The sequence below is a fragment of the Plastoroseomonas arctica genome, assembly GCF_018128965.1.
Lineage (GTDB): Bacteria > Pseudomonadota > Alphaproteobacteria > Acetobacterales > Acetobacteraceae > Plastoroseomonas > Plastoroseomonas arctica.
In genome coordinates this window covers 1-55817 of the sequence record NZ_JAAEDH010000019.1, presented here as the reverse complement: position 1 = coordinate 55817, position 55817 = coordinate 1, and the positions used below count along the sequence as shown (strand labels likewise).

Annotated in this window: 53 protein-coding genes (1 of these 53 running past the window's edge); 30 read left to right on the top strand and 23 right to left on the bottom strand. The window is 69.1% G+C overall.

Features of this window, described 5'->3' with window-relative positions:
- A protein-coding gene (locus GXW79_RS15805) for a hypothetical protein (RefSeq protein WP_211875403.1) crosses the window boundary here: on the bottom strand, nt 1–370 show its start. The gene continues 1139 nt to the left of window position 1, outside the view; only the first 370 of its 1509 coding nucleotides appear in the window; its start codon is at nt 368–370; its stop codon lies beyond the left edge, outside the window.
- 314 nt (nt 371–684) lie between these two features.
- Here GXW79_RS15805 and GXW79_RS15800 point away from each other — a divergent pair, with 314 nt between their 5' ends.
- Nucleotides 685–2922, top strand: a complete 2238-nt coding sequence (locus GXW79_RS15800; RefSeq protein ID WP_211875402.1) for a penicillin acylase family protein — start codon at nt 685–687, stop codon at nt 2920–2922.
- Between the two features lie 28 nt (nt 2923–2950).
- Here GXW79_RS15800 and GXW79_RS21825 read toward each other — a convergent pair whose 3' ends face one another.
- The 8 genes from GXW79_RS21825 to GXW79_RS15760 form a co-directional block, all read right to left on the bottom strand.
- Entirely contained in the window at nt 2951–4546 is a 1596-nt protein-coding gene (locus tag GXW79_RS21825; RefSeq protein WP_211875401.1) for a GMC family oxidoreductase, read from the bottom strand.
- Nucleotides 4543–5529 (bottom strand): Bug family tripartite tricarboxylate transporter substrate binding protein, encoded by a 987-nt coding sequence (locus GXW79_RS15790; RefSeq protein ID WP_211875400.1) that lies wholly within the window; start codon nt 5527–5529, stop codon nt 4543–4545. The genes GXW79_RS21825 and GXW79_RS15790 overlap by 4 nt, the downstream gene beginning before the upstream one ends.
- Before the next feature lie 97 nt (nt 5530–5626).
- On the bottom strand, nt 5627–6706 hold the full coding sequence (locus tag GXW79_RS15785) for a malate/lactate/ureidoglycolate dehydrogenase (protein ID WP_211875399.1): 1080 nt from the start codon (nt 6704–6706) through the stop codon (nt 5627–5629).
- A gap of 33 nt (nt 6707–6739) precedes the next feature.
- Nucleotides 6740–7501: an SDR family oxidoreductase gene (locus GXW79_RS15780; RefSeq protein WP_211875398.1), complete on the bottom strand. Its 762-nt coding sequence runs from the start codon at nt 7499–7501 to the stop codon at nt 6740–6742.
- Nucleotides 7502–7662: 161 nt separating this feature from the next.
- Nucleotides 7663–8763 (bottom strand): ABC transporter ATP-binding protein, encoded by a 1101-nt coding sequence (locus tag GXW79_RS15775; RefSeq protein WP_211875397.1) that lies wholly within the window; start codon nt 8761–8763, stop codon nt 7663–7665.
- A 4-nt stretch (nt 8764–8767) separates the two neighbouring features.
- A complete protein-coding gene (locus GXW79_RS15770; protein ID WP_211875396.1) occupies nt 8768–9661 on the bottom strand; it encodes a carbohydrate ABC transporter permease in 894 nt (297 codons plus the stop codon).
- Entirely contained in the window at nt 9661–10599 is a 939-nt protein-coding gene (locus tag GXW79_RS15765; RefSeq protein WP_211875395.1) for a carbohydrate ABC transporter permease, read from the bottom strand. The genes GXW79_RS15770 and GXW79_RS15765 overlap by 1 nt, the downstream gene beginning before the upstream one ends.
- 109 nt (nt 10600–10708) lie before the next feature.
- Nucleotides 10709–12079, bottom strand: coding sequence for an ABC transporter substrate-binding protein (locus tag GXW79_RS15760; protein ID WP_211875394.1), 1371 nt, complete (start codon nt 12077–12079; stop codon nt 10709–10711).
- 129 nt (nt 12080–12208) lie between these two features.
- Here GXW79_RS15760 and GXW79_RS15755 point away from each other — a divergent pair, with 129 nt between their 5' ends.
- Both GXW79_RS15755 and GXW79_RS15750 read left to right on the top strand, forming a co-directional pair.
- Nucleotides 12209–13315: an NAD(P)/FAD-dependent oxidoreductase gene (locus GXW79_RS15755; protein WP_211875393.1), complete on the top strand. Its 1107-nt coding sequence runs from the start codon at nt 12209–12211 to the stop codon at nt 13313–13315.
- Between the two features lie 43 nt (nt 13316–13358).
- Nucleotides 13359–14003, top strand: coding sequence for a DUF1345 domain-containing protein (locus GXW79_RS15750; RefSeq protein ID WP_211875392.1), 645 nt, complete (start codon nt 13359–13361; stop codon nt 14001–14003).
- A 9-nt stretch (nt 14004–14012) separates the two neighbouring features.
- Here the strand turns inward: GXW79_RS15750 and GXW79_RS15745 are convergent, their stop codons facing one another.
- Both GXW79_RS15745 and GXW79_RS15740 read right to left on the bottom strand, forming a co-directional pair.
- Nucleotides 14013–14882: a hypothetical protein gene (locus GXW79_RS15745; RefSeq protein ID WP_211875391.1), complete on the bottom strand. Its 870-nt coding sequence runs from the start codon at nt 14880–14882 to the stop codon at nt 14013–14015.
- Between the two features lie 293 nt (nt 14883–15175).
- A complete protein-coding gene (locus GXW79_RS15740; RefSeq protein WP_211875390.1) occupies nt 15176–16306 on the bottom strand; it encodes a M20 family metallopeptidase in 1131 nt (376 codons plus the stop codon).
- Between the two features lie 81 nt (nt 16307–16387).
- Here GXW79_RS15740 and GXW79_RS15735 point away from each other — a divergent pair, with 81 nt between their 5' ends.
- Together GXW79_RS15735 and GXW79_RS15730 are read left to right on the top strand one after the other, a co-directional pair.
- Complete coding sequence (locus GXW79_RS15735) at nt 16388–16975, top strand: LOG family protein (RefSeq protein WP_211875389.1); 588 nt, start codon at nt 16388–16390, stop codon at nt 16973–16975.
- The gene (locus GXW79_RS15730; protein WP_211875388.1) at nt 16972–17904 is read left to right on the top strand and encodes a bifunctional riboflavin kinase/FAD synthetase; all 933 of its coding nucleotides are present in this window, start codon (nt 16972–16974) and stop codon (nt 17902–17904) included. Before GXW79_RS15735 ends, GXW79_RS15730 begins: the two co-directional genes overlap by 4 nt.
- Nucleotides 17905–18041: 137 nt before the next feature.
- Here GXW79_RS15730 and GXW79_RS15725 read toward each other — a convergent pair whose 3' ends face one another.
- Nucleotides 18042–18791 carry a hypothetical protein gene (locus tag GXW79_RS15725; protein ID WP_211875387.1) on the bottom strand — a complete coding sequence of 250 codons (750 nt, stop codon included), beginning with the start codon at nt 18789–18791 and terminating at the stop codon, nt 18042–18044.
- A 268-nt stretch (nt 18792–19059) separates the two neighbouring features.
- On the opposite strand from GXW79_RS15725, the gene ileS reads away from it, so the two are divergent.
- The 5 genes from ileS to GXW79_RS15700 all read left to right on the top strand — a co-directional run bounded on the left by ileS (nt 19060) and on the right by GXW79_RS15700 (nt 25697).
- Nucleotides 19060–21894: an isoleucine--tRNA ligase gene (gene ileS, locus GXW79_RS15720; RefSeq protein WP_211875386.1), complete on the top strand. Its 2835-nt coding sequence runs from the start codon at nt 19060–19062 to the stop codon at nt 21892–21894.
- 73 nt (nt 21895–21967) lie between these two features.
- A complete protein-coding gene (gene lspA / locus GXW79_RS15715) occupies nt 21968–22465 on the top strand; it encodes a signal peptidase II (RefSeq protein ID WP_211875385.1) in 498 nt (165 codons plus the stop codon).
- Nucleotides 22462–23025 (top strand): DUF3035 domain-containing protein, encoded by a 564-nt coding sequence (locus GXW79_RS15710; RefSeq protein ID WP_211875384.1) that lies wholly within the window; start codon nt 22462–22464, stop codon nt 23023–23025. Before lspA ends, GXW79_RS15710 begins: the two co-directional genes overlap by 4 nt.
- Nucleotides 23026–23080: 55 nt before the next feature.
- Entirely contained in the window at nt 23081–24445 is a 1365-nt protein-coding gene (locus GXW79_RS15705) for a M16 family metallopeptidase (protein WP_246504044.1), read from the top strand.
- A 1-nt stretch (nt 24446) separates the two neighbouring features.
- Complete coding sequence (locus GXW79_RS15700; protein ID WP_211875382.1) at nt 24447–25697, top strand: M16 family metallopeptidase; 1251 nt, start codon at nt 24447–24449, stop codon at nt 25695–25697.
- A gap of 88 nt (nt 25698–25785) precedes the next feature.
- Here the strand turns inward: GXW79_RS15700 and rpsA are convergent, their stop codons facing one another.
- On the bottom strand, nt 25786–27498 hold the full coding sequence (rpsA, locus tag GXW79_RS15695) for a 30S ribosomal protein S1 (RefSeq protein WP_211875381.1): 1713 nt from the start codon (nt 27496–27498) through the stop codon (nt 25786–25788).
- Between the two features lie 279 nt (nt 27499–27777).
- On the opposite strand from rpsA, the gene GXW79_RS15690 reads away from it, so the two are divergent.
- Entirely contained in the window at nt 27778–28257 is a 480-nt protein-coding gene (locus tag GXW79_RS15690; protein WP_211875380.1) for a hypothetical protein, read from the top strand.
- 12 nt (nt 28258–28269) lie between these two features.
- Here GXW79_RS15690 and cmk read toward each other — a convergent pair whose 3' ends face one another.
- Both cmk and aroA read right to left on the bottom strand, forming a co-directional pair.
- Complete coding sequence (cmk, locus tag GXW79_RS15685; RefSeq protein ID WP_211875379.1) at nt 28270–28899, bottom strand: (d)CMP kinase; 630 nt, start codon at nt 28897–28899, stop codon at nt 28270–28272.
- A complete protein-coding gene (aroA, locus tag GXW79_RS15680) occupies nt 28896–30236 on the bottom strand; it encodes a 3-phosphoshikimate 1-carboxyvinyltransferase (protein WP_211875378.1) in 1341 nt (446 codons plus the stop codon). The genes cmk and aroA overlap by 4 nt, the downstream gene beginning before the upstream one ends.
- A 120-nt stretch (nt 30237–30356) precedes the next feature.
- Between aroA and GXW79_RS15675 the strand changes: the two genes are divergently transcribed.
- From GXW79_RS15675 to GXW79_RS15645, 7 genes are all read left to right on the top strand, one after another.
- Nucleotides 30357–30677: a TIGR02300 family protein gene (locus GXW79_RS15675; RefSeq protein WP_211875377.1), complete on the top strand. Its 321-nt coding sequence runs from the start codon at nt 30357–30359 to the stop codon at nt 30675–30677.
- A 2-nt stretch (nt 30678–30679) separates the two neighbouring features.
- Complete coding sequence (gene purH, locus GXW79_RS15670) at nt 30680–32224, top strand: bifunctional phosphoribosylaminoimidazolecarboxamide formyltransferase/IMP cyclohydrolase (protein WP_211875376.1); 1545 nt, start codon at nt 30680–30682, stop codon at nt 32222–32224.
- Nucleotides 32225–32255: 31 nt separating this feature from the next.
- Nucleotides 32256–33764: a DNA recombination protein RmuC gene (rmuC, locus tag GXW79_RS15665; RefSeq protein WP_211875375.1), complete on the top strand. Its 1509-nt coding sequence runs from the start codon at nt 32256–32258 to the stop codon at nt 33762–33764.
- Nucleotides 33761–35002, top strand: a complete 1242-nt coding sequence (locus tag GXW79_RS15660) for a NupC/NupG family nucleoside CNT transporter (RefSeq protein ID WP_211875442.1) — start codon at nt 33761–33763, stop codon at nt 35000–35002. Before rmuC ends, GXW79_RS15660 begins: the two co-directional genes overlap by 4 nt.
- Nucleotides 34999–35400 carry a hypothetical protein gene (locus GXW79_RS15655; protein WP_211875374.1) on the top strand — a complete coding sequence of 134 codons (402 nt, stop codon included), beginning with the start codon at nt 34999–35001 and terminating at the stop codon, nt 35398–35400. The genes GXW79_RS15660 and GXW79_RS15655 overlap by 4 nt, the downstream gene beginning before the upstream one ends.
- Complete coding sequence (locus GXW79_RS15650) at nt 35397–36728, top strand: aspartate aminotransferase family protein (RefSeq protein ID WP_211875373.1); 1332 nt, start codon at nt 35397–35399, stop codon at nt 36726–36728. Before GXW79_RS15655 ends, GXW79_RS15650 begins: the two co-directional genes overlap by 4 nt.
- A 64-nt stretch (nt 36729–36792) precedes the next feature.
- Complete coding sequence (locus GXW79_RS15645) at nt 36793–37368, top strand: HupE/UreJ family protein (protein ID WP_211875372.1); 576 nt, start codon at nt 36793–36795, stop codon at nt 37366–37368.
- A gap of 4 nt (nt 37369–37372) precedes the next feature.
- Here the strand turns inward: GXW79_RS15645 and GXW79_RS15640 are convergent, their stop codons facing one another.
- From GXW79_RS15640 to GXW79_RS15615, 6 genes are all read right to left on the bottom strand, one after another.
- Nucleotides 37373–38344 (bottom strand): Bug family tripartite tricarboxylate transporter substrate binding protein, encoded by a 972-nt coding sequence (locus GXW79_RS15640; RefSeq protein ID WP_211875371.1) that lies wholly within the window; start codon nt 38342–38344, stop codon nt 37373–37375.
- Nucleotides 38345–38374: 30 nt separating this feature from the next.
- On the bottom strand, nt 38375–38674 hold the full coding sequence (locus tag GXW79_RS15635) for a CcdB family protein (RefSeq protein WP_246504043.1): 300 nt from the start codon (nt 38672–38674) through the stop codon (nt 38375–38377).
- Nucleotides 38674–39096 (bottom strand): type II toxin-antitoxin system CcdA family antitoxin, encoded by a 423-nt coding sequence (locus tag GXW79_RS15630; RefSeq protein ID WP_211875369.1) that lies wholly within the window; start codon nt 39094–39096, stop codon nt 38674–38676. The genes GXW79_RS15635 and GXW79_RS15630 overlap by 1 nt, the downstream gene beginning before the upstream one ends.
- 37 nt (nt 39097–39133) lie before the next feature.
- Nucleotides 39134–40633: a tripartite tricarboxylate transporter permease gene (locus GXW79_RS15625; RefSeq protein ID WP_211875368.1), complete on the bottom strand. Its 1500-nt coding sequence runs from the start codon at nt 40631–40633 to the stop codon at nt 39134–39136.
- Between the two features lie 109 nt (nt 40634–40742).
- Nucleotides 40743–41228, bottom strand: a complete 486-nt coding sequence (locus GXW79_RS15620) for a tripartite tricarboxylate transporter TctB family protein (RefSeq protein WP_211875367.1) — start codon at nt 41226–41228, stop codon at nt 40743–40745.
- Nucleotides 41225–42193: a Bug family tripartite tricarboxylate transporter substrate binding protein gene (locus tag GXW79_RS15615; RefSeq protein ID WP_211875366.1), complete on the bottom strand. Its 969-nt coding sequence runs from the start codon at nt 42191–42193 to the stop codon at nt 41225–41227. The genes GXW79_RS15620 and GXW79_RS15615 overlap by 4 nt, the downstream gene beginning before the upstream one ends.
- 144 nt (nt 42194–42337) lie before the next feature.
- On the opposite strand from GXW79_RS15615, the gene GXW79_RS15610 reads away from it, so the two are divergent.
- The 3 genes from GXW79_RS15610 to GXW79_RS15600 all read left to right on the top strand — a co-directional run bounded on the left by GXW79_RS15610 (nt 42338) and on the right by GXW79_RS15600 (nt 44534).
- A complete protein-coding gene (locus GXW79_RS15610) occupies nt 42338–42685 on the top strand; it encodes a hypothetical protein (RefSeq protein WP_211875365.1) in 348 nt (115 codons plus the stop codon).
- Between the two features lie 116 nt (nt 42686–42801).
- Entirely contained in the window at nt 42802–43338 is a 537-nt protein-coding gene (locus GXW79_RS15605) for a hypothetical protein (protein WP_211875364.1), read from the top strand.
- A gap of 29 nt (nt 43339–43367) precedes the next feature.
- Complete coding sequence (locus GXW79_RS15600) at nt 43368–44534, top strand: cupin domain-containing protein (protein WP_211875363.1); 1167 nt, start codon at nt 43368–43370, stop codon at nt 44532–44534.
- A 189-nt stretch (nt 44535–44723) separates the two neighbouring features.
- On the opposite strand, the gene GXW79_RS15595 is transcribed toward GXW79_RS15600, so the two are convergent.
- Nucleotides 44724–45503: an AraC family transcriptional regulator gene (locus tag GXW79_RS15595; protein ID WP_211875362.1), complete on the bottom strand. Its 780-nt coding sequence runs from the start codon at nt 45501–45503 to the stop codon at nt 44724–44726.
- Nucleotides 45504–45560: 57 nt separating this feature from the next.
- On the opposite strand from GXW79_RS15595, the gene GXW79_RS15590 reads away from it, so the two are divergent.
- The 4 genes from GXW79_RS15590 to dnaQ are packed head-to-tail and all read left to right on the top strand — an operon-like array spanning nt 45561 to nt 48933.
- The gene (locus GXW79_RS15590; RefSeq protein WP_211875361.1) at nt 45561–46796 is read left to right on the top strand and encodes an MFS transporter; all 1236 of its coding nucleotides are present in this window, start codon (nt 45561–45563) and stop codon (nt 46794–46796) included.
- Nucleotides 46797–46841: 45 nt separating this feature from the next.
- Nucleotides 46842–47675 carry a shikimate dehydrogenase gene (locus tag GXW79_RS15585; RefSeq protein WP_211875360.1) on the top strand — a complete coding sequence of 278 codons (834 nt, stop codon included), beginning with the start codon at nt 46842–46844 and terminating at the stop codon, nt 47673–47675.
- On the top strand, nt 47672–48259 hold the full coding sequence (coaE, locus tag GXW79_RS15580; protein ID WP_211875359.1) for a dephospho-CoA kinase: 588 nt from the start codon (nt 47672–47674) through the stop codon (nt 48257–48259). The genes GXW79_RS15585 and coaE overlap by 4 nt, the downstream gene beginning before the upstream one ends.
- Entirely contained in the window at nt 48256–48933 is a 678-nt protein-coding gene (gene dnaQ, locus GXW79_RS15575) for a DNA polymerase III subunit epsilon (protein WP_211875358.1), read from the top strand. Before coaE ends, dnaQ begins: the two co-directional genes overlap by 4 nt.
- Before the next feature lie 81 nt (nt 48934–49014).
- Here dnaQ and hemE read toward each other — a convergent pair whose 3' ends face one another.
- The gene (gene hemE, locus GXW79_RS15570; RefSeq protein ID WP_211875357.1) at nt 49015–50058 is read right to left on the bottom strand and encodes a uroporphyrinogen decarboxylase; all 1044 of its coding nucleotides are present in this window, start codon (nt 50056–50058) and stop codon (nt 49015–49017) included.
- A gap of 298 nt (nt 50059–50356) precedes the next feature.
- On the opposite strand from hemE, the gene GXW79_RS15565 reads away from it, so the two are divergent.
- The 5 genes from GXW79_RS15565 to GXW79_RS15545 all read left to right on the top strand — a co-directional run bounded on the left by GXW79_RS15565 (nt 50357) and on the right by GXW79_RS15545 (nt 55153).
- A complete protein-coding gene (locus GXW79_RS15565; protein WP_211875356.1) occupies nt 50357–51262 on the top strand; it encodes a pyruvate, water dikinase regulatory protein in 906 nt (301 codons plus the stop codon).
- On the top strand, nt 51259–51873 hold the full coding sequence (locus GXW79_RS15560; RefSeq protein WP_211875355.1) for a Maf family protein: 615 nt from the start codon (nt 51259–51261) through the stop codon (nt 51871–51873). Before GXW79_RS15565 ends, GXW79_RS15560 begins: the two co-directional genes overlap by 4 nt.
- A 29-nt stretch (nt 51874–51902) precedes the next feature.
- Nucleotides 51903–53744 carry an extracellular solute-binding protein gene (locus GXW79_RS15555; protein ID WP_211875354.1) on the top strand — a complete coding sequence of 614 codons (1842 nt, stop codon included), beginning with the start codon at nt 51903–51905 and terminating at the stop codon, nt 53742–53744.
- A 309-nt stretch (nt 53745–54053) separates the two neighbouring features.
- Nucleotides 54054–54488, top strand: coding sequence for a hypothetical protein (locus GXW79_RS15550; RefSeq protein WP_211875353.1), 435 nt, complete (start codon nt 54054–54056; stop codon nt 54486–54488).
- Between the two features lie 2 nt (nt 54489–54490).
- Nucleotides 54491–55153 (top strand): hypothetical protein, encoded by a 663-nt coding sequence (locus tag GXW79_RS15545; RefSeq protein WP_211875352.1) that lies wholly within the window; start codon nt 54491–54493, stop codon nt 55151–55153.
- Nucleotides 55154–55817 lie beyond the last annotated feature (664 nt).

Here is a 55817-nt window from a genome sequence, read left to right as displayed (position 1 = left end):
CAAGCCAATGCTGCCCCGCGAAGTCGATGCCGAGCCCCGTGGTGCCGCTGGGGGCGGCAATGCGGAACCGCGAACGGCCGTTCAGCGGCCGGCCGGGGCGACGGTCATGACGCACGGCGCAAGGCACGCCCGAAGGAAGAGCCACGAATCGCGGCAGCGTATTGTTGGCTTCCGGAAAATGGAATGGTGGCCCGATGCCGATGATTTCGGTGCCGTCGGCCGACCAGAACAGATCATAGATCAGGGTCAGGTAGTCGAATCGTTCCTCGAAGTCGGAGGCTCGCGCCAGCTCGTCGCGGAAGGGTGCGCGCACCACGCCCTCCGCCTCGGAGAGCGTGATCGACGACAAGCATGCGCGCGTGACCGCCATCTTTTTCAACCACGACGTGTGGTCACAGACTATGAAGGACGCTGGCGTGCATCAGCATCACATCCACGTCAGGATCACTGACTTGACGGCCCCTTTTCGCTCACGGATGGCAGCGCACTGTCTCGACGACCTTGCGGGGAGCTGCGGTGGCCGATGCGACGCTGCGAACAGTGTGAAGCCTGGCGAAGCGCGATAGAACCCGATCGTGCGTTAAAGACCCTGCATGCTGATTTTTGGACCGCCTCGATGGCGCGTCTGTCCCTGGCAGAAGGTGGCATGTCGGGACGACACAGTTTGTCAGTAGAGGCGGTGCGATGAACGGTATTCTTGGCCTCACCGCTCCGGTGACGATCCTGCGCGACGGGCTGGGCATCCCGCATATCCGCTCCGAGGGCGGCACTGCCGATGCCTTCCGCGCCCAGGGCCTGGTGCATGCGCAGGACCGGCTGTTCCAGATGGAGCTCAACCGCCGCCGCGCGCTGGGTCGCGCGGCCGAATGGCTCGGGCCGAGTGCCGCGGCCGGCGACCTGCTGGCCCGCAAGCTTGGCGTGGAAGCAGCGAGCCGGCGCGACGCCGCAGCACTCTCACCCGAGGCGCGCGCGATGATCGAGGCTTATGCCGCGGGGGTGAACGACCACATCGCGGCCGGGTCGGCGCTGCCGGTGGAATACGGCCTGCTCGGCGCCACACCGGAGCCCTGGGAGCCGTGGCACTGCATCGCGGTGATGCGCCGGCTCGGGCTGCTGATGGGCTCGGTCTGGTTCAAGCTGTGGCGCGCGGCGGCCCTCGCTGTGGTGGGGCCGGATCAGGTCGGCAAGCTGCGCTACGATGATGGCGGGCGCGACCTGCTGCTGCTGCCGCCGGGCATGGAGGCGGATCGCTGGGCTGCGACGCTCGCGGACCTCGCACCCGGAATCGCCGCGCTGATGGCCGGCGCCGAACCCGATGCGACCGGCGGCGGCAGCAACAACTGGGCGGTCTCCCCCGCGATGAGCCCCACCGAGCGCCCGGTGTTGGCCGGCGATCCGCACCGCGCCTTCGAGATTCCCAACATGTACGCGCAGGGACATCTGGCGTGCTCGGAATTCGACGTCATCGGCCTCACCGTCCCGGGCGTGCCGGGCTTCCCGCATTTCGCGCATAACGGGACGGTGGCGTGGTGCGTGACGCACACCTTCGCCGACATCCATGACCTGTTCGTGGAGCGGCTGGACGCGACGCGCACGCATTGCGAGTTCCAGGGCGAATGGCTCCCGGTCGTACAGCGCGAGGAGACTGTGCTGGTGCGCGGCGCGGACCCGCAGACCGCGACGGTGCTGGAAACGCGGCACGGCCCGGTGATTGCGGAAGGACCGGGCGGGGTCGCGCTCGCGCTGCGCTCGGTGCAATTCGCAGAGACGGACCTGTCCTTCGATTGCCTGCCGCGCATGCTCGGCGCCGACAGTGTCGAAGCGCTGTTCGAGGCCACGCGCGGCTGGGGCGTCATCGACCACAACCTGGTCGCAGCCGACACCGCAGGGCGCATCGGCCTGCATATCCGCGCCATGATCCCGCGCCGGCCGCGCGCCAATGGCTGGCTGCCGGTGCCGGGCTGGACGGGTGAGCACGAATGGCAGGGCTTCATCCCGCACGAATCGCTGCCGCGCATGATCGATCCGCCGGGCGGCTTCATCGTGACCGCGAACAACCGCGTCATGACCGATGGCGGCACCGACTATATCCAGACCGATTGCCACCCGCCCTACCGCGCGCGCCGCATTCTCGAACGGTTGGGCGCCGAGCCGGACAGCCGAACGCCGGAGGGCGCCGCCTCCCTGCACGGCGACGCCCGATCGCCCCATGCGACCCTGTTCCAGGCGCGGCTCGCGGCGCTGGACGTCGCGGACGGGAACGCCGCCGCCCTGCGCGACGCGATCCTCGCCTGGGATGGCGAGATGCGCGCCGGCTCAACCGGAGCCTCCGCCTACATCGCGCTGCGCCGCGCGCTGACCGCGCTGCTCGCCGAGCGCAGCGGCCTGGGCGCGCTGGCGGGCACGCCCTTCCTCGCGGTCGCACCCGGCGTGGTGCCGCAGAACCAGCTCTGGTGGACGCTGCCCACCCTGCTGCGCGCCGATGATGAGAGCCTGCTCGGTGGCATCGGATGGGACCAGGCGCTGCGGGCGGCGCTTGCGGCCGCTGCGTTCGATGGCCGCCCTTGGGGCGAAGTGCATCGACCGACGCTGGCGCACCCGCTCACCGCGCAATACCCCGAGGCGGGGCTCGATCCCGTGGGCCTTCCCATCGGCGGTGACACCGACACCGTGATGGCCAATGGCCTGTTCTGCGCGTCCGGCCCCGCCGCGACCTACGGCGCGCTCGCGCGCTACGTCTTCGATGTCGGCGATTGGGAAAATTCGCGCTGGACGGTGTTCCACGGCGCCTCCGGCGATCCGCTCGGCCCGCACTACGCGGACCAGCACGCCGACTGGGCGGCGTGCCGGATGCAGCCCATGACCTATTCCTGGGACCGCCTGCTCGCAGCACCGCACACGCTTCAGCGCATCCTGCCCTGAGGCCTCGTCGCGGCGTCGCCTTCGCTTCTCAACCCGCCTGACGCAGGAACCCGGCCGCGCGTTCCGCCACCAGCATCACCGCCGGCTGGATGTTGGGCGAGGGGATGAGGGGAAACACCGAGGCATCGGCCACCGTCAGCCCCTCGACCCCCTTGAGGCGCAGATGCGGGTCCAGCGGCGCCTGGTCGTCCGTCCCCATCCGCACGGTGCCGCAGGGGTGGAACACCGTGCCGGCGGTCGCGCGGATGTGGCGCAGATAGCCATCCTCGTCGCGCACGTCGGCGCCGGGGCGGATCTCCTCCTCGATGAGGCCGGCGAAGGGCGGCTTCTCCATCACCCGGCGGGAGAGTTTCGCCGCTTCCAGCATCACCCGCACGTCGTTCGGGTGGTCGAGATAGTTGGCGCGGATCACCGGCTTGTCCGCGATGTCGGGGCTGCGCAGCGTGATGCGGCCGCGGCTGTCGGGCCGGCACTGGCCGAAGTTGAACATCACGCCGGGGTGCGGCAGCAGGCCATCCTGGTAGCTCAGCACGGCGAAGTTCACGAAGAGTAGCTGGGCCTCGGCCTCCTCCGCGCCGGGGGTCACGCGGGCGAAGGCGTTCGCCTCGCCGGCGCCGACCGCGAGCGGGCCCTTGCGCGCGAAGAAGTAGTCGAGCCCCATCTTCGCCTGGCGCAGCGGATTGCGCATGATCTCGTTGATCGTCCCGCACGGCCTGGTCCGCAGGATGAACTTCGCGACAAGGTGGTCCTGCAGGTTGCGGCCCACGCCGGGCGCATGCAGCCGCGTCTCGATGCCCATCTCGGCCAGGTGCGCGCCGTCTCCAATGCCCGACAGCATGAGCAGCTTGGGAGTCTCGATGGCGCCGGCGCAGACCACCACCTGGCGCTTCGCGGTGAAGGTTGTTTCACCCTCGGGCGTCATCGCGACCACGCCCGTGGCGCGGCCATCGGCGAAGGTGACGCGCGTCGCGATCGCACCCGTGACGACGCGCAGGTTCGGGCGGTTCATCGCCGGTCGGAGGTATTCCTGCGCCGTGGAAGACCGGCGTCCGCGATGGGTGTTGAGCTGGATCGGCCCCGCACCCTCGATGGGCTGGCCGTCATTCCAGTCGCGGTTGCGCGGCAGCCCCGCGGCGACGCAGCTTTCGATGAAGGCGGCCGCCGCCGGCGCCATGCGTGGTTCCGCCACATGCACCTTGCCCTCGGCGCCGCGCGCATCCGACGGCGCGCCTTCCCAATGCTCGATGCCGCGGAACACCGGCTCGACCACGTCATAGCCCCAGCCGGTGGCGCCCGACTGCGCCCAGCGGTCATAGTCGCGCGGCGAACCGCGCAGATAGACCAGCCCGTTCACGCTGCCCGAGCCGCCCAAAACCTTGCCGCGCGGCCAATGGATGCGCCGGTCGTCTAGGTTCGGCTCGGGCTCCGTCTCATACCGCCAATCGTAGCGGCCGGTGCCGAAGAGCTTCGCGTAGCCCATCGGGATATGGATCCACTTGTCGCGATCGGGCGGTCCGGCTTCCAGCAACACCACCTGCGCGGACGAATCTTCCGACAGGCGCGCGGCCAGGATGCACCCGGCGGTCCCGCCGCCGGCGACGACGAAATCCGCCTCCGTCGTCACTGCTCCAGGCGCACCCCGGTGCGCTCCACCACCTGGCGGTACTTCTCGCTCTCGCGCACGAAGAAGGCGCGCGCATCGGTGGGTGTATTGCCGGTGCTCCACGGCGCGTAGCCGGCGATGATGAGGCGCTCGCGCAGCTGCTGCTGGGTCAGCGCCTCATTGATCGCGGCGTTGAGCCGCGCGACCACCGGTGCCGGCGTGTCCTTGGGTGCGACCACCGCGAACCAATTAGCGAGGTCGAAACCCGGAATGCCCGATTCCGCCAAGGTCGGCAGCTCAGGGAAGGCCGAGAACCGCTCGAGCCCCGTCACCGCAATGCCGCGCACGCGATTGTCGCGCACCTGCGCCGCGGCCGAGGCCAGCACCGCCACGCCCCACTGCGTCTCGTTGCGCGCGATGCTCTCCACCATCAACCCGCCCGAGCGATACGGCACATGCGCGAACTTGCCCCCGCGGTCGAGCGAGACGGCCACCATCTCGCCCGCGAAATGTGGCAGCGACCCGACGCCGGAGGAGGCATAGGGCATCCGGTCCTGCGGGCCGTCGCGCAGCCGGGCCACAACCTCGGCCGCAGATTGCGCCGGGAAGTTCGGCGCCGCCACCAGCACCAGAGGGCCGGTTGCGACCACCGCGACATGGGCGTAGTCGTTGATCGGGTCGTAGCGGGTGCCGCCCTGCAAGGCGTGCGGGATCAAGGCGTGGCTGCTGCTCTCGACCAGCATCAGCGTGTAGCCATCAGGCGGCTGTCGCTTCAGCCATTCAGAAGCGATCATGCCCGAAGCGCCGGCGCGGTTCTCCACCACCACCCGCGCATTCGCGCCCAAGGCCGGGCCAAGCCGGTCCGAGAGCAGGCGCGCGGCGATGTCGGTGGAACCGCCAGGGGCATAGCCAGTCGCCATGGTGATGGCGCGGTCGGGGTAGCCACTCTGCGCGAGGGCGGGCGCTGAAAGCGCGGTGAGGGCCAGAAGGCTGCGGCGGTGCATGACAACTTCCTCCAAGAAAGCTTGGGGGAAAGAATTCCCCCAAACCCCTTTCTCTTATTTTTGCCTATTGGTTCTGGGCGGCGACATCGGCACCGAACTACTGCGTTACGCCTAGGCGGTGGGCGGTGGCCTGGATGTTGTCCCAGGCGGCGCGTGGCAAGGGGACGCCATTGGCCAGGCGGTCGGCGCGGACGGCGTTTTCCTTGTCGCCGGGCAACAGTACAGGAGCGTCCGGCGAGGCCGGGGCGCAGCCGGCGACCCAGTCGGCATAGGCCAGGCCCATGCGCTCGAACTCCGCCTGGGTGCCGAAATGCTTCGGGCTGAGGAAGATCGAGAGCATGCCGTTGGCAATGCGCGCGCGCTCCTTCACGGGGCCCGAGGTGCCGCCTGCGGTGAGCGCGCCGCCCAGCATCTCGCACATGAAGGCCAGGCCCGAACCCTTGTGGTCGCCGAAGGCGCGAATGGCACCGACGCCATTGGACGCATTGCGCTGGCCTACCGTGTCATAGGCGCCATAGAGCGTGTGCGGGTCGGACGACAGCGTACCGTCCGGCTCGATCAGCGCGCCCTCCGGCAGGGCCTTGCCGCCATTGGCGGCGACCAGGACCTTGCCCTCGGCAACCAGCGAGGTCGCGAAATCCAGCACCAGCGGTCGGCCAGGCAAGGGAATGCCCACGCTGAACGGCGCGGTGGAGAATCGCCGCTCCGTGCCGCCGAACGGCGCGACCAGCACGCTGCCGGCGACATTCACGAAGTGGATGGAGATCAGCCCCGCGCGGATGCCCATCTCCGAGTAGTCGCCGACGCGGCCGATATGGCCGGCATTGCGCAGCGCGGTGATGCAGATGCCGCTCTCCTGCGCCACCTTGATCCCATGGGCGACAGCCTGCGGCGCGACCGTCTGGCCAAAGCCGAAATGCCCGTCGAACACTGCAAGCGCGCCGCCATCCGTCACCAGCTCCGCGGTCTGGCCGCGCACGACGTAGCCAGCCTCGCACCACTCCACATAGCGCGGCACGCGCACCACGCCGTGGCTGTCATGACCGGCGAGGTTGGCACCGAGCAGATGCTTCGCGATGCGATTGGCCTCGGCACTGTCGCAGGACGCGGCGAGGAAGATGTCGCGCACCAGCGCTTCGAGGTCGGGTGCGGCGATCAGGATGTCGTCGGTGGCCATGATGATGTTCTTCTTTCTCAGTCGGCGGCAGGTTCAGGAGAGTGCCGCGACTTTCCGTGCCTGTGCAGCCGTCAAACGCATGTAGGTCGGCTGCACGAGCATTTCGGTGATGTTCGCGCGCGCCGGCATGGTGGCCACGAACAGCGCCATCGCCGCGATATCCTCGGGCTGCAGCAAGCGCTCCACATCCTCGGCCGGCACCGGCTCGGGGCGGTTCTTGAGAATGTCGGTCGCGACCTCACCGGGGCAGATGCAGCAGGAGCGGATGCCGTGGATGCCATTCTCCTGGTTGATCGCCTGGCTCAACGCGACATAGCCGGTCTTGGCCGCCGTATAGCCAGGCCCCGAAAGGAAGGAGACGTTCTTGCCCGCCATGGACGCGATCTGGATGATCAACCCGCCGCCCTTGGCGCGCATCAGCGGCAGCACCGCCACCGAGGTCTGGAACGGCGCGGTGAGATTGCCGTCGATCAGCGTACGGATCGCCTCGGGCGTGAGCTGGTGCAGGTAGCGGCGCGGCAGATTGGTGCCGGCATTGTTCACCAGGATGTCCGGGCCGCCGAACTCGGCCTGCACGCGGGCCGCCGCGGCGGTGACCGCCGCCGCATCGGTGAGGTCGCAGGGCAGCACGTACGCGGCTTCGCCGATGAGGGCGGCGGTCTCATCCAGCTTCTCGCGCCGACGGCCGGTGAGGATGACGCGCGCACCCTCGGCGGCGAAGGATTGGGCAACAGCGCGGCCGATGCCGGTGCCGGCGCCGGTGATCCAGGCGGTTTTGCCTTCAAGTTTTTTCATGGGGAGTGCCTCTTTGAAGGAGAAAGACCGGGGGAAAAGAATTTCCCCCGGACCCCCAATCTTTAATTTTTGATTTATTGGTGCCGGCTGCACAATCAGCACCAAAAGATAAAAAGAAAAGAATGGGGGTTTGGGGGAAATTCATTTCCCCCATGCTGTCGTCAGAGAACCTTATCCGTCGCCGGATCAATGATGTGCATCTGGTCCATGTCGGCGGCGAGGGTAATAGGCACCCCCACACTCACCGGGCATGTTGGATCCAGCCGGGCGCTGATCTCGTGCCCGTCCATCCAGAAATGCACCAGCGTCTCCATCCCCATCGGCTCGATCACCTCGGGGATGGCGGGGAAATCCGCGATGTTGCGCTTGTCGGTCGGCTTCTTGTCGGTCAGGTGCTCCGGGCGGATGCCGACCAGAATGGGGCGGCCGACATAGGGCGCATAGCGCGCGGCGCGGTGCTCCGGGACCGGCAGTGCGGTGCCGTTGGGCAGCACCACGCGCAGCGCATGCGCATCGCCTTCCAGCCGAGCGGGGGAAAAGTTCATCGCCGGTGAGCCAATGAAGCCGGCGACGAAGCGCGTCGCGGGGTGGTGGTACAGCTCCTGCGGCGGCCCGACCTGCTCGATCACGCCGTGGTTCATCACCACCACACGGTCGGCGAGCGTCATCGCCTCGATCTGGTCGTGCGTGACGTAGACGGTGGTGGTCTTGACGGTCTGGTGCACCTTCTTGATCTCGGTGCGCATCTGCACGCGCAGCTTGGCATCGAGGTTCGACAGCGGTTCGTCGAAGAGGAACACCTTGGGGTCGCGCACGATCGCACGACCCATAGCGACGCGCTGCCGCTGCCCACCCGACAGCGCCTTGGGCTTGCGGTCGAGCAGCATCGCGATGTCGAGGATCCGCGCGGCTTCATCGACGCGGCGCTTGATCTCGGCCTTGGGGAATTTCCGCAGCGTCAGGCCGAAGGCCATGTTGTCGAAGACGGACATGTGCGGATAGAGCGCATAGTTCTGGAACACCATCGCGATGTCGCGGTCGCGCGGCGGGATGTCGTTGACCAGCGTGCCGCCGATCGCGATGTCGCCGGAGGTGATTTCCTCCAGCCCCGCAATCATGCGCAACGTTGTCGATTTCCCGCAGCCGGAAGGCCCGACGAGGACCACGAATTCATGGTCCGCGATCTCGAGGTCGATGCCCTTCACGGCCTGCACGCCGCCCTCATAGGCCTTGACCAGTTTGCGCAGGGATACCTGTGCCATGTGCTTAGCCCTTCGTCGCGCCGGCGGTCAGGCCGGCAATGTAGTAGTCCATCAGGAAGGCGTAGATGATCACCGGCGGCAGTGCTGCGAGCAGCGCGCCCGCCATGATCTGGCCCCAGGCGAAGGTGTCCGCGCGCACCAGCTGGCTCACCACGCCGATGGTCAGCGGCATCTGGTCGGGCGTGGTGACGAAGGCGGTGGGATAGACGAAGGCCGCCCAGCTGACGGTGAAGGCGAAGATCGTCGCCGCGATGATCCCGGGCATCGCCACGGGGATGAAGATCTTCAGCAGCATCTGCGGCCAGGTCGCGCCATCGATCAGCGCCGCCTCGTCCAGCTCCTTCGGGATCGAAGCGAAGTAGCCGATCATGATCCAGGTGCAGAACGGCACCGTCAGCGTCGGGTAGACCAGCACCAGGCCCCAGATGGAGTTGAGCAAGCCCAGCCCGCCCACGATCTGGTACAGCGGGATGAACAGCAGCGTGTCCGGGATCAGGTAGGTGAGGAACACCCCCGTCGCGAGGAACTGGCTGCCCCAGAACCGCATCCGCGCCAGCGCGAACGCGGCCAGGATCGAGATCACCATCGTGATCGCGACGACGCAGACCGTGATGATCGCGCTGTTGAGGAAGAACTTCAGGAACGGCCGGTTGCTCAGCAGCGTGGTGTAGTTCTCGAGCGTCGGGTTGCGCACCAGCCACGGATTGCCGGTCATGTTCGCGACCTCGGCGCTTCCCTTGAGGCTGGTGACGAACATGTACACCGGCGGTGCGAGGAAGATGATCGCCGCGAAGATCAGCGAGGCATAGGCGGTCCACAGCGCCCAGCGCCTTTCGGAGGAAAGACTGCCCGCCTTGGCGTAGATGCCTTCGGCTTTGGAGACGGTGCTGGCCGACATCACATCTGCTCCTTGTTGCGCCGCGTGACGCCGCGCAGGACGAAGAAGGCGCAGACCGCGAGCATCGGCACCATGAAGAGCGAGACCGCGGCGCCGCGCGGAATATTGCCGGCGAGGATTCCCACCTGGAACGCATAGCTCGCGAAGACATGCGTCAGGTCGCGCGGCCCGCCATTGGTCAGCACCCGGACGATGTCGTAATTTGCGAAGGTCACGATCAGGCTGAACAGCACGGTGATGGAGATGATGTTCGCCATCATCGGCAGCGTGATGTAGCGCAGCCGCTGCCAGCTGGTCGCACCGTCGATCGCCGCCGCTTCATAAAGCTGTTCGGGCACGGACTTCAGTGCGGCCAGGTACATGATCATGAAGAACGGCGCGCCGTACCAGACGTTGACGATGATGATCGCACTCCGCGCCCACCAGGCCTCGCCCAGCCACGGCACCGAGGGCACGGCGAAGATGTTGAGGATGTAGTTGATCGAGGAATAGGTGGGATCGAACATCCACCACCAGCCCAGCGTGCTGAGCGCCGGCGGAATCACCCACGGCACCAGCAGCATGCCGCGCCACTTGCGCTGACCCTTGGCCGGGATGTGGTGCAGCATGTGGGCGAGCCAGAAGCCGATCAGCGCCTTAAGGAACACGGCGCTCAAAGCGAAAACGCAGGACTGGAAAGCGACATCCCAGAAAGTGTCGCTGTCGAACAGGATCTCGTAATTGCCCAGGCCGATATTCGCGGTCATGCGGCGGTTGAGCGTGGACAGGTAGATGCCGTAGCCGGCGGGGTAGGCGACCAGGCCGAGCACCACCAGGAGAAGGGGCAGCGCCATGAGGAAGGCGATGGTGGATCGGCGCCGCGCGAAGCGCTGCATGCCGTTGGCGCGCGTGCCGTCGATCGCGGCAGGACGGGGGGCGGCGAGGGTGCCGTCGGCCATTACCAATCCTCCAGGGTGGCGACCGGGGGAAAAGAATTTCCCCCCGGACCCCCAATCTTTTATTTTTCATTTATTGGTGCTGACCAGACAGCCAGCACCAATCGTGCACTCAGCCGCCGCGCTTGATGGTGGTGAGCTCCCGCTCCAGCCAGCCCAACGCCGCGTCGATCGACTCGCCGCCCTGCACGATGCGCGCGACCACCTTCGTGTTCAGCGCGAGGGTGTAGGCCTGCACGGCGAATTCCGCCGGCGCCGGGGCAAACGCCACCGAGGTCTGCGACTGATGGTGCGGCTTGATCGGGTAGTTGAACACCGTGCCCACCGGCGGGCCTTCCGTCGCCCAGATGGCGAAGTCGTTCATGCTCTGGAAGGGCGGGATGTCGTAGCCGCTGCTGGTCGTGGTCTGCGCCTCCGCCTGCGGCCGCTCGGACAGGTGCTCGAGCAGAGCCTTGGCCGAGGATTTGTTGCGCGAGAAGTTCCAGATGCCCCAGAAATACGGCAGGTAGGGCGTGAAGCGGCCCTCGGGGCCCGCCGGCACCGGCACGGTCCAGCAATTGGCCGAGACCTGCGGCGCGTCGCGCTTGGCCACCGCCCATGCGGAGGGTGGGTTGAAGATGAGCGCCGAGCGGCCGGAAATCAGCGCGCGGTTGTTCGACGCGTCATCCCAGGCCCAGACGTCGTTAGGCAGGAAGCGCGACAGGCGCACCATGTACTCGATCGCGGTGCGCAGCTTGGCGTTGTTGCGCACGGTGATGTTGCCGCGCGCATCCATCACGCTCGCGCCGTAGCTGGCGAACAGCGCGCCGACCAGGTCCACCGCGTCGGTGAAGGCGCCCATCGGGATGCCAAAGGAGAAGCCGGCGGCGTGGCACTTCTCGGCGGCCGTGAGGAAGGTGTCCCAGGTCCAGGTGTCGGCACCCGGGCCGCGGCGGTTCTCGGCCGGCCACATCGCGCGGATGTCGATGCCGGCATGCTGCTGCAGCAGGTCGAAGCGCACGCAGGCGGGCTTCATCTGGGTGCCGGAGACGGCCGGGATCGCGACCCAGCGGTTGTTCACCTTGCCCAGGTACTCGGCGGCGGGTGTGACCGCGCCGTACTTGCCGATCAGTCGGCCCATCACGTCGTCGACGGGCTCGAGCAGCTCCGCCTTGGAGGCGGGCTCCCAGGTCGGGAAGCTCAGCAGGTCATGGCCGGAACGGCTCTGGGCCTGGGCGGCGATGGTGAGCAGGTTCTGGTTGCCCACGGAGGTGATGAAGTCGATCTGCACCTCGACGCGGTTGGCCTGGCCCCATTCGGCGCAGAGGCGGCGGAGGATGTCGTTGCCGACCGGAACCCAATGGTCCCAAAAGCCGCAGCGGAGCGTGCCGCCGGTACCCTGCGCATGGACCATCGGCGCGGAGAGCGTGCCCGCGGCCATGACGCCCGCGCCCGAACGAAGAACATTGCGACGAGACATGCCGTTGCCGGCCCTGATGGACATTGAACTGCTCCTCCGCTTCGGGCGTTTTCGCCCGTTTTCCCTGACCGAAGGTTAGGCAGGGCTTCGCGGCCGATGCAATGCTTCAGCAACGTCGTTGCACAAGAACCTGCTCAAAGGCAGCCTGCCGAAATGGACCTGCACAGATTCGATGCAATCGTGGTCGGCGCCGGCATCGCCGGTGCCACCGCCGCCGCCCATCTCGCGCCCACCAGGCGCGTCGCCCTGATCGAGGCGGAGGAGAGCGCGGGCTACCACACGACCGGGCGCTCGGCCGCGATCTGGATCCTGAACTACGGGCCCGCGGATGTGCGCGCCCTCTCGGGTGCCTCGCGCGCCTTCTTCGAAGCGTCGCCCGCGGGGTTCCCCCCGCTCGCCCGCCCGCGCGCCATCGTCTCGCTCGCGCCGCCGGACCAGCAGGCACGGCTCGCGGCCATGCTCGCCGACGGCGTGGGCATGCAGGCGATCGCCGTCGCCGAGGTCGCGGCGATGGTGCCGCCGCTGCGCCCCGGCTACGCGGTTGCCGCCGCGATCGAGCGCGACGCATTCGACATCGACGTCGCCGCGCTGCACCAGGGGTTCCTCCGCGTGGTCCAGGCGCTCGGTGGCACGCTCGCGCTGCGCAGCCGCGCCGGGCGCATCTGGCACGCGAACGGTGCCTGGCACGCCGAGACCAGCAGCGGCGCCGTCTTCGCCGCGCCCATCCTGGTCAACGCCGCCGGCGCCTGGGGCGACGAGGTGGCCGGCATCGCGGACGTCGCGACGCTCGGCCTGCAGCCCAAGCGCCGCACCGCGCTCATCATCGACCCCGGCCCCTACGACTGCGCCGACTGGCCGCTGGTCGGCGATGCCGGCCACAGCTGGTACCTGCGCCCGGAGGCGCGTCGCAAACTCATGCTCTCCCCCGCTGACGAGACCGACAGCTCCGCCTGCGACGCGCGGCCCGAGGAGATCGACATCGCCATCGCCATCGACCGCATGCAGCAGGCGCTCGACATCCCGGTGACGCGCGTCGAGCACAGCTGGGCTGGGCTGCGCACCTTCACGCCGGACGGGTCCCTCGCCATCGGGCCCGGCCGGGCGCCGGGCTTCCATTGGATGTGCGGCCAGGGCGGCTATGGCATGCAGACCGCGCCCGCCGCCGGCGCACTGCTCGCCCATCTCATCGACGGCACCGATCCGGGGGCGCTCACGGCGATCATCCCCGCGGTGAACCCCCTGCGCTTCGAGGCCTCATGATGACGCATCCTTCTTTCGGTGACGCGCACGCGGTCCGCTTCGCATGGACGCCGGCGGCGTGATGCGCCTCGGGCTCCGCCACCGCCCCTACCTCCTCGTCGCCGCCGGCGTCGGCCTGGTGCTCGGCGTCATCGCGCACGGCTTCATCGCGGAGCTGGCCAATTCACTCCTGCTCGGCTGGTGCGGCGCCGCCGTGACGCACATGGCACTCACCGGCTACGCCATGACGCGCGCGACGCCCGAAAGCATCCGCCGCCGCGCCGAACAGCTCGACGAAGGCGAAACTGCGGTGCTCTGCGGCAGCCTCGCCGCGGCCATCGCCTCGCTCGGCGGCGTCATGTGGTACCTGGTGCTGCATCACGACGATGCCGGCCCTTTTGAGATCAGCCTCGCGATCGGCACCATCGCGATCTCCTGGACCTTCGTGCAGATGCTGTTCGCGGTGCGCTACGCGCATGAATACTGGCAGCAGGATGGCGGCCTGGATTTCCCCGGCAAGGAGCCGCCGGACTTCACCGATTTCCTCTACTTCGCCTTCACCATAGGCATGACCTTCCAGACGTCGGACGTCGACGTCTCCGCACGCGACATCCGGCGCCTGACGCTGGTCCACGCGCTGGTGTCGTTCCTGTTCAACGTGGTCATCGTGGCGATGACGGTGAACCTGACCTCCGGCCTGGTGAAATGATCGGCGACGTCACGGCCGCCTGATCGACTCCACCACCCGCTCGAAGGCCGGCAACAACCGCGCGAACTCCGTCGCCGGAGCCTCCGCCAATACCCGCAGCGTGCCGCCGCGCTCGAAGAACAACACCCATTGCCGCACCCGGCGGGCGCCCAGCCGCCCCTCCAGCACCACCGCCTCCGTGGCCCCGAGGCGCAGCGTGCCGCCACCCTCGAGCCGCACACCAGGCAAGGTGCCAACCAGCGCTGCCTCCGCCGCGCGCCGCCGATCCGCCGGCGGCGGCGTCGCCGCCAGCGACGTCGCAATCGTCAGCCGCGGCGCCGCCGCGTCATCCAGCCCCACCTCATCAGGTAACAACACCGCCGCCGCACCGCCCACCGACTGGCGAAACCGCAATGGCGCCACCTCGTCGAACGCAAACGGCAGCGCCGCCCGCGCCGCCGCAAGATCCACGGGCCGCACCGCCAGCGTCAGCAACGACGCCTCGATCGCCGCCACCTCACCAGGCGCCACCGGCACGCGCGGCACCATCACCGTCACCAACGCCGTCACATCCGCACCTGGCGCCGCCAACAGCCACACCGCACTCTCCCCCCTCCGGCCGCGCACCAACACAGCCTCGCGCCCGCCCGCCCGCACCTCGCGAACCACCGCCTCCGTCAGCCCCTGGCGCTGCGGCGCCACCAAGGCGCGTGCCACCGCAAACGACATCGCCGGCTGCTCCGCCAACAAAATCCGCGCGCCCGAACCCGCATTGGCAAACCCCGCAAACGCCAAGGCCGGAAAATACCCCGGCGGCGGAGCCAGCCCCAACGGACTGCCCGCCGGGAACAACACCTGCGCGAGTGCTGGGAGGGTGAGGAGGAGGAAGACAGCAAGCATGGGGGCTTTGCCCCCAAACCCCCACCAGGATCGTGTCGATCCTGGACCTCCCTCTGTTGGTTCTTGGGATTGGGAGGGGGTTGAGGCTCGCCGGAGGCGAGGCGGGTTGGGGAGGGGGCACAAGGCGCGCCCTGTTCCAATGGCAGCGCCCTCGATGCGCGCCCTCCCCAACCCGCCCCATTCAAGCAAGCACAGCCCTTCCCAGACCCAGGACCAACAAAGGGAGGGGTCCGGGGATCGACACGATCCCCGGCGGAGGTTTGGAGGCGGAGCCTCCATGCTTGCTGTCCTTCCTACCCCTCCACCGTCTCCAGCAGCCCGCACAGGGTTGCGCAGCGGGGCGCCAGGTCGGCCCAGATGATGTGTTCGAAGGGGGCATGGGCTCCGGCACCGGTGCAGCCGAGGCCGTCCAGGGTGGGGATGCCCAGGGCGGCCGAGAAGTTCCCGTCGGAGCCGCCGCCGCGGTATTGCTTGGGCAGATTGTAGCCGTGGGTTTGGGCGAGAATTTTGGCCTGGTCGTAGAGGGCGAGGGCGGCGGGGGTTTCGACCATGGGGGGACGGTTAAGGCCACCCTCGATGGTGATGGTGATGCCGTCGTGGTCGGTGGCCATGGCCATGATCTGGGCGATGAGTTTGTCGGCGGCTTCGAGGGTGGCGACGCGGAAGTCGATTTCGCAGCCGGCCTCGGGGGGGATGACGTTGGGACGGGTGCCGCCCCAGATGGGGGCGCAGTTGGTGGTGGTGCCAGCTTCAAGGTCGGTCAGCGCGTGGATGGCGAGGATGCGCTGGGCGAGGGCCACGACGGCGCTGCGGCCATCCTGCCAGTTGCCGCCGGCATGGGCGGACCGGCCGTTGATGCGCATCACGAAGCGACCGACGCCTTTGCGTGCGGTGACGCAAGAGCCGCCGATGCCGGCGGGTTCGGGGATGAGTACGGCGCAGGATCTTTGGGCTTCGGCCTCGATGAGGGCGCGGCTGGTGGGGCTGCCGACTTCCTCGTCCGGGGTCAGCAGCAGGGTGATGGGGCGCTTGGTGGGCGTTTTCTGGCGCAGGATTTCGCGCACGGCGTGGAAGGCGGCGAAGCTGCCGGCCTTCATGTCGTAGATGCCCGGCCCATGGGCTTTGTCGCCCTCGATGCGGAAGGGCATGGAGCTGGTGAGCGTGCCGTGGTCCCAGACGGTGTCGAGGTGGCCGGCGACGAGCACCGGCTTGCCGGTGCCGGGCGTGCGGGCGACCAGGTTGTCGCCGTAGCCGCCGCGGCCTGGGATGAGGGTGATGGCGGCACCCACGGCTTCGAGTTCGGCGGCGCAGCGGGCGGTTAGGGCACTGACGGCGCGGGCGTCGGTGGTGGGGGTTTCGTGTTCCACCCAACCCCGCAGCTCCGCGAGGATGCGCTCGGAGGTGCCGATATCGGTGCTGGGCATGGGAACAAGGGTCCTGTCGCGTGAGGCCATCAGGGTAGGACGGCCCTTGTCTGGCGCAAGCCCCGCCGGTATCGCTCGGGCATGACCCTGAAACGCATCTGTGTCTTCTGCGGCGCGGCGATCGGCAACAAGCCCGTGTATCGGGAGGCGGCGGTGGCACTCGGCCGGGCGATGGCCGCGCGCGGCATCGGGCTGGTCTATGGCGGCGGCGCGATCGGCATGATGGGCGCGGTGTCGGATGCGGTGATCGAGGCCGGCGGCGAGGTGATCGGCATCATCCCGCACGGGCTGCTGGCGCGCGAGGCCGGGCATCGCGGGCGGGTGGATCTGCGCGTGGTCGCCACCATGCATGAGCGCAAGGCGATGATGGCGGAGCTGTCGGACGGCTTCGCGGTGCTGCCGGGCGGCTATGGCACGCTGGAGGAGGTGGTGGAGGTGCTGACCTGGTTGCAGCTGGGCATCCACCGCAAGCCGGCGGTGTTCATCGACACGGCGGGGTACTGGCAACCGCTGCTGTCCGCCTTCGACCACATGCTGACGGAGGGTTTCTTGCGCGCGGAGACACGGGTGCTGGCGCAGGTGGAACCCGATGCCGAGAGCGCGCTCGACCGGCTGGCCAGCTTCGTTCCGCCCCTGGTGCCGCGCTGGCTGTTGCCGGGGGAAGAATGAGCGCGACCCTTCACACGGATTGGCGCGCGACCCCGGAAAGCGCCCGCGGCGGCACCGTGGCTCTGGGCAATTTCGACGGCGTGCATCTGGGCCATCGCGCCGTGCTGCGCGCGGCGCATGCGGCGCGCCCCGAGCGTCCCTTGCAGGCGCTGACCTTCGAGCCGCATCCGCGCGAGCATTTCCGCCCCGACGACCCGCCGTTCCGCCTCACCCTGCTGCCGGCGAAGGTTGCTGCGCTGGGGGCGGAGGGCGCGCGCGACGTCCATGCGCTGGCCTTCGACGCAGACCTCGCGGCGATGACGGCGGAGGATTTCGTGGAGCAGGTGCTGCATCGCGGGATCGGCGCGAAGCACCTGGCCTGCGGGGCGGATTTCGCCTTTGGCCATCGCCGCGGCGGCGACGTGGCGTTCCTGGCGCGCGAGGCGGAGAAGCGCGGCATCGGCTTGTCCATCGTGCCAGCGGTGAGCGATGCGGGGGGGCCGATCACCTCCACCCGCATCCGTCGCGCCTTGCAGGATGGCTATCCCGACCGGGCGGCGGAGATGCTCGGCCATCCCTGGGCGATCGAGAGCGAGGTCGTGCATGGCGACAAGCTTGGCCGGGTGCTGGGCTGGCCGACGGCGAACATGTGGATCGGACGCCACCTGGAGCCGGCGCGCGGCGTCTATGCGGTGCGCGCCCGGCTACCCGATGGCCAAGTGGTGCCGGGGGTGGCGAATATCGGCCGGCGCCCGACGCTGGGCGGTGACCCGCAGACGCGGCTGGAGACGTATCTGTTCGACTTCTCGGGCGATCTCTACGGGAAAGTCATGGCGGTGGAGCTGCTGCACTTCCTGCGCCCGGACGCGAAGTTCGATGGGCTGGAGGCGCTGAAGGTCGCGATCGCGGAGGATGCGGTGAATGCGCGGCGGGTGCTGGGGCTGCTCTGACGACAGCATGGGGGAAATGAATTTCCCCCAGCCCCCATTCTTTCTTTTTTATCTATTGGTGCATTCTCACAACCAGCACCAAGAAATCAAAAATAAAAGAATGGGGTCTGGGGAAATTCTTTTCCACAGCCTTGTCTTTAATGGATCACGTTCCTCATTCCCGCGACGCGACTGCCCTTGAAGTCGGGCGCGAAATCAAAGGGGCTCGGGTTGCCCTGCAGCACGCCCCAGCGCAGCAGGAACGGCCACATCCAGGTCGCGACGTCATGGGTGCATTTGTGGTCCTGCTGCAGGTTGGTCACAGGCTGGCGCGGGATATTCAGGAGTTGCCGGTCGTCGACCGTCATCACCGCGTTGCCGGCGGTGTTGCCGCTCTCTTCCTCCGCCGCGTTGTAGAAGGTACCGCCGACCGCGCCGTGGGAGCCGAAGAACATCGCATGCTCGAAATGCGTCGCGCGGGATTCGCAGACCAGGCCGACATTCTGGAAGAAGTAGCGGGACCCCGCGCGCGGGTCGCGAATGGCATGGAAGCAGCGCTTGACGTTGGATGGCACCTTCTCCGGCAGATTCACGTCGGATTGCCGGGCGACGGCATCGAACATCACCAGCACGTCGATCGGGTTCTTGAAGCGCCTAGCGATCTCCATGCAGTAGGCGGCGCCGCGGGAGTAGCCGACCAGGACGATCGGGCCGTTATGGGCGCCGTTCCTCAGCGTGATCTCGGCCTTGTCCATGATCTCCGCGCCGTCATTGCCGGATTTGCTGGGGCCGATGAAGTAGCTGGCCGGGCGCAGGCGGGTATGGTGCATGATGCGGCGCACGAAGGTGCGGTTGAGATCCTCATTGCCCCAATCCTGGGAGCCAGTGCCTTCGATGCCGAGGATCATGCCAAAGCCTCCATGCGCCAGTGAGCCGGCGCGGGTTCGCGCGGCGAGAGGCCGGACGGGATGGAAACGCTTAAAGAATGATCGGTCAATGGGGACCTGCCGACACGCCTGCGTGCTTGACCTCACGCGCGCCACCTCCCCATAAGGCTGCCATGGCACCGGCACGCATAGCGCGAATTACGGCCTCGGCCCCCTGACAGGGGCCGGCCCCGCCGCCACGTGCAACCGTTGACCCGCCGCCTGCCGGCGGTTTGAGACACCAGGCCCCATGAACGACGCACCCTCCGAGCCTCGCGACTACCGCGGCACCGTCTTCCTGCCGACCACGCCCTTCCCGATGCGCGGCGACCTGCCCAAGCGCGAGCCCGCGATGCTCGAGCGCTGGACGCGGATCAGGCTGTGGGAGCGGCTGCGCGAACAGTCGAACGGCCGCACGCCCTTCATCCTGCATGACGGGCCGCCCTATGCGAATGGCAACCTCCATATCGGGCACGCGCTGAACAAGATCCTGAAGGACGTGATCAACCGTGCGGCGCAGATGGCCGGGCGCGATGCGGACTACGTGCCCGGCTGGGACTGCCACGGCCTGCCGATCGAGTGGAAGGTCGAGGAGGAGTATCGCGATCCCAAGGGCAAGTACCAGGGCGGGGTGAAGAAGGACGACGTGCCGGTGCTGGATTTCCGCGCCGAGTGCCGCGCCTATGCCGCGCATTGGCTGGACGTGCAGCGCGAGGAATTTGCGCGGCTCGGCGTGCTGGGCAATTGGGCCGGACGCTATGCGACGATGGATTTCGCCTCCGAGGCGGCGATTGCCGGCGAGATCGGGAAATTCCTGCTGAACGGGGCGCTGTATCGCGGGCTGCGGCCGGTGATGTGGAGCCCGGTCGAGAAGACCGCGCTCGCCGAAGCGGAGATCGAATACCACGACCATGTCTCGCCCACGCTGTGGGGCAAGTTCCGGGTGCTGCGCGCGGCCGCGGAGGATCTGGTCGGCGCCGATGTCGTGATCTGGACGACGACGCCCTGGACCATGCCGGGCAATCGTGCGGTCGCGTATGGGGATGAGATCGATTACGCGCTGGTGCATGTGGCGAGCGTCGCCGAGGGCTCGCTGTTGTCGGTCGGTGACCGGCTGCTGGTGGCGCTGCCCTTGCTGCCGCAGTTCGAGAAGGATGCCGGCATCGGCGCGCATTCCATCGCGCGTCTGATCAAGGGCGCCGAGCTCGCCGGCGCGATCGCTGCGCACCCGCTGCGCGGCCATGGCTACGAGTTCGACGTCCCACTTCTTGCCGGCGATTTCGTCACCACCGATGCCGGCACCGGCTTCGTCCACATCGCGCCCGGCCATGGCGAGGACGATTTCGCCCTAGGCCGCGCGAACGGCCTGCCGATCCCGGAAACCGTCAATGATGACGGCACCTTCACCGTCCACGCCCCCGGGTTCGAGGGGCTGCACGTCTTCAAGGCGCACACGGCCGTCTATGACGCGATGCGCGCGGCCGGCACGCTCGCCGCGACGGGGAAGCTGACGCACAGCTACCCGCATTCCTGGCGCTCGAAGAAGCCGGTGATCTTCCGCGCGACGCCACAATGGTTCATCGCGATGGATGGCGACACGCAGATCCGCGCCAAGGCGCTCGACGCCATCGCGCAGACGCAATTCGTCCCCGAGGCCGGGCGCAACCGACTGCACGCGATGATCGCCGGCAAGCCCGATTGGTGCATCAGCCGGCAGCGCAGCTGGGGCGTGCCGATCCCGGTCTTCCTGCACAAGGCGACCAGCGAGCCCCTGCGCGATGCCGCGGTGATCGCGCGTGTCGTGGCGGCCTTCGCGGAAGAAGGGGCGGATGCCTGGTACAAGCCCGGCGCCGCGCAGCGGTTCCTGGGCGAGGGCCGCGACGCCGCCGATTACGAGCAGATCATGGACATCGTCGATGTCTGGTTCGAGAGCGGGTCCACCCATGCCTTCGTGCTGAAGGCGCGCGGCATGCCCTTCCCGGCGGATCTGTATCTGGAAGGGTCCGACCAGCATCGCGGCTGGTTCAATTCCTCGCTGCTCGAGAGCATCGGCGCCAATGGCGTGGCCCCGTTCAAGGCGGTGCTGACGCATGGCTTCGTGCTCGACGAGCAGGGGCGGAAGATGTCGAAATCGCTCGGCAATGTCACCGCGCCGCAGCAGGTGACGGAGCAGTATGGCGCGGACATCCTGCGCCTGTGGGTGATGAATTCCGACACTGCGCTGGACCTTCGGATCGGTCCGGAGATCCTGAAGCAGCAGGCGGAGCTGTACCGGCGCATCCGCAACACGCTGCGCTGGCTGCTCGGCAGTCTCGATGGCTTCACCGACGCCGAGACGGTCGCCTATGCCGAGCTGCCGGAGCTGGAGCGCTGGGTGCTGCATCGGGTCTCCGAGCTGGATGCGCGCATGCGCGAAGCTGCGTCCTCCTACGACTGGTCGGGCGTGGTTCCCGCCCTGCATGATTTCTGCAATTCGGATCTGAGCGCCTTCTACTTCGACATCCGCAAGGACGCGCTGTACTGCGACGCGCCGGACAGCCTGCGTCGCCGTTCGGCCCGCACGGTCCTTGATGTTTTGCACCGCTGCCTGTGCGCCTGGTTCGCCCCGGTGCTGGCCTTCACCGCGGAGGAAGCTTGGCTGGCGCGTTTCCCCGATGATGAGGGCAGCATTCATCTGCTGGACTTCCCCTTCGTGCCAGAAGGCTGGCGCGATGAAGCCTTGGCGGAGAAGTGGGTGCGGGTGCGCGAAATTCGATCGCGAGTTACGCAATCGATCGAGCGCAAGCGTGCCGCCGGCGAGATCAAGTCGAGCTTGCAGGCCGCCGTTCGGCTGAGCCTCAATGATCGCGACATTTCTGCGCTGGACGTGCGCGAATGGGAGACGGTCGTGATCGCATCGAAGGTCGAGCTCGAACTGGCCGGCCCGTCGCTGACGGCCACGGCCGAAGGGCTCGAAACATCGGCCAGCGTAACTCTCGCCCCCGGCCTGAAATGCGACCGCTGCTGGCGCGTGCTCGAAGAAGTCGGCCTCTCCGCCCTTCACCCAACGCTCTGCCGCCGCTGCGAAGCCGTGGTCACCTCGTGAAGACGCCCACAGACAAAAATAAAAGAAAGGGGGTTTGGTGGAAATTCATTTCCCCCAGGCTTGACCACCTCCCATGAGTCTCCGCCTCGGCCTCCCCATCGCCGCCGTCCTCGTCGCTGCCGACCAGTTCAGCAAGTGGTTCATCCTCAATCGTGTCGAGCTCGACGATGTCGGCCAGATCCCGCTCTTCTCAGCCGGCCCCTTCGGTCTCGATCTCACCATGGTCTGGAACCGCGGCGTCACCTTCGGCATGCTTACTGGCGAGAGCACCTGGCACCAGGTGGCGCTCTCCATCCTCGCTCTCGCCGTCGCCGTGTTCCTGCTGCGCTGGATGGCGCGGGCCGAGAACCGGCTGACTGCTGCCGCTTTGGGCGCGGTAGTGGGGGGTGCCATCGGCAATGTGATCGACCGGCTGCGCTTCGGCGCCGTGGTCGATTTTGTCGACGTGCACGCCTGGGACTGGCATTGGTACGTCTTCAACCTGGCCGATGCGGCCATCGTCTGCGGGGTGGCCGTGCTGGTGATCGATGCCTTGTTGCGGCCTTCGCCCGCCGCTAAAACCCAGCCATGAGCAAGCATCTCCGTCTCGCCCCATTGGCGCTCGGCCTCGCCCTGGCCCTCCCGGCCTGCGGCGGCGGTACGTCCCGCTTCCTCGGGCTGACCCGCGACGCGCCGGATGAATTCGTCGTCGTCACCCGCGCGCCGCTGTCGATGCCACCGGACATGGCGGGCGCGCTGCCCACCCCGCGCCCCGGCGCCGGCCGCCCGATGGACCGATCCGCGCGCGAGGCGGCCGAGGCCACGCTCGCCCCCGGCACCGCGCTCGCCCCCGCCGGCCCGTCGCGCGGCAGCAGCGGCGAGAATGCCCTGCTGTCCCAGGTGCAGCGCGGCGCCGCGCCGCCCGACATCCGCCGTCGCGTGGATGAGGAAAGCTCCCGCCTCGACGCGCCGGAGCGCAGCGTCACCGACCGGCTGATGTTCTGGCGCGACACGCCGCCGCCGGGGACGGCGGTGGACGCCACGCGCGAGAATGCGCGCCTGCGCGAGAACGCCGCCCTCGGCCGCGAGGTCACCAACGGCGATACGCCCATCATCCAGCGGCCGCGGCGCTCCTTCCTGGGGATCTTCTGATCCCCCACCCCTTCCCGGCGTCGGCCATGCCCCCCATTCTGGAGGCATGATCTCCATGACCCGCCGCGCCGCCCTCGCCTCTGCCGCCGCCGCTGTCGCGGCACCACCGCTCGCGCGCCACGCGGCGGCCTTCACCCCGCCGCCCGGCGAGCGTCCGCTGTTCGGCGCGCGCATCTGGTCGCTTCCCAACGGCATGCGCGTGGCCTTCGCGCCCAGCCGCCGCATCCCCGTCATCATGCAGTACATGTTCTACGGCGCCGGCGGCGGGGAGGACCCCCAGGGCATCTCCGGCGTCGCCCACTACATGGAACACATGATGTTCAAGGGCAGCCGCAACGTGCCCAACGGCGCCCTGTCGCAGCGCGTCGCGCGCGAGGGCGGCAACGACAACGCCTTCACCTCCCGCGACGTCACCGCCTATTACCAGCAGGTCGAGGCCTCGCGCTTGGCGCTCGTCATGGGGATGGAGGCGGACCGCTTCGCCTTCCCGCTCTTCCCCGCCGACGACATGGAGCCCGAGCGCCTGGTCGTGCTGGAGGAGCGCCGCCAGCGCACCGACGCCAACCCACGCGCCCTGTTTCGCGAGGAATTCCAGGCCGCGCTGTGGGGCCGGCAGCACTGGCATGGCCGCCCGATCATCGGCTGGCCCGACGAGATCCGCGCCATCCGCCACGCCGACCTGCTCGCCTTCCATGAGCGGTGGTACGCGCCGGCGAACGCCGTGCTTGTCATCGCCGGCGATGCCGAGGAGGGCGAGCTCACCCGCCTGGTCGAGCAGCACTATGGCGGTGTCGCCGCCCGTCCCGCCCAGGCGCGCGATCGCCCCGCCCCGCCCGCCGCGCCCCCCGAGCGCCGCCTGGTCACCCGCTCGCGCGCCATCACCGAGGCCACCTACCTGCGCAGCTGGGTCGCGCCCTCGCTCACCTGGGGCGATGCCGACCACGCCTGGGCGCTTGAGGTGCTGGCGCACCTGCTGGGCTCCGGCCAGGGCAGCCTGATGCATGAGGCGCTGATCGAAACCGGCCTCGCCACCTCCGCCAATGCCGGCTTCGATGCCGACAATGTCGGCGCCGGCGAATTCAGCATCAGCGCCATCGCCCGCCGCGGCACCGCGCCCGAAGCCCTGGAGGCCGCGACCGACGCGGTCATCGCGCGCCTGCTGCAGGGCGGCGCCGAGCCCGAGCGCGTCGCGCGTTCCATCCGCCAGATCACTGCCGGCGCGCTGCTGGCACTCGACGGCATCGGCGCCGCGCCGCGACTGATCGGCAATGCGCTCGCCTCCGGCCTGCCGATCGAGACGGTGGAGTTCTGGCCCGCGCGCATCCGAGCCGTCACACCCGAGCAGGTCACCGCCGCAGCGCGCGCCGTGCTCGCGGCACCCCGCGATTGCGTGGGCTGGCTGCTGCCGGAGACCGCGTGACATGACCGGCTTCTCCCTGCCCATCCAGGTCATCGACCTGCCCGGCGGCAAGATCTGGCTGGTCGAGGACCATTCCGTTCCGGTCGTCTCGCTGTCCTGGTCCTGGCGCGGCGGCGCCGCTCCGGAACCTCCCGGGCAGGAAGGCGCGACCAGTCTGATGGCCGCCATGCTGGGCGAGGGGGCGGGCGACCTGCCGGCGCGCAACTTCGCCGACGCGCTGCGCGACGACGCCATCAACCTGGGCTTCGACGGCCAGCGCGATGGCTTCGAAGGCTCGCTGCGCGCGCTCCGCGATGCGCTGCCGGCCGCGCTTCGCCTCGCCCGCCTCGCAATGGTCGAGCCGCGCTTCGACAATGACGCCTTCGAGCGCGTCCGCGCTCGGGCACTCGCCGGTGCGCGCCAGAGCCTGGAGACGCCGCGCGGCCAGGCGAGCCGTGCCTTCTGGGCCGGCGCCTACCCGACCCATTCCGCCGGACGCCCCACCGGGGGCACGCCGGAGAGCATCGCCGCCCTGACCATCCCGCTGCTGCGCGAGGCGCATGACCGGCAGCTCCGCGCCACCGGCATGCTGATCGGGGTCTCCGGCGCCATCGACGCGGCCTCGCTCCGCTCCATGATCCCGGCACTCTTCGCCGGCCTGCCCGAAGGCGCACCCGCCGAAGGCCCCGAGCTGCCCGCCTTCGAGCACTTCCCCCGCCGCGTGGTGCCGATGGCCTTTCCGCAATCCACCATCCTGTTCGGGCAGCCAGGCCTCGCCGTCGACGACCCGGATTGGGAGGCGGCGCAGATCATGCTCCGCATCCTCGGCGGGGGTGGCTTCTCCTCGCGGCTGATGCAGGCCGTGCGTGTTGAGCGGGGTCTCACCTACGGCGTCAGTGCCGGGCTTGACGTGCTGTTCGGGCAGGCGATCATCAGCGGCGGCCTCGCGACCGAGAACGGCAAGGTCGGCGAGGCGCTCGACGTCATCCAGGCGGAATGGCGCCGCATGAGCGAGACCGGGCCGACCGAGGCGGAACGCGACGACGCGATCGCCTACCTCACCGGGTCGCAGCCGCTCCAGTTCACCGATAGCCGGCGGATTTCCAGCACGCTGCTCGCGCTGCAACGGAACAACCGGCCGCTGGATTGGCTGTCGGCGCGACCGGATCGGCTGAATGCAATCAGCAATGCGCAGCTGGCGGCGCTCAGCAAGCGCATGCTCAAGCCGGATGGGCTTGCGGTGGTCGTGGCGGGGCAGCCCACCGGGCTATAAAAAAAGGCCGGGGAAAAGAATTTCCCCGGACCCCATTCTTTTATTTTTATCAATTGGTGCTGGCCAAATGACCAGCACCAAAGACCGCTCACTCCTCGCCGGCGATCTCGCGGCGACGGCGGATGGCCGCACCCAGGATGTCGCCGAGCGAAGCACCGCTATCGGTGGTGCCGTACTCCTTGACTGCCTCCCGCTCCTCCTCGACTTCCTTGCCCTTGATGGTCAGGGCCAGGCGACGAGCCGCACGGTCAACCGCGACAACCTTCGCATCCACCTTCTCGCCGATCGCGAACTTCTCCGGCTTCTGGTCGTTGCGCTCCTTAGCCAGCTCGGCGCGACGGATGAAGCCGGTCAGCACCTCGTCGATCTTCACCTCGATGCCATTGGCCTCGACCTTGGTGACGATGGTGGTGACGATGTCGCCCTTGCGGATCCGGTCCAGGACCTCGGCCGCGGGGTCGGCTTCGAGCTGCTTGATGCCGAGCGAGATGCGCTCCTTCTCGACATCCACATCGAGCACCTTCGCCTTGACGATGTCGCCCTTGGCGTACTTCGCCATGGCGGCCTCGCCCTGCTCGTCCCAAGAGATGTCGGACATGTGCACCATGCCATCGACATCGGCCGCGATGCCGATGAACAGGCCGAACTCCGTGATGTTGCGGATTTCGCCCTCGATGATGTTGCCCGGCGGATTGGACTCCGCGAACAGCTCCCACGGATTGCCCTGCGCCTGCTTCAGGCCCAGCGAAATGCGGCGCTTCGGCTCGTCCACATCCAGGATCATCACGTCCACCTGCTCGGAGGTCGCGACGATCTTGCCGGGGTGCACGTTCTTCTTGGTCCAGCTCATCTCGCTGACATGCACGAGACCCTCGACGCCGGCCTCGAGCTCAACGAAGGCGCCATAGTCGGTGATGTTCGTGACACGTCCGGAGAACTTGCCCTGCACCGGATACTTGATGGCCACGCCATCCCACGGATCGGACATCAGCTGCTTCATGCCCAGGCTGATGCGCTGGGTGTCGGAGTTGAAGCGGATCACCTGCACCTTGACGGGCTGGCCGATGGTCAGCGCCTCGGAGGGATGGTTGATCCGGCGCCAGGCGATGTCGGTCACGTGCAGCAGGCCATCGACGCCGCCGAGGTCCACGAACGCACCGTAATCGGTGATGTTCTTGACCACGCCGTCGAGGATCATGCCTTCCTTCAGGCCCTGGATGAGCTCGCTGCGCTGCTCGGCGCGCGTCTCCTCCAGCACGGCACGACGCGAGACGACGATGTTGCCGCGTGCGCGATCCATCTTGAGGATCTGGAAGGGCTGCGGGCTGCCCATCAGCGGGCCCACGTCGCGCACCGGGCGGATATCGACCTGGGAGCCAGGCAGGAAGGCCACGGCGCCGCCGAGATCGACGGTGAAGCCACCCTTCACGCGCCCGAAGATCACGCCATTCACGCGCACCTGGGCGGTGAACGACTTCTCGAGATTGGTCCAGGCCTCCTCGCGACGGGCCTTTTCGCGGCTGAGCACGATGGTGCCGTCGCGGTCCTCATAGCGTTCGACGAACAGCTCGATGACGTCGCCGGGCTTGACCTCGGCCTTCATGCCGGGGGGCGCGAATTCGCGCAAAGGCACGCGGCCTTCGCTCTTCAGACCGACATCGACGACCGCAAAATCATCATCCACGCGGATGACGCGGCCGGTGACGACGGAGCCGGCGAAGCCGGTGTCAGGGCCGAGGGTCTCTTCGAGAAGGGCGGCGAAATCTTCGCTGCCCACGCGGTCGGCGGTGATGGTGGCCATACGGTGGTTTGTCTTCCGGTCTCTCGGCCCGCGCGCTGTGGCAGCGTAGCCGGAAACGATCCTGCGCCCTGGGAAGGACGGCTTGGCTTTGGGGGCCCGGGGGGTGAAGCGCGTGACGGTCCGCTGCGTTCCGGCCGGAAATCGTCCGGCGGCAACCGCTTAGGCGCGAGGTACCGCGGAGTCAAGGAAAAGCCGGGCGGCGGCGGGACGTCCTGGGCTATGACCCTGGTCAGGCGCCGACGCTCACCCTCCGGCGCGTGAGCGAAGGGGAAGGCTCGCATGCGATGGCTGCACACGGGAAGCGGGATAGCGGCGACGACGGCGGGTTTGCTGATCGCGACGATCGCGGTCGGGTCGCTGCATCACATCGACCATGTCCTGCGCGTCGACCATAGCGGGTGGCCGTTCCGGCCCGACGTGAACCCGTTCACCTACAGCCTGGTCGCCTATCCCGTGCTGCTCTTCGCTCTGCTCGGCCCCGCCCGGTATTTCTGGCTGCGCTGGGTCGGCCTCGCGGTCGGGACGGGCTTCACGCTCTACGCCCACACGCTGATCGAAACGCCGCAGATGCAGTATGCGATGTGGGCCTACAACCAGAGCCTGGAGCCCGAGCTGCGGGACATCCGCAACCTCTGTGGCGTGCAGTCCACGGCGCTCGGGTGGGCCGCGATGATCGTCGCCATGGCGCTGAATGTGCTGCTGGTGGTCAGCGCCGTCGCGATGCTGATCGATGGCCTGAAGCGCGCGCCGGCCGACTGACGGTCGCGGTTGCTAGCCGGCGATGCGGGGCGCGACCAGCGCCATGGCCTGGGCAAAGGCGGCATCCGCATCCAGCCGCGTCGTGTCCAGCAGGATCGCGTCGGGCGCGGGCATCAGCGGTGCCGCGCTGCGGCCGCGATCCTGGGCGTCGCGCAGGCGCAGCTCCGTCTCCACCTGCTCGAGCACGGCCGCGACGCCGCGCGCATGCAGCTCGGCCAGGCGCCGCCGGGCGCGTTCCTCGAGTGCCGCGGTGACGAACAGTTTTATCTGGGCCTCGGGGAACACCACGGTGCCGATGTCACGGCCATCCAGGACCGCACCCGCCTCGCGGGCGAAATCGCGCTGCCAGTCGAGCAGGGCGGCGCGAACGGCCGGGATCGCGGCCACCTCGCTCGCCGCCATGTCGGCAGCCGGGCCGCGCAGGTCCGGGCGGTGCAGGTCATCGGGCCGCAGGGCGCGCGCGGCGGCCTCGGCCAGCACGGCGTCGCGTGGGTCCACCGCGCGGTCCAGCAGCCGCCGGCCCACGGCGCGGTAGAGCAGCCCGGTGTCGAGATAGGGCAGCGTGAGGGCCATCGCCAGGCGGCGGGCGAGCGTGCCCTTGCCGGCCGCGGCAGGCCCGTCGATGGCGATCACCAGCGTCATGGCGGCGAGATGGCCTCGCCCCCCGCCAGCCGGTTGAGCAACGCAGCAAAGCCGGGGAAGGAGGTGTCGATGAAGCCTGCATCATCCACCGTGACCGGCGCGGCGCTGGCCAGGCCCATGACCAGCGCGCTCATCGCGAGGCGATGGTCCATGTGCGTCTCGACCAGCCCGCCGCCCGGCACGGCGCCGCCTTCGACGATCAGATCATCGCCCTCGATGGTGCAGCGCACGCCATTGGCGGTGAGCAGCGCGGCGGTCGCGGCCAGCCGGTCGCTCTCCTTCACTCGCAGCTCGGCGAGGCCGCGCATCCGCGTGGTTCCTGTGGCGAAAGCGGCCAGCACGGCGAGCACCGGATACTCGTCGATCATCGAGGGCGCCCGGCCCGGGGGCACATCCACCCCGCGCAGCGCGGAGAAGCTGGCGACGATATCGCCGACCGGCTCGCCGCCCTCGACCCGGGCATTCTCGATTTCCAAGGAAGCGCCCATCTCGCGCAGCGTGGTCAGCAGGCCGGTGCGCAGCGGGTTCAGGCCCACGCCCTCTACCACCACCCGGCTGCCGGGGACGAGCAGCGCCGCGGCGATCGGGAAAGCGGCCGAGGAAGGGTCGCCCGGCACCCGCACGGGGGCGGCCACCAGCTCCGGCTGGCCGACCACACGAATTTCACGGCCCGCATCCGTGTCCGTGACCGACACCTCGGCGCCGAAATGGCGCAGCATGTTCTCCGTGTGGTCGCGGGTGTGCTCGCGCTCCACCACCCGCGTGACACCCGGCGCGCAGAGACCTGCGAGCAGGCAGGCACTCTTCACCTGCGCGGATGCCACCGGCAGCGTGTAGTCGAGCGGCATCGGGTCCACCGCACCCCGCACGGCGAGCGGCAGCCGCCCGCCCTCCCGCGTCCAGAATTCCGCACCCGTCGCGGCCAGCGGCACCGTCACCCGCAGCATCGGGCGCTTCCGCAGGCTGGCATCGCCCGTCATCACGGCAAAGATCGGGTGGCCGGCGAGCAAGCCGCACAGCAGCCGCGCCGCGGTGCCGGAATTGCCCATGTCCAGCACATCCACCGGTTCCGTCAGCCCGCCCACGCCGCGCCCGGCCACACGCCATTCGCCAGGGCCAAGCCGCGTCACCTCCGCGCCCAGCAGGCGCATCGCGGCCGCCGTGCGCAGCACATCCTCGCCTTCCAGCAGCCCCGTGATCGCGGTCTCGCCCACCGCCAGCGCGCCGAACATCAGCGCCCGGTGGCTGATCGACTTGTCGCCCGGCACGGCCAGCCGCCCGGTGAGCGGCCCGGCCGGTCTGGAGGAGCGGAGCGGCGTCTGCGTGCCTTGGGTCATCGGGCGCGTTTGACACGCGGCACCCGCCCATGGCAATGCGCCGCACCCCGATTTTCGCCCGGGGGGCATTCGCGCACTCAGCCCAAGCCCCCTGGGCATTTAGCAAGGCTCATCCTGCCCATGGCGAAGCCCGAACTCGGCCTGAAGCGCGTCTGCGTCTCCTGCGGCACCAAATTCTACGACATGGCGCGCACCCCGGCCGTCTGCCCGAAATGCTCGACCGAGCAGCCCGCCGAGCAGCCCCGCCTGCGCCGCGCCGCCGCCAACATCCCCGACGAGAAGGTCAAGAAGCGCGCCGTCGCGCCGGAGGCCGAGGCCGAGGATGTCGAGATCGACGTCGATGCCGACGAGGCGGTCGAGGATGCCGAGGAGCTGGAGGACGACGCCGACGGCATCGACGAGGAGATCGTCGTCGAGGCGGATCGCGACGAAGAGGTCTAGCCATGAGTGACGCCCTGCCCATCCGCCGGGCGCTGCTCTCGGTTTCCGACAAGACCGGTCTGCTCGATTTCGCGCGCGCTTTGGTGGGCCAGGGTGCGGAGATCCTCTCCACCGGCGGCACCGCCCGCGCGCTGCGCGAGGCCGGCATCGCCGTGAAGGATGTCTCCGACCACACCGGCTTTCCCGAAATCCTCGATGGCCGGGTGAAGACGCTGGTCCCGCAGGTGCATGGCGGCATCCTCGGCCGCCGCGACCTGCCCGCGCACCTGGCCGAGATGGAGGCGCATGCCATCGCGCCGATCGACCTGGTCGCGGTGAACCTCTACCCCTTCGAGGCGACGGTCGCCGCCGGTGGCTACTACGGCGCCTGCGTCGAGAACATCGACATCGGTGGCCCGGCGATGATCCGCTCCGCCGCCAAGAACCACGCCCATGTCGCCGTGCTGACCGAACCCGCGCATTTCGCCGAGGTCGCCGCCGAGATCGCCGCGCAGGGCGGCACCACGCTCGCCACGCGCCGGCGCCTGGCCGCCGCCGCCTATGCCCGCACCGCCGCCTATGACGCCGCCATCGCGTCCTGGTTCGTGCAACAGCAGGGCGAGGCCTTCCCGCCGCGCCTGGCCATGGCCGGCGTGCTGCGCCAGCACCTGCGCTACGGCGAGAACCCGCACCAGCAGGCCGCCTTCTACATCACCGCGCCGCGTCCCGGCATCGCCACCGCGACCCAGGCGCAGGGCAAGGAGCTGTCCTACAACAACCTCGGCGACACCGACGCTGCCTTCGAATGCGTGGCCGAGTTCGAACCGCCGACCATCGTCATCGTCAAGCACGCGAACCCCTGCGGCGTGGCCACCGGCGAGAGCCTGTCCGCCGCCTGGGACCGGGCGCTGGCGTGTGATCCGACCTCGGCCTTCGGCGGCATCGTGGCCGCGAACCGCACGCTGGACGCAGCTTCCGCCGAAAAGATCACGGCGATCTTCACCGAAGTCGTCGTGGCACCCGATGCCGATGAGGGCGCGCGCGCCATCTTCGCGCGCAAGAAGAACCTCCGCCTGCTGGTGACCGGTGGGCTGCCGGACCCGGCCGCACCGGGGATGATGCTGCGCACCGTCGCCGGCGGCTTCCTGGCGCAGTCGCGCGACGCCGGCCGCGTCACCCGCGCCGACCTGCGCGTGGTGACAAAGCGCGCGCCGACCGAGGCCGAGCTGGACGACCTGATCTTCGCCTTCCGCGTGGGCAAGCACGTGAAGTCCAACGCCATCATCTACGCCAAGGACGGTGCGACCGTCGGCATCGGCGCCGGGCAGATGAGCCGCGTCGACAGCTCGCGCATCGCGGCGTGGAAGGCCGGCGACGCGGCCAAGGGCTCGGTCATGGCGTCGGACGCGTTCTTCCCCTTCGCCGATGGCCTGCTCGCGGCGGTCGAGGCGGGGGCCACCGCGGTGATCCAGCCGGGCGGGTCCATGCGCGATGCCGAGGTCATCGCGGCCGCTGACGAAGCGGGGCTGGCCATGGTGTTCACCGGGATGCGACACTTCCGCCATTGAGGGCGACCTGCCGCCCGACCCCGGGGCCGCGATGACGCCTGATGCCATGATCCTGCTGGGTGCGATTGCGCTGGTCTTCGTGCTGGTACTCGTCCTGGTGCTGCGCCGTGGCGACGCCGAGGGCCTCGCCCGCCTGCAGGAACGGCTCGGCGCGCTGCAGGCCGAGGTACGGGCCGAGGTGCAGCGCGGCACCGCCGAGATCGGCGAGAAGACCGCCGCCTTCACCCTCGACCAGGCCCGCGCCGCCAATGCCGGCCAGGCGGAAACGCGCGCCGCGCTGGACGCGCAGAAATCTGCATTGAGCGAGCAGGTTGCAGCGCTGCAGCTGGCGCAGGCCGGCGGGATCGCGGCCCTGCGCACCAGCCTCGCCGAGGCCGAGGCACGCCAGCAGAAAACCCAGGGCGAACAGCGCGAGACGCTGAGCGAGCAGATCGCCGCGCTCAAGCGCGACCTGGCGCAGGCGCTGGCCGACCAGCGCAATTCGCTCACCGAAGCCGAGACGCGCCAGCAGAAGGCGCTCACGGAGCAGATGACCACCGCGCGCGACCTGATCGAGCGCAAGGCCACGGAATCGCGTGAGGCGCTGGAAGCGAAGCTGAAGGAGCTGCGTGAGGCCAATGACGCGCGCCTCGCCGACATCCAGAAAAGCGTGAACGAACAGCTCGCGACCGCCGTCGAGAAGCAGATGACCGAGAGTTTTGCGCGTGTCATCGACCAGTTCAACGCGATCCAGGCGATGATGGGCAATGTCACCGCGGTCGCGACGCAGGTGGGCGACCTCAAGCGGCTGTTCGGCAATGTGAAGACGCGCGGCGGCTGGGGCGAGACGCAGGTCAAGGCGCTGCTCGACGATATCCTGCCGGCAGGCTCCTACGAGACCAATGTGAAGCTGCGGGACGACAGCGCGGACGCGGTGGAATTCGCGATCCTGATGCCGACGACCGGCGAGGAGCGCGTGTTCCTCGCCGTCGACGCCAAGTTCCCGGTCGAGGATTACGAGCGCCTGATGAATGCCTGGGACGCGGCGGACCCGGTCGCCGAGGCGCAGGCGCGGCGCGGGCTAGAGGTGCGGGTGCGGGGCGAGGCGGCGAAGATCGGGTCCAAATACATCTGCCCGCCGCGGACGGTGGAATTCGGCGTGATGTATCTGCCGACCGAGGGGCTGTACGCGGAGATCGCGCGTATCCCCGGCCTGATCGACGATATCGGGCGCACGCATCGCGTGCTGGTGCTGGGGCCCTCGCTGCTGCCGGCGATGCTGCGCACGATCCAGCTCGGCCATGTCACGCTCGCGCTGTCGAAGAACGCGGAGGGCGTGCGTGAGCTGCTCTCGGCGACCAAGGCGGAGATGGGCAAGATGGATGCTGTGCTCGGCGCGCTGTCGAAGCAGGTGGGGACGGTCTCCAACACCATCGGCCGCGCGCAGACCCGCACCCGCGCGATAACCCGCAAACTGCGCGGGGTGGAGGCGATGCCGGGCGACCAGTCCGAGGCGCTGCTCGAGATCGACGCCGACATCGCCGAGGAAGCCGAGCCCTGAGCGCGCTGCAGATCCAATCCGGCCTTGGCCTGCTGGCCCTGACGCTGCTCGCCTGGGTGCTGGGCGGCTGCCGGCGCGGCGTCTCGATGCGCGTCGTGGTCGCAGGTCTCGCCACGCAGGTCGCGCTCGCTGCCGCGCTCCTGTACGTCCCCGCGCTGCGGGCGGTGTTTTCCGCCGCCGGCGATGCGGTCAATGCATTGCAGCGCGCCACCACGGCGGGCACGTCGCTGGTCTTCGGCTATCTCGGCGGCGCCCCGCTCCCCTATGCCGAGGTCTCGCCGGGGGCATCCTTCATCGTCTTCTTCCAGGCGCTTCCGCTGGTGCTGGTGGTCGGCGCGCTGTCGGCGTTGCTGTATCACTGGCGCGTGCTGCCCTTCATCGTGCGCGTCATGGCCGGAGGCCTGCGCCGCGCCTTCGGGCTGGGCGGTGCGGCGGGGTTTTCGGTCGCCGCGAATGTCTTCGTGGGCATGGTGGAGGCGCCCATGCTCATCCGCCCCTGGCTCGCGCGGCTGACGCGGGCGGAGCTGTTCGTGGTGATGGTCGCGGGGTTGGCAACGATCAGCGGCAACACGCTGGTGATCTATGCCGCGATCATCGCGCCGGTTGTCCCGGACGCGGCGGGGCAGCTGATCACGGCGTCGATGATCGCCGCCCCCGCCGCGGTGCTGGCGGGGCTGCTGATGATCCCGCCCACGCCGGGCGAGGCGGCGACCGAGGCCGACACCACCGCCCCGCGCCTCTACGCCTCGTCCATGGAGGCGATCGTCGTCGGCACCACGGATGGGCTGCAATTGCTGCTGGGCATCATGGCCTCGCTGATCGTGTTCGTGGCCCTTGTGGCCCTGGTGAACCAGGTGCTGGAGCCGCTCACCGGGTTCACGCTGCAGGCCATCGCCGGCTACGTGTTCTGGCCGCTCGCCTATGCGATGGGGGTGGGCGCCGATGAGGCCTTCGCGGTCGGCCGATCGCTCGGCGTGAAGGTCATCATAAATGAGTTCGTCTCCTACCTCGATCTCGCGGCCAAAGGCGGCGCGCTGGCGCCACGCACGCGGCTGATCCTCACCTATGCGCTTTGCGGCTTCACCAATCTCGGCTCGGTCGGCATCATGGTCGCGGGCATGAGTGCCATGTGCCCGGAACGCCGCGCGGATATCGTGCGCCTCGGCCTGCCCTCGCTGGTCGCGGCCTCGATCGCGTGCTGCATGACAGGGGCGGTGGTGGGGATGCTCACGCCATGAGGTTCAACCACGTCGCCAACCGGCTGCATCCGGCGCAGTTCGAGACGGTGGTCGCGCTGTTCACCGAGGTGCTGCACTTCGCCATCCTGCGCCGGACGGAACGCGCGATCTGGCTGCGCCAGCCCGGCTTCAACATCGACCTGCAATTCAGCCGCAGCGAGACGCCGAACCGCGATGCCGACAAGCTGCGCTCGCAGATCGCCTTCATCACCCACACGCCCGAGGCCGACCTGCAGCGCCTGGCCGCCTGGCTGACCGAGCGCGGCTGCCCGGCTAGCGTCGGCGCCTATTCCCCGCGCGAATTCTACCTCGACGCGCCCTCCGCCTTCGTCGATTTCGTCATTGAGGCGATGCTGCCCGAGCTCGCCGACTACCCCATCCCGGACACCGCCCCATGAGCCACATCGTCCATCGCAACCTGCGCTCCGATCCGCCGCTGGCCGTGTCCGGCGAGGGCATCATGCTGCGTGATGCGGCAGGGCGCGAGATCATCGACGGTTCGGGCGGTGCGGCCGTCGCCTGCCTCGGGCATGGCCACCCGAAGGTGATCGCGGCGATGAAGGCGCAGATCGACCGGCTGTGCTACGCGCACACCTCGCTGTTTTCCTGCGACAGCGCGGAGCGCCTCGCGGACCAGATGGTCGGCCATGCGCCGGGCGGGCTGACGCATGCCTATTTCTGCTCCTCGGGGTCCGAGGGCAACGAGGCCGCCTACAAGATGGCGCGCCAGTATTTTCTGGAAATCGGCCAGCCGCAGCGCCGCCATTTCATCGCGCGCCGGCAGAGTTATCACGGCAATACGCTCGGCGCGCTCTCGGCTTCTGGCAATGCGGCGCGGCGGGCGCCTTACGAGCCGATCCTCTCGCCCGCCTTCAGCCATGTCTCGCCCTGCTACGCCTATCGCGACCGCACGGATGCCGAGGATGACGCGGCCTATGTCGCCCGCCTGGCCGCCGAGCTCGAAGGCGAGTTCCAACGCCTCGGCCCCGACACCGTCATCGCCTTCATTGCCGAGACCGTGGTCGGAGCCACACTCGGCTGCGTCACCGCCGTGCCTGGCTACTTCCCCGCCATGCGCGCGGTGTGCGAGCGCCACGGCGCGCTGCTCATCCTCGACGAGGTGATGAGCGGCGTCGGTCGCTGCGGCACCATGCACGCCTGGGAAGCCGAGGGCGTCACACCCGACATCCAGATCATCGCGAAGGGCCTGGGCGGCGGCTACCAGCCGATCGGCGGCATCCTGGTGCATGGCCGCATCATCGAGGGCCTCACCGGCGGCACCGGCACCTTCCAGCATGGCCACACCTACCAGGCGCATCCGGTGGCCTGCGCGGCGGCCCTCGCCGTGCAGCAGGTGATCGCGGAGGAGGGTCTGCTCGCCAATGTCCAGGCGATGGGCGCGCTGCTCGAAGCGCGGCTGACCGAGCGGCTCGGCAATCACCGCCACATCGGCGACATCCGCGGGCGGGGGCTGTTCTGGGCGGTGGAATTTGTCACCGACCGCGCCGGCAAGACGCCGTTCGACCCGGCTCTCAAGTTGAACGAGCGGGTGAAGCAGGAGGCCTTCGCGCGCGGCCTCGCCTGCTATCCGATGGGCGGCACCATCGACGGCAAGCGTGGCGACCACGCCATCCTCGCACCGCCCTACATCGTGGATGCGGCGCAGATCGGGATGATTGTGGATCGCTTTGGCGATGCGGTGGATGCCGCCCTGGCCAGCCTGTGATGGCTGGACGCCGGCGCGGCTCCGGGGTGAACATGCCCACCGAACGCCAATGGGAACCCGCCGCATGATCCGATTGCTCACCGTGCTGGCACTGGCCCTGCCCACCCCCGCCTTCGCGCACCACCCGACCGGCGGCCTTCCGCCCGCGACCCTGTGGGAGGGCATCGCCTCGGGCGTCGCGCACCCGGTGCTGGGGCTGGATCACCTCGCCTTCCTGCTCGCGGCGGGGCTGCTGCTGGCGGCCGCGCCGCGAGCACTGCTGGCGTTCCTGGCGGCGGCGCTGGCCGGCGCGCTGCTGCATCGGGCCGGCTTCGGCCTCGGGCCGGTGGAACTGATGGTCGCGGCCTCCGTCATCGCCGCGGGTGCCGTGCTGGTGGTCGCCGGCCGCGCGCGTCCCGCCGCGGCACTGCTAACCCCGGCCTTCGCGCTGGCTGGGCTGTTCCATGGCCATGCGCTGGCCGAGGCGGCCGTTGACTCGCCGGTGGTGATCTTCGCGGCCTACCTTGGCGCCCTCGCGGTGATGCAGGCAGCGATCGCGCTGGGCGCCATGCTGGCCGCGCGCTGGGTTTCGGGCGCGCTGCCGTTCCGCGCGGCGGGTCTCGCCGCCATGGCGGTGGGCGCGGTCTTCCTCGCCGGCTGAGGCTTCAGTCCACCGTCACGCCCGCGGCACGCACCACCGGCGCCCAGACCTCCTTCTCGCGCAGCATGTAGGCGTCGTACGCGGCAGGGCCGAGCGGCGCCGGTTCTGCCCCGTACTCTCGGATGCGCTGCGCCACGCCGGGGTCGTTGAGGGCGGCCACGATCTCGGCGCCCAGCCGCTCGATGATCGGGCGCGATACGCCCGAGGGTGCCGCGATCCCGTACCAGGACGCGACGTCGAATTCCGCCACGCCCTGTTCCTGCATGGTGGGGATTTCCGGCATGGTCGAAGCGCGCGCGGCGGTCGAGACCCCCAGCGCCCGCAGCATCCCCGCCAGCACCTGCTGCCGGCTGGCCGGCGCGTTGTCGATGGCGAACAGCACCTCCCCGTTCAGCACCGCCGCCATCGAGGGCGCGGTGCCGCGATAGGGCACGTGCTGCACCTCCACCCCCATCCGCTGCCCGAACAGTACGCCCGACAGATGCGACGACGTCCCCGACCCGGCCGAGGAGAAATTCGCCCGCGCGGGATTGGCGCGGATGAAGGCCACCAGCTCCGCCACGGAACGCACCGGCCCGTCGCCCTTCACGATCAGCACGTTCGGCATCGAGGCGATGCGCGCCACACCCGGCAGGTCGCGCAGCGGGTCGAAGGAAAGCCGGCGGTACAGGGTGGGCCCGATGCCGTGGGAGGCGATGTGGTTGATGTAGAAGCTGTAGCCATCCGGCGTTGCCCGCGCGGCGATCTCGGCGCCGACCATGCCGCCCGCGCCCGGGCGCGGGTCGATCACCAAGGGCTGGCCAAGCTTTTCCCGCAGCCGCGCTTCCATCATGCGCAGGAAGATGTCCGACGCGCCTCCGGCCGCACCGCCGATGACGAAGCGCAGCGGCCGGTCCGGCCAGGGGGCCTGCGCGCGCGCAACCGCCGGCACTGCGAGCGCTGCGGCACCCGCCAGGATGTGGCGTCGTTGAGCCATCGCCGGTTCTCCCCCCGTTTTGCGGAAAGGCTAGAACCCCGTGAGCAGCAGGTCGAGCGCGGCGGTGATGCGGTCCCGCTCGGCAGAGAGGTCGCCGAGGATGGGGCCGAGGATGCGGCGCTCCATGGACGCCATCTGGTAGGTCACCATCAGCAAGCGTTCGCCTTCAATATCGAAGACCGGGGTGAGGCCCTTCAGCAAGCGCGGCGAGGTCGCCTCCGGCACCAGCGGCACGACGATGCGGGTGGGAAGCATATCCAGATTGTTCGATTGCACGTCCAGCAGATAGCCCGGCGCGTCCGGCAGCCGGTGCAAAGCGAAGCGCGGCATCAAAACATGCGATACTTTGCCAGGATCACCCCATGCTCCTCGACCCAGGCATTGTGCGCGGCGATCGCCTCCCGGTTCTCCTCGGCCCAACGCCGCGCCTTCTCGTCGCTCACGGCGGTCCGCAGCGCCGCCTCCGCGATGCGCTCCGGATCGAGGCCCAAGCTGCGGGCCTCGGCGACGAATGGGGCCTGCGCTTCCGCCATCCCCGGACGTGCGGGCTGCGCATAAAGGTCCGGCCTCAACCGATCCCGCGGCACGCCCGTCGCCGACTCGATCGCGACGACCCGGTCGGCCGGCACCCGGCCGCGCTGCCGCCACCGCACCACCGAGGAATGCGCACAGCCCAGCGCGTCACCCAGCCCTTCGACGCCACCGGCCGCGCGGATGGCTTCATCGATACCGGATGTTTGATCCTGTGCCATCAATGCACAATATCACGGCACGCACCTTGTGCAATCACTATCGCGCCGACCGCCGCCCCCAGCGCTCGTAAACCCGCGGCCCGACCAGCGCGACCGCCGCGATCACCAGAATCGATACGCTTACCGGTCGCGTCACGAAGGTGCTCCAATCCCCCTGGCTGATGGTGAGCGCCTGGCGCATCGCCTGCTCTGCCATCGGGCCAAGGATCATCCCGATCACCACCGGCGCGGTCGGGAAATCGAACCGCCGCATGAACATCGCGACGATCCCGATGGCGTACAGCAGCACCAGGTCGATCACGGAGTTGCTGATCCCGTAGGTCCCGATCGTCGCGAAGACCAGGATGCCGGCATAAAGCTGCGGCGTCGGTATCTTCAGGATGCGTACCCACAGCCCCACGAGCGGCAGGTTGAGAACAACCAGCATCACGTTGGCGATGAACAGGGATGCGATGAGCGTCCACACTAGGTCGGCCTGCGTCGTGAACAGCAGGGGCCCCGGCTGGATGCCATAGCTCTGGAAGGCGCTGAGCATGATCGCGGCCGTCGCACTCGTCGGCAGGCCCAGGGTCAGCATCGGCACCAGCACGCCCGCGGCCGCGGCATTGTTCGCAGCCTCCGGCCCAGCCACACCTTCGATGGCGCCCGTCGTGCCGAATTCATGCGCGTATTTCGGGTCCACGAGCTTCTTCTCGGCGTAGTAGCTGAGCATGGTCGGCATCTCGGTGCCGCCCGCCGGCAGCACGCCGAAGGGGAAGCCCAATCCCGCGCCACGCAGCCACGGCCCAATGGAGCGCTTCCAATCCTCCTTGGACAGCATCAAGCGGCCCACCGGCAGCACCACCTGCTTCGTCTCCGCCCAGCGCCAGGCGAGGTAGAGCGTCTCCCCCACCGCGAACAGCGCCACGGCGACGAGAACCACATTCACCCCGTCCAGCAACTCCGGGATCCCGAAGGTCAAGCGCGCCTGACCGGTCTGGTTGTCGATGCCCACGAGGCCCAGCAGCAGGCCGAAAAACAGCGACGCCAGGCCCCGCAACGCCGAGGAGCCCAGCACCGCAGAGACCGTCACGAAGCACAGGATCATCAGGGAAAAATACTCGGCCGGGCCGAGCTTCAGCGCGAGCTCCACGACGATCGGGCCAAGGAATGCGATGCCGAGCGTGCCAACCGTCCCCGCCACGAAGCTGCCGATCGCGGCTGTCGCCAGGGCCGGGCCGGCACGGCCGTTCTTGGCCATCTTCGCACCCTCGAGCGCGGTGATGATGGACCCCGATTCCCCGGGCGTGTTCAGCAGGATCGAGGTGGTGGAACCGCCATACATCGCTCCGTAGAAGACCCCGCAGAACAGGATGAAGGCCCCCGTGGCCGTGACGCTGAAGGTTATCGGCAGCAACAGCGCGATGGTCAGCGCCGGGCCCAGGCCAGGCAGCACGCCGATCGCGGTTCCGAGGAAGCAGCCCAGCAAGGCCCAACCGAGGTTGGTTAGAGTGAGGGCATGGGAGAAGCCCAGAAGAAGGCCGTCGATGCTATCCATCACCAATCCCTCAGAAAGAAAGACGGGGGGAAAGAATTCCCCCCGCGCAACGTATACGTTGCGCCTCTTCTTTTGTTTTTTCACTTGGTACCCAACCGGCGAACGGCGCTCAGATCAAGCCTTCCAGGATGCCGGCGCCGATGCTGACGCCCAGGACGCGGGCGAAGAATAGGTAGGCGGCCACGGTTACCGCGAGGCCGATGCCCAGGTCGCGCAACAGGTGGCGCGAACCGAAGGCGGCGCAGACGAGGACGAACTGCACCGTCGCGGCGAGGACGAAGCCCAGCCACTCGATCAAGGCCACATTCGCGATCAGGCCAGCGCCGAGATAGGCGAGCGATCGCCAGGCGGTCGGCGGCGCCTCCACCACCTCCTCCATCTCCGAAGACCACCCGCCGCGCAGCGCGACCACCACCAGCCCCACCCCGATCAGCACCAGCCCGGCGGCCACGCCATAGGGCACCGCGCGCGGCCCCACCTGGGCGTAAAGTGGCGAGGACTGGATCGCGGCCGCCTGCCACAGCGCCAGCGCGCCGAGCAGCAGCACGAACAGGCCGGCACCGAGATCCGGGCCGTAGGCGCGCGCGCGCGTCATGCGAGCCCGATCTCCCGCAGCACCGTCTCCGTCGCCGCGATGTCGGCGCGCAGGTAGGCCTCGAAGGCGTCGCCCACCAGGAATGCGTCGTCCCAGCCGCGCGTCTGCAACAGCGTGGTCCACGCGGGCAGGGCGTGCACGGCGGTGATGAAATCCACCAGCGCCTGGCGCGCGGCCGGCTGGATGCCAGGTGCGGCGAATATCCCGCGCCAATTGCCGGTCACCACGTCGCAGCCGCTTTCCTTGAGCGTCGGCACGTTGGGCGCACTCCGCGTCGCACCCGTCGTGGCCAGGGCGCGCATGCGGCCCGCGGCGATCTGCTCGGAGAATTCGGACCAGCCGGAAATCCCGGCGCGAACCTGGGCGCCGAGCAACGCGGCCTGGGCCGGCCCGCCGCCGGCGAAGGCGACGTAGCTCGCCTCCCGCGCATTGCGGCCGAGCGCCTTCAGGATCAGCCCCAGGGTGATGTGGTCGCTGCCGCCCGCTGACCCGCCGGCGACGCTCACCGCACCTGGGCCGGCACGCAAGGCGGCCAGAAGCTGTCCGATCTCGGTGAACTCCGAGCTCGCGGGCACCACAATCACGCCCACCTCCTCGGTCAGCCGCGCGATCGGCACCACCGAGGTGATGCCCACCGGGGACCGGTTGGTCAGCACCGCGCCCACCATGACGGAGCCCGCGACCATCAGCGCATCGGCGCGGCCGCGGCGCTGGCCCACGAAGCGCGGCAGCCCCACGGTGCCGCCGGCGCCGCCGACATTCTCGAACTGGAAATTCCCCACCAGCCCGGCCGGCCGCGCCACCTGCTCGATCGCGCGGCCCAGGCCGTCCCAGCCGCCGCCGGGCCCGGCGGGGATGAACATGGAGATCTGCGCGAAACGCTGTTGCGCCAGGGCGCCACGCGCGCTGAGGGACAGCCCCGGCAGGGCCAGGCCTGACGCGATCAGGTGGCGGCGATGGATCATGGCGTTTTGCTCCCGTTGGCGCTTGCGCGAACGAAGCATGACCCTCGCCAAGCGACAAGGGATGGTGCAGCATCGCGTTCACCGACTTTTGATCGGACAAGGCCAAATTATATCTTCCCACCGAATCACGGCGGAGCGACGGCAGTGAGCGATATCAAGATCAAACCGGCTGGGCCACTCGGCCGGCGCCTCCTGGTTGTGCGGGCAGCGGGCGTTGCTGTGCTGCCGCTCGGCCTCACCTGCTGCATCGTCGAGGCGCCGCGCCAGAACAACCCGCCGCCGGCGCGCCGCACCGGCCTCACCGACAATGACCCCAATGACGGGCCCGGCAATGGCCGTGGAACGCAGCAGCGCCGCGGCACCGGCATCACCGACAACGACCCCAACGACGGCCCTGGCAACGGCCGCGGCCGACAGCCCGTGCGCCGCAACACCGGCCTGACCGACCGGGATCCGAGCGACGGTGCCGGAAATGGTCGTTCGGGTCGCTAGGCCGGAACCGTCGACGCGAAGCGGATCGCAATCAATAAAACGATTCTTCGCCGCGCAAACCCTTGTCTCGCGGCAGATTGCGTCGGATTGTGCCCATCTGTTTCGCAGAGGGTCCGATGAGCAGCAACGACAAGAACCCAAGCCCGGAGGCCGAACTGGCGCCGCCCCGGCTTTCCCGCCGCCTGGTCCTGGTTCGTGCCGTGGGCGTCGCTGCCGTGCCGGTGCCGCTTGCAAGCTGCGTGGTCGCGCCGGCGCCGCAGCCGGTCTACGCGCCGGTCGGCACCGGCATCACAGACGCAGACCCCAATGATGGCCCCGGCAACGGGCGCGGCGGCTATCGCGGCCCGGTGCAGCGCGGCACCGGCATCACCGATGCCGATCCCAATGACGGTCCCGGCAATGGCCGCGGCGGCTATCGTGGCCCCGTGCAGCGCGGCACCGGCATCACCGATTCCGATCCCAATGACGGCGCGGGCAACGGTCGCGGCGGCTATCGCGGCAATCGCGTCCGCACCGGCTATTCCGACTCCGACCCCAACGACGGCGCCGGCTACGGGCGCGGCGGAGGCTATCGCGGCAACCGGGTCCGCACTGGCTACACCGACGCCGATCCCAGCGACGGTCCCGGCTATGGGCGCGGCCGCCGCTACTAATCGGGGCGACCCGCAGGATTGAGCCGCCGATGACGACCCTCGCCGAGACCGCATTCCATCTCGCCTTCGGCGACCTGTCCTTCGAGGATGCCATCGCCTTGCGGGAGGGCGATGCTTGGCGCTTCTTCCCCGGCCATGACCCCAGGCGCTTCTCGCATCTGCTGAGCACGGCCGACCTCGACGCCTTCCTGCGCACCGACGCGGCGCGCACCCCGCGCGTCTCCATGGCCGACAACAGCCGCGAAGGCAGTGCCGGCGTGCCGCAGGACGAGTTCCTGCTGCCCGACAGCCCCCGCGTGGACCTGCCCGCCCTGTTCGGGCTTTTCGACCGCGGCGCCTCGCTCGTCGTCTCGCAATTCCACGAGCTGCACCCGCCGCTCGCCGCCTTCTGCCGCGGATTGGAGAAGGCGTTCCTGCACGCCTCGCAATCCAACATCTACCTCACGCCCCCCGGCGCCCAAGGCTTCCGCGCCCATTACGACACCCATGACGTGCTGGTGCTCCAGGTCGAGGGCAGGAAGGTCTGGCGCATCTGGGATGGCACGCCCATCGCCAAGCCGACCCGCGCCACACCCTGGGAAAACCGCTACCGCTCCCATGGCGAGGCGCACCGCGTCGAGATGAACCCCGGCGACCTTCTCTACATTCCGCGCGGCATCATGCACGACGCCGCCACCGCCGACGGGCCTTCGCTGCACATCACCATCGGCTTCCTGGACCCGAGCTGGGCGAACATCCTCGCCGGCGTGGTCGAGGCGCTGGAGCGCGAACTCCCCGCACTCCGCGAAAGCGTCCCCACCTGGCGCCTGGGCGACCCGGAAGGTGCCGCCATCCTCGCCCAGCGCCTGGCCCCGGTGCTCGAGGCGCTCACCAGCGCCAACCTCGCCGAGCGCATCGCGATCGCGGCCCTCGACCGCGTCGCGCAGGAACGCCTGCCGCTGCCGGCGCGCGGCCTGTTCCCGGCGCCGATTGAAGCGGGCACCACACTCCGCCTCGCGGATTCCATGCTGCACCACCTGATCCCCAACGAAGACGGCGGCGCCACGCTGCGCTGGTACGGCGGCGTGCTGCCGCTGAGCGCCGAGGAGCTGGGCTGGCTGCAGGCGCTGGAAGAAGGCGCGACCGCCGGCAGCCTGGGCGAAGGTGGCGTGGCCTTCGGGCGCAAGCTGGCGGCGCTGGGATTGTTGGAGCGGTAGGGGTCGGTACTGACGACAGAATGGGGGAAATCAATTTCCCCCAAACCCCATTCTTTCTTTTTGGAATATTGGCTCTCATTTGACGGAAGTACTTCCGCGGTGAAAGGAGTACTGGCCACGCGCCAAGTACCAATTGATAAAAATAAAAGAAAGGGGGTTTGCGGGAAATTCTTTTCCCCCATGCTTGTTTCAGCTCGTCACCCCCCGCGGCGTCTCCCCAAACGCAGCACGATACGCAGCCCCGAACGCCGAGGCGCTGGCGTACCCCACCGCCGCCGCCGCCCGTGCCGGTGCCACGCCCTGGGCCAGCATGGCGGACGCCTCCGCCAGCCGCAGCGCTTGGCGCCATTGCGCGAAGCCCATGCCGGTTTCGGCCAGGAACAGCCGCTGGAGGGTGCGTGCGCTGGCCCCGCAGCCCTCGGCCCAGGCTTCGAGTGTCAACGCACGTGAAGGTGCCTCGCGCAGGGCCGCGGTCAGGCGCAGCAGCCGTGGATCGCGGGGTTCGGGCACGGCGAGCGGCAGGGTCGCGGCGCGGCGGAGTTCGGAGAGGATCAGCGCCGCCAGGTGACCGCCGCGGCCGGCTTCGTCCCATTCCAGCGGCTCGTCGCAGGCGGCGAGGATCAGCGCGCGGAGCAGGGGCGTGACCACCATCACCTGCGGCCGCGCCGGCGCGCCCTGGGCCGCGTCCTCGCGCAGGAACAGCGCCCGCATGGCGACGAGCCCTTCCATACGCACGGCGTGGGGCAGGCCGGCGGGGACAAAGAGCCCCCGCCCTGGCGGCACCACGAAGCGCGCCGCCTCGGTGGTGATGCGCATCAGGCCGCGCGTCGCATAGAGCAGCTGGGCGCGAGCGTGCGTGTGCAGGCCGGTCTCCTCGCCTTCGGCATAGTCGCGTGCGAAGGCGGCGAGGGGGCGATCCACCCGGTCGGCCGGGATATCACGCAGCGGGATTTGGCCGTTCAGCGACATGCATTGGCCTGACGTTGCGAAGCGGCCACCCTACACTCAGGGTCGAGGAGAACGCCAATGTCCGCCGCCGAACGCCAGGTCTGGTTCGTCAACGCCGCCCACAGCTTCACCCATTATTCCCTGCTGATCCTGGCCACCGCCGTGCTTGGCATCGTGGTGCAGGAGCCGGCGCTGTTCGGGACGGATTACGGGCCGATCATCGCGCTCGGCACCACCATGTTCGTGGTCTACGGGCTGGGCGCGCTGCCGATGGGGTGGCTGCAGGACAAGCTCGGCCGCCGCGCGCTGTTCGGCGCCTTCTTCATCGGCACTGGGCTGTGCATGGCCGGCGCCGGCTTCGCCCAGGGCCCCTACACCCTGGGCGCCGCGCTCGGGCTGATGGGGGCGTTTGCCGCCATCTACCACCCGGTCGGCACGGCGATGCTGGTCGAGGCCGCGGGCGACCGCGTCGGCCGCGCGATGGGCGTGAACGGCGTCTTCGGCAATCTCGGCGTGGCCTCCGCGCCCATCGTCACCGCCTTCGTGGTCGGCGGCATGGGCTGGCGCTGGGCCTTCATCATCCCCGGCATTCTGTGCGCCCTGATCGGACTGCTCTGGCTGCGCGAGCCCGACTACGACTACGCGGCTCAGGCCAAGCGGCAGCGGCCCTTCCCGACGATCCCGCCCGCCGTGGTGCGCCGCGCGGTGATCGTGCTGATGTCCATCGCTGCCGTGTCGGGCCTCGTGTTCAACGCCTTCACCATCCTGCTGCCCAAGCTGATGGAGGAGCGCCTGGCCGTCTCGCCGGACCTGCTGCCGGTGGTCGGGCTGCTGGCGTTCCTCGCCACCATCTGCGGCGGGCTCACCCAGTTTACCGTGGGCCGGATGATCGACCGGCGCACGCTCAAGGCGGTGTTCATGCCGCTCGCCATGGTCCTGGCACCCGCGCTCGCGGCACTGGCCTTTCTGCATGGCTGGGTGGTGCTGCCGGTGGCCGGCATCGCGGCCGCGGCCATCTTCGGGCAGGTGACGGTGAACGAGACCATGACCGCCCGCTACGTCGCCCCCGCGCTGCGCGCAAAGCTCTATTCCATCCGCTTCACCATCGGCTTCATGGGCGCGGCCCTGGCCTCCCCGCTGATCGCCTGGCTGCATGGGACGACCGGCAGCCTGGCCTCGACCATGCTGGTGCTCGCGGCGGTCGGTGCCGTCACCCTGCTCTGCGCGCTGGCCTTCCCCAACCGCGCCGAAGAACTGGCCCCCGAGCGCTGGGCCGCAGCGCCAGAAGCCAATGGGCTTGCGCCGGCTGAGTGACGCGCGGCATTAAGGCGGTGGATGATTGTTCCACCGCCTCCGCCCATGCTGACCGGTGCCGCGCGCCTCGCCGGCGTCCTCGGCCAGCCCGTCGCGCATTCGCGCTCACCCCGGCTGCACGGCTACTGGCTGCGGCAGCACGGGATCGACGGTGCCTACCTCCCGCTGCCCGTCGTACCCGAGCAGTTCGCGCGCGCCGTGCGTGGCCTCATGGCCTGCGGCTTTCGCGGCGCCAACGTCACCATCCCACACAAGCTCGCCGCCTTCGAGATCTGCGACAGTGTCGATGCCTCCGCCCGCCGCGCCGGCGCGGTGAACACGATGGTCTTCGCCGAGGGCCGCATCCATGGCTCCAACACGGACGGCTTCGGCTTCCTCGAGAGCATCCGCGAGCAGGCGCCGGGCTGGCAGGCGAGTGATGGCCCCGCCGTGCTGCTCGGCGCCGGCGGTGCGGCGCGCGCCATCGCCGCCGCCCTGCTCGATGCCGGCTGCCCGCGGCTCACCCTCGTCAACCGCAGCCTGGACCGCGCCGAGGCGCTTGCCCACGATCTCGGCGGGCCCGTCGCCGTCGCCGCCGAGCCGCCACTGGGCGACGTCGCGCTGGTGGTGAACACCACCTCGCTCGGCATGGCGGGACATCCGCCGCTGATGCTCGACCTTACCCCGCTGCCCGCCGCGGCCGTGGTCGCGGACATCGTCTACGTGCCGCTGGAGACGCCGCTGCTGGCCCAGGCGCGCGCCCGTGGCCTGCGCGGCGTCGATGGTCTGGGGATGCTGCTGCACCAGGCACGGCCAGGCTTCGCGGCCTGGTTCGGCGTGGAGCCGCTGGTGGATGCCACGCTCCGTGCCTTCGTGGCGCACGACATCCCGCCGCGGTGATCATCCTCGGCCTGACCGGCGGCATCGGCATGGGGAAATCCACCGCCGCGACGATGTTCCGCCGCCTGCGCGTCCCCGTCTTCGATGCCGACGCCACCGTCCACGCGCTGCAGGCGCCCGGCGGCCGCGCCGTCGCCGCCATCGCGCGCGCCTTTCCCGGAACTGTCGCCCGCGGCGCCATCGACCGTGAATCCCTCCGCGCCGCCGTCATCGGCAAGGCCGAAGCGATGACCACGCTCGAGCGCATCATCCACCCGCTGGTCCGCGACGCCGAGCGCCGCTTCCTCGCCGCCGCTCGCCGCCGCGGAACGCGTCTCGTCGTGCTCGACATCCCCCTGCTGCTAGAGACCGGCGGCCAGCGGCGCGTGGATGCCGTCCTCGTCGTCACCGCGCCCGCCGCGGTCCAGCGCGCCCGCGTCCTCCGCCGGCCGGGGATGACGCCATCGCGCTTCGCAGCCATCCTGGCGCGCCAGATGCCCGATTCGGAAAAGCGCCGCCGCGCCGATCACCTCCTCCACTCAGGCCTGAACAAGCACATGACCCAGACCAGCATCCGCCGCCTCGTGCGGCGCTACCGCGCATGACCCGCCAGCTCGTCCTCGACACCGAGACCACCGGCCTCGACGCCCGTGAAGGCCACCGCGTGCTCGAAGTGGCGGCCATCGAGATCATCAACCTGATGCCCACCGGTCGCGTCTTCCACCGCGTCATCGATCCCGAGCGCGATATCCCGTCGGACGCCTCCCGCATCCACGGCTTCACCTCCGCCGACGTCGCCGGCAAGCCGACCTTCGCCGACATCATCGCCGAGCTCGAAACCTTCCTCGGCGACGACCCCATCATCGCGCACAACGCCGCCTTCGACTTCGCCATGCTCGACGCCGAATTCGCCCGCTGCGGCAGGCCCGCGCTCCCGCGCTCCCGCATGGTCGACACGCTCGACCTCGCCAAGGGCCGCTATCCGGGCATGCCCAACAGCCTCGACGCGCTGTGCCGGCGCATGAATATCGACAACTCCATGCGCACCTCGCACAACGCGCTGCTCGACGTGCAGCTGCTTGCCGAGGTCTACCTCGAACTGATGGGCGGGCGGCAGCCAGGGCTGGTACTGGCCATCGAGCGCAGCGCGCCGGCACTGCTGCCAGGCGAGGCGCCAATCGTGCGGACGCCGGTGATGATCGAGGTGGATGAGGGCGCGTTGCAGCGGCATGCCGCGTTCATCGCGACGAAGATCAAGGATGCGCTTTGGTTGAAGTAAAGTCGGGAGAAAGACCTCCCCCGCAAACCTATGCCTTTGAACTCTTGCTTTTATTTTTATCTCTTGGTGCTGGCCGGAAGGTCAGCCCTCGCGCACCACGCGCACCAAAGCCGCCACGTGCTCCGGCGGCGTCGGCGGCAGGATGCCGTGGCCGAGGTTGAACACGAAGGGCCGCCCCCGCATCGCGTCCAGGATGCCGCGCGCCTGGTTCTCCATCGCCTCGCCGCCAGCGAGCACCGAGATGGGGTCGAGGTTGCCCTGCAAGGTGATCTCTGGCGAGACCGCGTCGCGCGCCCAGCGCGGGTCCATCGACGTGTCCATCGCCACCGTCCGAACGCCTGCGCGCTGCGAATATTCAACGAGCATCGGGCCGGCCAGGCGCGGAAAGCCGATCAGTGGGATCTCAGGATACTTTGTCCGCACCAGATCCACGATCGTGCGCGTCGGCTCGATCACCCAGCGCCGGAACTGCGACGGCGGCAGCATCCCCGCCCAGCTGTCGAAGATCATCAGCGCTTCGGCGCCGGCATCCGCCTGGGCGATGAGGTATTCCGCCGTCGCCGCCACCACCGTGTCGAGCAGCTTTGCGAACAGGGCGGGGTCGGCATAGGCCATGCCCCGCGGGGTCGCGTATTCCTTCGATCCATGGCCCTCGACCATGTAGCAGGCCACTGTGAAGGCGCCGCCGGCGAAGCCAATCAGCGTGGTCGACGGCGCCTCGGCGGCGAGCCCTGCCCGCACCCGGCGCACCGTCTCGTAGATCGGCGCGGCGCGCTCCGCCACCAGCTCGGGGCGCAGGCCTGCGATCGCTGCGGCGTCGCGCACCGGATCCAGGACCGGACCCTCGCCCTCCGCGAAGCGCAGTGGCTGGCCCAGCGCCCAGGGCACGATCAGGATGTCCGAGAACAGGATCGCCCCATCCATGCCGAAGCGGCGGATCGGCTGGATCGTCACCTCCGCCGCCTGGTCGGGCGTGGTGCACAGCGTCAGGAAACCGCCCGCCTTTTCGCGTAACGCCCTGTATTCGGGCAGATATCGCCCCGCCTGGCGCATCAGCCACATCGGCGGCGGCCACACGGCTTCCCCGTTCAAGGCACGCAGCAAGGGCTTCGAGGCAAGGTCCATGACCCAACCAATCCCTTAATTTTGAAGATTTAAAAAGGGGTTAAGTGCAGTAGGGGGTGTGGATATTGGGGACGCAGTGGCGCCGGGATCGCTCCACAGCTCTTTCCACAGGCGCGCTGCGCGATTGGGCCGTATACCAGCTGCGTCAAAGCGGGTTATGCGGATTCCGCACAGCTTTCGTCCCACGCCATCCCCTGGCCTTCGCTCGGCATGCCACAATCCCCGCCTTGCACAGGCGACCCGGAATACGGCCTTCTTCCCCCCGCTACCCCCAAATCGCGCAGGTGTTGCCCACAGGATGACCAACAGGACGATCAACCTCCACCTGGTCTCGGACAGCACCGGGGAGACGCTGAACTCCATCGCCCGCGCCACCCTCGCGCGGTTCGAGGATGTGCGCGTCATCCATCACCGCTGGTCCCTGGTGCGCACCCGCATGCAGCTCGACCGCGTGCTGGACGGCATCGAGCATGAGCCCGGCCCGGTGCTGTTCACCCTGGTCGACCGCAGCCTCAAGCACGCGTTGGAGGAAGCCTGCGCGCGGCTGCACCTGACCTGCCTCTCCCCGCTCGATGGCGTGATGGAGCTGCTGCAGGGCGCGCTCGGCACCCAGGCGCGGGAGAAGCGCGCGGCGCAGCACGTCATGGATGCGGACTACTTCCGCCGCATCGACGCCATGCACTACGTGCTCTCCCATGATGACGGCCAGGGCACGGCCGGCATCGCCGAGGCCGATGTCTGCCTCGTTGGCGTCTCGCGCAGTTCCAAGACGCCCACCTGCTTCTACCTCGCCAACCGCGGCATCAAGGCGGCCAACGTGCCGATCGTGCCCGGCGCGAGCCTGCCGATCGAGCTGGAGAACCCGCCCTGCCCGGTCGTGGGTCTGCATATCGAGGTCAATGCGCTGATCGACATCCGTCGCCATCGCCTGCGCCTGATCGGCGCCTCCGGCGTGCGACAGGACGCCAACGACTATATCGACCATGAATCCGTGAAGGCCGAGATCGTCGCCGCGCGACGGCTCTGTACCGCCCATGGCTGGCCGGTGATCGACGTCACCCGCCGCAGCATCGAGGAGACCGCAGCGACCGTGTTGCAATTGATGGAAGCCTGGCACGCCCGCCGCCGCGGCGCCGAAGCCGAGGCCCGCGCTGCCCCCTCCGACCCCGCCGCCGCCGTGCTCGGCACAGGAACGACGCCATGATGATGCGCCCCGATGCCCCGCATGTGGTGCTCGCCAGCGGCTCCGCCTCCCGCCGCGCCGTGCTGCAGGCCGCCGGCGTCGCCTTCGAGATCGCGACACCGCAGGTCGACGAAGCCGCCATCAAGGACGCCTGCCGCGCCGAGGACGTGCCCGTCGCCGACACCGCGCTGATCCTCGCCGACGCCAAGGCCTCCCGCATCGCGCGCACCCGACCCGACGATCTGGTGATCGCCGCCGACCAGATGCTGGTCTGCGACGGTGCCTGGTACGACAAGCCGGCTGACATGGAGGCTGCGCGCGTCCAGCTCCAGGCGCTGCGCGGGCGCAAGCATGAGCTGGTCAGCGGCATGGTCGCCTGGCGCGGCGGCCATCGGGTCTGGCAGGACGTCACCGTCTCGCCGATGGAGATGCGCGACTTCTCCGATGAGTTCCTCGACGCCTACCTCGCCCTGGAAGGCCCCACGCTGCTGGGTTCGGTCGGCGCCTACCGGCTGGAGGGTCCGGGCGTGCAGCTCTTCGCGCGCGTGGGGGGCGAGCATTCGGCGATCCTCGGCTTGCCGCTGATGCCCCTGTTGCGCTTCCTCCGCCAGCACCACGTCTTGTTGGATTGAGCGCCAACCCCGCCTCCAAGGTCTTGCCCATGCATCGCCGCCACCTCCTCGCGCTGCCCGCAGCACTCGCCACGGGCCTCGCCGCCACGCCCTCGGGACGCCCCGGTCCGGATGGCATCACCCGCACCCATGCGCTGTCGCTGCTGGGTGAACCCGCCTTGCCGCGCGACTTCCGGCACTGGCCCTGGGTGAACCCGAACGCGCCCAAGGGCGGCGAGATCGTGCTCACCGCGCTGGGCAGCTACGACAGCCTCAACAGCTTCATCCTGCGCGGCACTGCGGCGGTCGGCCTGGGCAACCTCTACGACACGCTGCTCAAGGAGAGCTCCGACGAGGGCAGCAGCGAATACGCTCACCTCGCCGCCGAGATCGAGCTGCCGGCCGATCGTCTCTGGGTTGCCTTCACCTTGCACGAGCAGGCGCGCTGGCATGATGGCCGCCCGATCACCGCCGAGGATGTGGTCTGGACCTTCAACACGCTGCGCACCGCCGGCCGCCCCACCTATCGCGGCTACTGGGCCGATGTGCGCGAATGCGTGGCCGAGGGGCCGCGCCGGGTGGTGTTCCGCTTCACCTCCGCCGAGAACCGCGAACTGCCGCTGATCCTGGGCCAGCTGCCGGTGCTGCCGAAGCATTTCTGGGAAGGGCGCGATTTCTCCCGCCCCCTGCTCGAGGCCCCGCTCGGTTCCGGGCCCTATCGGGTCGAGCGCTTCGAGACCGGGCGCGGCATCGTCTACCAGCGCGTCGCCGACTACTGGGGCCGCGACCTGCCCACCATGCGCGGCACCAACAACTGGGACCGCATCCGCTACGAATACTACCGCGACACCACCGTGGCGTTCGAGGCCTTCAAGGCCGGCCAGATCGACTTTCGCCAGGAGAACAGCGCGCGGGACTGGGCGACCGGCTACGACTTCCCCGCCATCCGCCGCGGCCTGGTCAAGCGCGAGGAGATCCGCCACGAAATCCCCACGGGGATGCAGGCCTTCGCGATGAACCATCGCCGCCCGCTGTTCCAGGATGCGCGCGTCCGCCGCGCCATGATCGAGGTGTTCGACTTCGAATGGATGAACACCAACCTGTTCTTCGGCAGCTACACCCGCACCGCGTCCTACTTCTCCAATTCCGATTTCGCCTCCTCCGGCATTCCCTCCGGCGCCGAGCTCGCTGTGCTCGAACCCTTCCGCGCCCAGCTGCCCCCGGCGCTGTTCACGGAGGAGTACCGCCTGCCGGTGACCGATGGCTCCGGCAACAACCGCGAGGGGTTGCGCCGCGCGCTCGCGCTGCTGCGCGAGGCCGGCTGGACGGTGCGCGACCGCCGCCTGATCAACGCCCAGGGCCAGCCCTTCGAATTCGAGATCCTCATCCAGGGCGCGACCTTCGAGCGCATCGCATTGCCCTATGTCCAGGCGCTGGAACGCCTGGGCGTTACCGCGCGCGTCCGTACCGTGGACCCGGCGCAGTACCAGGTGCGCATCGACGCCTTCGACTACGACATGACGGTGGATTCCATCGGCCAGAGCCTGTCGCCCGGCAATGAGCAGCGCGACTTCTTCACCTGCGAGAAGGCGCGCGAGAATGGCAGTCAGAACGTCACCGGCATCTGCACGCCGGTGGTCGACGCGCTGGTCGACCAGGTGGTGAATGCGCCTGACCGCGATGCGCTGGTTGCGCGCACCCGAGCGCTCGACCGTGTGCTGCTGTGGGGCAACCACATGATCCCGCAATGGCACATGCGCAGCTTCCGCATCGCCTGGTGGGACAAGTTCGGCAAGCCGGCGCGCAATCCGAAATACGGCATCGGGCTCGACAGCTGGTGGGTCGAGGCGCAGCGCGTCGGCACGGTCGAGGAAGGCCGCCGCCAGAACTGAGCGGCGCCGACCGCTCGGCGTCGGGCGCACCGCAGGAGACGACAAAATCGATGCACTGCCCGCGCCGCGCGGCATTCGGCGCGGCCAAGCCGCGACCCCCGCACGGCTTTTGATACGCACCGGGAAAATCGCAATGTTGATCCAATGCTACATTCCTAGACAGTATTTGTGCATACAATAAACAATACCGCGCGGCCTACTTTCGCGTTGACTTGCACTCCTCCCATGCGCTTTTGTTCGTTCAATTGAGCGCTTCAATCAACGAAGTCAGCGCACCAATAAAGCCAAGCCACTCGGTAGGAAAACGTCATGGCGGTTCAGATCTATCTGATCCATCTGCGCACGTCGTTCCAACAGGATGAGGACGCGCGTGGTGCTCTCGCCGACCTGACGCTGCAGGTCGGGGGTTTCGTGCTGATGGCCACGAATGCCGGATCGCTGATCGCCGCCTTCGACGAGCAATGGGTGGGCTTCTTCCGCCAGCACCGGGCCGTGGAATTCTGTGGCGCGGTCAATGTCGACCCTAGCGGCGCCGCGGCCTCGAAGCTGCGTGACCTGTTCGCGGCCAATGTCGCGGCCCAGCTCGCCGGCCGGCCCGCCGCCAATGCCGGCGCGACCGGCCGCGACGGCGCCGCGCGCCACCGGCCGCTGCGCTGGCACCGTCCATCCGAGCCGCCGGCGATGAACGACAGCGGCATCTCCATCAGCACCAGGCATCACGCGAGACATCACCCAGGAGGTTGACGATGAGCATTGGCCAGGAACTCCTCGACGTCCCTTTCCCCGAGATGATCTACAAGATGGCCAACGCCATCGCCCAGGGTCAGCGCCGGCTCGACAAGGCCTCGCTCGACACGGCCCGCGCGCTCGCCCGCGCCCGGGTCTCGGTCATCCCCGAGATCTTCGAGATCGTCGAGGAGAAGAAGATCTCCGACGTGCTTGAAGCGGGCGCCGCCCTGCCCGACGGCCCGGCGCCGGCGCCGCCCACCGGCGACACCAAGACCATCGCGGTGCGCAGCGAGGTCGGCAAATCCGTCAGCATGAGCCTGATGCAGGCGGGCCTGCTGCCCACCTTCTACCAGTTCACGGAATCGATCATCGAGGTGAAGATCTCGATCAGCCACCGCAGCTCCTTCCAGAGCGAGTTCGAGGTCGGCGCCGAGTTCGAGATCCAGACCGAGGCGGAAGCGCATGGCGGGCTGTTCGGCTTCGGCGCCTCGGGCTCCGTCTCGACCACCTTCGCGAGCCACGTGAACTACAAGAGCTCCTCGAGCTACGACTATTCGGCCGAGGGTTCCTCGCTGCTGCGCACCACGCTCAAGCCGGTGCCGGCACCGGCGCGCCTGATCCCGCGCATCGTCACCATCGATGCGACCGTGCAGCCACCGAAGGTCACCTTCGGGGCCTGAGGCCATGGCTCGCCCGCGCAACCCGGACGCCTGGCGCGAGAAGCTGCGCCAGGAACGGCTGAAGACGGCGCCGGCCCGGCCGCGCCTGCCGATGCCGCCTGTGCGGGCGCCTGCCGTCCGTGCGGTGGAACGGCCGCCGATGGCGCGCTTTTCGGAACGCCCGGCGAAGCCGCGCACCACCGAGCGGCCGCCGGTCGCACGCGACGCCGCCCCGCGCGGCAGCGATCGCGCCGCGCTGCCCGAACGCGGCCAACCCACGCGGCCGCCTCTGCGGCCGCGCACGGCCTTGCCGGCCGCCACGCGCCAGCGGACACTCGACCGCGGCTTTCCGCGTTCACCGACGACATCGGGCGTAAATCCTCGAGCCGCCACGCCGGACTCGGCACGCATCGCCAAGCCACCCCTGCCACCGCGTGAGCCGAAAAAGCCACCTGAGCCCATACCCCGCGCGACGACGCCCGCGCGTCCCCCGGCGAGACCCACGCCGGAAAGCGAGCGAAGGGCGCAATCACGTCCGGTGCCTCGCGCCGAGCCCGCACCTGCGGCGGCACCCCGCCGGTCCGCGCCGTCTCGCCACCCGCTGCCCGAACGCGTCGCCGCCGCGCCCCGGCCGCCCGTCGTCCGAGCCCCAGCTCGCCCTGCCATGCCCGAACGCGCCGCATCG

Bases quoted from the DNA above. Each gene is read 5' to 3' on its own strand.
- ileS (WP_211875386.1), top strand. From the start codon at position 19,060: ATGAACGACGCACCCTCCGAGCCTCGCGACTACCGCGGCACCGTCTTC.
- GXW79_RS15745 (WP_211875391.1), bottom strand. From the start codon at position 14,882: ATGCTTGCTGTCTTCCTCCTCCTCACCCTCCCAGCACTCGCGCAGGTG.
- GXW79_RS15770 (WP_211875396.1), bottom strand. From the start codon at position 9,661: ATGTCGGCCAGCACCGTCTCCAAAGCCGAAGGCATCTACGCCAAGGCG.
- GXW79_RS15750 (WP_211875392.1), top strand. From the start codon at position 13,359: ATGGACGCCGGCGGCGTGATGCGCCTCGGGCTCCGCCACCGCCCCTAC.
- GXW79_RS15560 (WP_211875355.1), top strand. From the start codon at position 51,259: ATGATGATGCGCCCCGATGCCCCGCATGTGGTGCTCGCCAGCGGCTCC.
- GXW79_RS15545 (WP_211875352.1), top strand. From the start codon at position 54,491: ATGAGCATTGGCCAGGAACTCCTCGACGTCCCTTTCCCCGAGATGATC.
- GXW79_RS15760 (WP_211875394.1), bottom strand. From the start codon at position 12,079: ATGTCCATCAGGGCCGGCAACGGCATGTCTCGTCGCAATGTTCTTCGT.
- GXW79_RS15790 (WP_211875400.1), bottom strand. From the start codon at position 5,529: ATGCACCGCCGCAGCCTTCTGGCCCTCACCGCGCTTTCAGCGCCCGCC.
- GXW79_RS15565 (WP_211875356.1), top strand. From the start codon at position 50,357: ATGACCAACAGGACGATCAACCTCCACCTGGTCTCGGACAGCACCGGG.
- GXW79_RS15555 (WP_211875354.1), top strand. From the start codon at position 51,903: ATGCATCGCCGCCACCTCCTCGCGCTGCCCGCAGCACTCGCCACGGGC.
- rpsA (WP_211875381.1), bottom strand. From the start codon at position 27,498: ATGGCCACCATCACCGCCGACCGCGTGGGCAGCGAAGATTTCGCCGCC.
- GXW79_RS15590 (WP_211875361.1), top strand. From the start codon at position 45,561: ATGTCCGCCGCCGAACGCCAGGTCTGGTTCGTCAACGCCGCCCACAGC.
- GXW79_RS15740 (WP_211875390.1), bottom strand. From the start codon at position 16,306: ATGCCCAGCACCGATATCGGCACCTCCGAGCGCATCCTCGCGGAGCTG.
- GXW79_RS15625 (WP_211875368.1), bottom strand. From the start codon at position 40,633: ATGGATAGCATCGACGGCCTTCTTCTGGGCTTCTCCCATGCCCTCACT.
- GXW79_RS15600 (WP_211875363.1), top strand. From the start codon at position 43,368: ATGACGACCCTCGCCGAGACCGCATTCCATCTCGCCTTCGGCGACCTG.
- GXW79_RS15620 (WP_211875367.1), bottom strand. From the start codon at position 41,228: ATGACGCGCGCGCGCGCCTACGGCCCGGATCTCGGTGCCGGCCTGTTC.
- GXW79_RS15780 (WP_211875398.1), bottom strand. From the start codon at position 7,501: ATGAAAAAACTTGAAGGCAAAACCGCCTGGATCACCGGCGCCGGCACC.
- GXW79_RS15650 (WP_211875373.1), top strand. From the start codon at position 35,397: ATGAGCCACATCGTCCATCGCAACCTGCGCTCCGATCCGCCGCTGGCC.
- GXW79_RS15605 (WP_211875364.1), top strand. From the start codon at position 42,802: ATGAGCAGCAACGACAAGAACCCAAGCCCGGAGGCCGAACTGGCGCCG.
- GXW79_RS15690 (WP_211875380.1), top strand. From the start codon at position 27,778: ATGCGATGGCTGCACACGGGAAGCGGGATAGCGGCGACGACGGCGGGT.
- GXW79_RS15585 (WP_211875360.1), top strand. From the start codon at position 46,842: ATGCTGACCGGTGCCGCGCGCCTCGCCGGCGTCCTCGGCCAGCCCGTC.
- cmk (WP_211875379.1), bottom strand. From the start codon at position 28,899: ATGACGCTGGTGATCGCCATCGACGGGCCTGCCGCGGCCGGCAAGGGC.
- GXW79_RS15800 (WP_211875402.1), top strand. From the start codon at position 685: ATGAACGGTATTCTTGGCCTCACCGCTCCGGTGACGATCCTGCGCGAC.
- GXW79_RS15675 (WP_211875377.1), top strand. From the start codon at position 30,357: ATGGCGAAGCCCGAACTCGGCCTGAAGCGCGTCTGCGTCTCCTGCGGC.
- GXW79_RS15775 (WP_211875397.1), bottom strand. From the start codon at position 8,763: ATGGCACAGGTATCCCTGCGCAAACTGGTCAAGGCCTATGAGGGCGGC.
- GXW79_RS15705 (WP_246504044.1), top strand. From the start codon at position 23,081: ATGACCCGCCGCGCCGCCCTCGCCTCTGCCGCCGCCGCTGTCGCGGCA.
- GXW79_RS15785 (WP_211875399.1), bottom strand. From the start codon at position 6,706: ATGGCCACCGACGACATCCTGATCGCCGCACCCGACCTCGAAGCGCTG.
- GXW79_RS15615 (WP_211875366.1), bottom strand. From the start codon at position 42,193: ATGATCCATCGCCGCCACCTGATCGCGTCAGGCCTGGCCCTGCCGGGG.
- GXW79_RS15630 (WP_211875369.1), bottom strand. From the start codon at position 39,096: ATGGCACAGGATCAAACATCCGGTATCGATGAAGCCATCCGCGCGGCC.
- GXW79_RS15765 (WP_211875395.1), bottom strand. From the start codon at position 10,599: ATGGCCGACGGCACCCTCGCCGCCCCCCGTCCTGCCGCGATCGACGGC.
- GXW79_RS15595 (WP_211875362.1), bottom strand. From the start codon at position 45,503: ATGTCGCTGAACGGCCAAATCCCGCTGCGTGATATCCCGGCCGACCGG.
- GXW79_RS15635 (WP_246504043.1), bottom strand. From the start codon at position 38,674: ATGCCGCGCTTCGCTTTGCACCGGCTGCCGGACGCGCCGGGCTATCTG.
- GXW79_RS15640 (WP_211875371.1), bottom strand. From the start codon at position 38,344: ATGGCTCAACGACGCCACATCCTGGCGGGTGCCGCAGCGCTCGCAGTG.
- lspA (WP_211875385.1), top strand. From the start codon at position 21,968: ATGAGTCTCCGCCTCGGCCTCCCCATCGCCGCCGTCCTCGTCGCTGCC.
- GXW79_RS15700 (WP_211875382.1), top strand. From the start codon at position 24,447: ATGACCGGCTTCTCCCTGCCCATCCAGGTCATCGACCTGCCCGGCGGC.
- aroA (WP_211875378.1), bottom strand. From the start codon at position 30,236: ATGACCCAAGGCACGCAGACGCCGCTCCGCTCCTCCAGACCGGCCGGG.
- GXW79_RS15710 (WP_211875384.1), top strand. From the start codon at position 22,462: ATGAGCAAGCATCTCCGTCTCGCCCCATTGGCGCTCGGCCTCGCCCTG.
- GXW79_RS15730 (WP_211875388.1), top strand. From the start codon at position 16,972: ATGAGCGCGACCCTTCACACGGATTGGCGCGCGACCCCGGAAAGCGCC.
- GXW79_RS15755 (WP_211875393.1), top strand. From the start codon at position 12,209: ATGGACCTGCACAGATTCGATGCAATCGTGGTCGGCGCCGGCATCGCC.
- GXW79_RS15725 (WP_211875387.1), bottom strand. From the start codon at position 18,791: ATGATCCTCGGCATCGAAGGCACTGGCTCCCAGGATTGGGGCAATGAG.
- GXW79_RS15550 (WP_211875353.1), top strand. From the start codon at position 54,054: ATGGCGGTTCAGATCTATCTGATCCATCTGCGCACGTCGTTCCAACAG.
- GXW79_RS15645 (WP_211875372.1), top strand. From the start codon at position 36,793: ATGATCCGATTGCTCACCGTGCTGGCACTGGCCCTGCCCACCCCCGCC.
- GXW79_RS15735 (WP_211875389.1), top strand. From the start codon at position 16,388: ATGACCCTGAAACGCATCTGTGTCTTCTGCGGCGCGGCGATCGGCAAC.
- purH (WP_211875376.1), top strand. From the start codon at position 30,680: ATGAGTGACGCCCTGCCCATCCGCCGGGCGCTGCTCTCGGTTTCCGAC.
- GXW79_RS15655 (WP_211875374.1), top strand. From the start codon at position 34,999: ATGAGGTTCAACCACGTCGCCAACCGGCTGCATCCGGCGCAGTTCGAG.
- dnaQ (WP_211875358.1), top strand. From the start codon at position 48,256: ATGACCCGCCAGCTCGTCCTCGACACCGAGACCACCGGCCTCGACGCC.
- hemE (WP_211875357.1), bottom strand. From the start codon at position 50,058: ATGGACCTTGCCTCGAAGCCCTTGCTGCGTGCCTTGAACGGGGAAGCC.
- rmuC (WP_211875375.1), top strand. From the start codon at position 32,256: ATGACGCCTGATGCCATGATCCTGCTGGGTGCGATTGCGCTGGTCTTC.